Annotated in this window: 41 protein-coding genes; 15 read left to right on the forward strand and 26 right to left on the reverse strand. The window is 73.0% G+C overall.

From position 1 onward, the window contains the following. Positions 1-106: 106 nt before the first annotated feature. Positions 107-3,481 (reverse strand): pyruvate carboxylase, encoded by a 3,375-nt coding sequence (locus ACZ7G3_RS18720; RefSeq protein WP_470926850.1) that lies wholly within the window; start codon positions 3,479-3,481, stop codon positions 107-109. A gap of 316 nt (positions 3,482-3,797) precedes the next feature. On the opposite strand from ACZ7G3_RS18720, the gene ACZ7G3_RS18725 reads away from it, so the two are divergent. After that, positions 3,798-4,688, forward strand: coding sequence for a CAP domain-containing protein (locus ACZ7G3_RS18725; RefSeq protein ID WP_470926852.1), 891 nt, complete (start codon positions 3,798-3,800; stop codon positions 4,686-4,688). Positions 4,689-4,726: 38 nt separating this feature from the next. On the opposite strand, the gene ACZ7G3_RS18730 is transcribed toward ACZ7G3_RS18725, so the two are convergent. From ACZ7G3_RS18730 to ACZ7G3_RS18740, 3 genes are read right to left on the reverse strand one after another with little or no spacing between them, the layout of a single operon-like run. Next, a complete protein-coding gene (locus ACZ7G3_RS18730; RefSeq protein ID WP_470926854.1) occupies positions 4,727-6,058 on the reverse strand; it encodes a sensor histidine kinase in 1,332 nt (443 codons plus the stop codon). Next, positions 6,055-6,744, reverse strand: a complete 690-nt coding sequence (locus ACZ7G3_RS18735; RefSeq protein ID WP_470926856.1) for a response regulator transcription factor — start codon at positions 6,742-6,744, stop codon at positions 6,055-6,057. Before ACZ7G3_RS18735 ends, ACZ7G3_RS18730 begins: the two co-directional genes overlap by 4 nt. Before the next feature lie 53 nt (positions 6,745-6,797). Further along, positions 6,798-7,145, reverse strand: a complete 348-nt coding sequence (locus ACZ7G3_RS18740; RefSeq protein ID WP_470926858.1) for a hypothetical protein — start codon at positions 7,143-7,145, stop codon at positions 6,798-6,800. A 1-nt stretch (position 7,146) separates the two neighbouring features. On the opposite strand from ACZ7G3_RS18740, the gene ACZ7G3_RS18745 reads away from it, so the two are divergent. After that, positions 7,147-7,359 carry a hypothetical protein gene (locus tag ACZ7G3_RS18745; protein ID WP_426597586.1) on the forward strand — a complete coding sequence of 71 codons (213 nt, stop codon included), beginning with the start codon at positions 7,147-7,149 and terminating at the stop codon, positions 7,357-7,359. Positions 7,360-7,437: 78 nt separating this feature from the next. Here the strand turns inward: ACZ7G3_RS18745 and ACZ7G3_RS18750 are convergent, their stop codons facing one another. Then, complete coding sequence (locus ACZ7G3_RS18750) at positions 7,438-9,108, reverse strand: cellulase family glycosylhydrolase (RefSeq protein WP_470926860.1); 1,671 nt, start codon at positions 9,106-9,108, stop codon at positions 7,438-7,440. Between the two features lie 540 nt (positions 9,109-9,648). Next, positions 9,649-11,241, reverse strand: coding sequence for an alpha/beta hydrolase (locus ACZ7G3_RS18755; protein WP_470926862.1), 1,593 nt, complete (start codon positions 11,239-11,241; stop codon positions 9,649-9,651). Positions 11,242-11,362: 121 nt separating this feature from the next. On the opposite strand from ACZ7G3_RS18755, the gene ACZ7G3_RS18760 reads away from it, so the two are divergent. Beyond that, the gene (locus tag ACZ7G3_RS18760; protein WP_470926864.1) at positions 11,363-12,373 is read left to right on the forward strand and encodes a MerR family transcriptional regulator; all 1,011 of its coding nucleotides are present in this window, start codon (positions 11,363-11,365) and stop codon (positions 12,371-12,373) included. Positions 12,374-12,435: 62 nt separating this feature from the next. Here ACZ7G3_RS18760 and ACZ7G3_RS18765 read toward each other — a convergent pair whose 3' ends face one another. Together ACZ7G3_RS18765 and ACZ7G3_RS18770 are read right to left on the reverse strand one after the other, a co-directional pair. Next, complete coding sequence (locus tag ACZ7G3_RS18765; RefSeq protein ID WP_470927129.1) at positions 12,436-12,702, reverse strand: hypothetical protein; 267 nt, start codon at positions 12,700-12,702, stop codon at positions 12,436-12,438. A 210-nt stretch (positions 12,703-12,912) separates the two neighbouring features. Further along, complete coding sequence (locus ACZ7G3_RS18770) at positions 12,913-14,232, reverse strand: MFS transporter (RefSeq protein WP_470926866.1); 1,320 nt, start codon at positions 14,230-14,232, stop codon at positions 12,913-12,915. A 71-nt stretch (positions 14,233-14,303) separates the two neighbouring features. Between ACZ7G3_RS18770 and ACZ7G3_RS18775 the strand changes: the two genes are divergently transcribed. Further along, positions 14,304-15,317, forward strand: a complete 1,014-nt coding sequence (locus tag ACZ7G3_RS18775) for a GlxA family transcriptional regulator (RefSeq protein WP_470926868.1) — start codon at positions 14,304-14,306, stop codon at positions 15,315-15,317. Between the two features lie 84 nt (positions 15,318-15,401). On the opposite strand, the gene katG is transcribed toward ACZ7G3_RS18775, so the two are convergent. Both katG and ACZ7G3_RS18785 read right to left on the reverse strand, forming a co-directional pair. Next, positions 15,402-17,624, reverse strand: a complete 2,223-nt coding sequence (gene katG, locus ACZ7G3_RS18780) for a catalase/peroxidase HPI (RefSeq protein WP_470926870.1) — start codon at positions 17,622-17,624, stop codon at positions 15,402-15,404. 24 nt (positions 17,625-17,648) lie between these two features. Further along, positions 17,649-18,095 (reverse strand): Fur family transcriptional regulator, encoded by a 447-nt coding sequence (locus ACZ7G3_RS18785; RefSeq protein WP_426597594.1) that lies wholly within the window; start codon positions 18,093-18,095, stop codon positions 17,649-17,651. Positions 18,096-18,298: 203 nt separating this feature from the next. Here ACZ7G3_RS18785 and ACZ7G3_RS18790 point away from each other — a divergent pair, with 203 nt between their 5' ends. Together ACZ7G3_RS18790 and ACZ7G3_RS18795 are read left to right on the forward strand one after the other, a co-directional pair. Beyond that, positions 18,299-19,399: a DUF475 domain-containing protein gene (locus ACZ7G3_RS18790; RefSeq protein WP_470927130.1), complete on the forward strand. Its 1,101-nt coding sequence runs from the start codon at positions 18,299-18,301 to the stop codon at positions 19,397-19,399. 128 nt (positions 19,400-19,527) lie between these two features. Continuing rightward, a complete protein-coding gene (locus ACZ7G3_RS18795; protein ID WP_426597595.1) occupies positions 19,528-19,950 on the forward strand; it encodes a DUF350 domain-containing protein in 423 nt (140 codons plus the stop codon). Positions 19,951-19,962: 12 nt separating this feature from the next. On the opposite strand, the gene ACZ7G3_RS18800 is transcribed toward ACZ7G3_RS18795, so the two are convergent. The 6 genes from ACZ7G3_RS18800 to ACZ7G3_RS18825 form a co-directional block, all read right to left on the reverse strand. Continuing rightward, positions 19,963-21,396 carry a WGR domain-containing protein gene (locus tag ACZ7G3_RS18800; protein WP_426597596.1) on the reverse strand — a complete coding sequence of 478 codons (1,434 nt, stop codon included), beginning with the start codon at positions 21,394-21,396 and terminating at the stop codon, positions 19,963-19,965. Positions 21,397-21,523: 127 nt separating this feature from the next. Next, entirely contained in the window at positions 21,524-22,684 is a 1,161-nt protein-coding gene (locus ACZ7G3_RS18805; protein WP_426597597.1) for an oxygenase MpaB family protein, read from the reverse strand. 13 nt (positions 22,685-22,697) lie between these two features. Beyond that, positions 22,698-23,864: a polyprenyl synthetase family protein gene (locus tag ACZ7G3_RS18810; RefSeq protein ID WP_470926872.1), complete on the reverse strand. Its 1,167-nt coding sequence runs from the start codon at positions 23,862-23,864 to the stop codon at positions 22,698-22,700. Next, on the reverse strand, positions 23,857-24,141 hold the full coding sequence (locus ACZ7G3_RS18815) for a polyprenyl synthetase (protein ID WP_470926874.1): 285 nt from the start codon (positions 24,139-24,141) through the stop codon (positions 23,857-23,859). The genes ACZ7G3_RS18810 and ACZ7G3_RS18815 overlap by 8 nt, the downstream gene beginning before the upstream one ends. Before the next feature lie 138 nt (positions 24,142-24,279). After that, positions 24,280-24,471: a hypothetical protein gene (locus ACZ7G3_RS18820; RefSeq protein WP_426597600.1), complete on the reverse strand. Its 192-nt coding sequence runs from the start codon at positions 24,469-24,471 to the stop codon at positions 24,280-24,282. Between the two features lie 196 nt (positions 24,472-24,667). Next, positions 24,668-25,741 (reverse strand): polyprenyl synthetase family protein, encoded by a 1,074-nt coding sequence (locus tag ACZ7G3_RS18825; RefSeq protein ID WP_470926876.1) that lies wholly within the window; start codon positions 25,739-25,741, stop codon positions 24,668-24,670. A gap of 150 nt (positions 25,742-25,891) precedes the next feature. Here ACZ7G3_RS18825 and ACZ7G3_RS18830 point away from each other — a divergent pair, with 150 nt between their 5' ends. After that, a complete protein-coding gene (locus tag ACZ7G3_RS18830) occupies positions 25,892-27,841 on the forward strand; it encodes a TerD family protein (RefSeq protein WP_470926878.1) in 1,950 nt (649 codons plus the stop codon). Positions 27,842-27,854: 13 nt separating this feature from the next. Here ACZ7G3_RS18830 and ACZ7G3_RS18835 read toward each other — a convergent pair whose 3' ends face one another. The 7 genes from ACZ7G3_RS18835 to ACZ7G3_RS18865 all read right to left on the reverse strand — a co-directional run bounded on the left by ACZ7G3_RS18835 (position 27,855) and on the right by ACZ7G3_RS18865 (position 34,245). Further along, a complete protein-coding gene (locus tag ACZ7G3_RS18835; RefSeq protein ID WP_470926880.1) occupies positions 27,855-28,013 on the reverse strand; it encodes a hypothetical protein in 159 nt (52 codons plus the stop codon). Between the two features lie 78 nt (positions 28,014-28,091). Beyond that, a complete protein-coding gene (locus tag ACZ7G3_RS18840) occupies positions 28,092-28,967 on the reverse strand; it encodes a phosphogluconate dehydrogenase C-terminal domain-containing protein (RefSeq protein WP_426597604.1) in 876 nt (291 codons plus the stop codon). Then, positions 28,967-29,776, reverse strand: coding sequence for a sugar phosphate isomerase/epimerase family protein (locus ACZ7G3_RS18845; protein WP_470926882.1), 810 nt, complete (start codon positions 29,774-29,776; stop codon positions 28,967-28,969). The genes ACZ7G3_RS18840 and ACZ7G3_RS18845 overlap by 1 nt, the downstream gene beginning before the upstream one ends. Then, positions 29,776-30,555, reverse strand: coding sequence for a triose-phosphate isomerase (locus ACZ7G3_RS18850; RefSeq protein ID WP_470926884.1), 780 nt, complete (start codon positions 30,553-30,555; stop codon positions 29,776-29,778). The genes ACZ7G3_RS18845 and ACZ7G3_RS18850 overlap by 1 nt, the downstream gene beginning before the upstream one ends. Further along, on the reverse strand, positions 30,555-31,037 hold the full coding sequence (locus tag ACZ7G3_RS18855; RefSeq protein WP_470926885.1) for a ribose-5-phosphate isomerase: 483 nt from the start codon (positions 31,035-31,037) through the stop codon (positions 30,555-30,557). Before ACZ7G3_RS18855 ends, ACZ7G3_RS18850 begins: the two co-directional genes overlap by 1 nt. Before the next feature lie 11 nt (positions 31,038-31,048). Beyond that, positions 31,049-32,881 (reverse strand): dihydroxyacetone kinase family protein, encoded by a 1,833-nt coding sequence (locus ACZ7G3_RS18860; RefSeq protein WP_470926887.1) that lies wholly within the window; start codon positions 32,879-32,881, stop codon positions 31,049-31,051. Next, on the reverse strand, positions 32,878-34,245 hold the full coding sequence (locus tag ACZ7G3_RS18865; RefSeq protein ID WP_426597609.1) for an MFS transporter: 1,368 nt from the start codon (positions 34,243-34,245) through the stop codon (positions 32,878-32,880). The genes ACZ7G3_RS18860 and ACZ7G3_RS18865 overlap by 4 nt, the downstream gene beginning before the upstream one ends. Positions 34,246-34,480: 235 nt before the next feature. Here ACZ7G3_RS18865 and ACZ7G3_RS18870 point away from each other — a divergent pair, with 235 nt between their 5' ends. From ACZ7G3_RS18870 to ACZ7G3_RS18905, 8 genes are all read left to right on the forward strand, one after another. After that, positions 34,481-35,242, forward strand: coding sequence for a FadR/GntR family transcriptional regulator (locus ACZ7G3_RS18870; RefSeq protein WP_426597610.1), 762 nt, complete (start codon positions 34,481-34,483; stop codon positions 35,240-35,242). A 160-nt stretch (positions 35,243-35,402) separates the two neighbouring features. Continuing rightward, positions 35,403-37,274, forward strand: a complete 1,872-nt coding sequence (locus ACZ7G3_RS18875; protein WP_470926889.1) for a LamG-like jellyroll fold domain-containing protein — start codon at positions 35,403-35,405, stop codon at positions 37,272-37,274. 526 nt (positions 37,275-37,800) lie between these two features. Beyond that, positions 37,801-38,703 carry a PhzF family phenazine biosynthesis isomerase gene (locus tag ACZ7G3_RS18880; RefSeq protein WP_470926891.1) on the forward strand — a complete coding sequence of 301 codons (903 nt, stop codon included), beginning with the start codon at positions 37,801-37,803 and terminating at the stop codon, positions 38,701-38,703. A 91-nt stretch (positions 38,704-38,794) separates the two neighbouring features. Next, positions 38,795-39,223, forward strand: coding sequence for a hypothetical protein (locus ACZ7G3_RS18885; protein ID WP_470926893.1), 429 nt, complete (start codon positions 38,795-38,797; stop codon positions 39,221-39,223). Between the two features lie 53 nt (positions 39,224-39,276). After that, positions 39,277-39,774: a hypothetical protein gene (locus tag ACZ7G3_RS18890; protein WP_470926895.1), complete on the forward strand. Its 498-nt coding sequence runs from the start codon at positions 39,277-39,279 to the stop codon at positions 39,772-39,774. 78 nt (positions 39,775-39,852) lie between these two features. Then, the gene (locus ACZ7G3_RS18895) at positions 39,853-40,659 is read left to right on the forward strand and encodes a DsbA family protein (protein WP_470926897.1); all 807 of its coding nucleotides are present in this window, start codon (positions 39,853-39,855) and stop codon (positions 40,657-40,659) included. Then, the gene (locus ACZ7G3_RS18900) at positions 40,652-41,497 is read left to right on the forward strand and encodes a cytochrome c biogenesis CcdA family protein (protein WP_470926899.1); all 846 of its coding nucleotides are present in this window, start codon (positions 40,652-40,654) and stop codon (positions 41,495-41,497) included. Before ACZ7G3_RS18895 ends, ACZ7G3_RS18900 begins: the two co-directional genes overlap by 8 nt. Before the next feature lie 249 nt (positions 41,498-41,746). Then, positions 41,747-42,583 carry a lysozyme gene (locus tag ACZ7G3_RS18905; RefSeq protein WP_426597617.1) on the forward strand — a complete coding sequence of 279 codons (837 nt, stop codon included), beginning with the start codon at positions 41,747-41,749 and terminating at the stop codon, positions 42,581-42,583. A gap of 32 nt (positions 42,584-42,615) precedes the next feature. Here the strand turns inward: ACZ7G3_RS18905 and ACZ7G3_RS18910 are convergent, their stop codons facing one another. From ACZ7G3_RS18910 to ACZ7G3_RS18920, 3 genes are all read right to left on the reverse strand, one after another. After that, positions 42,616-43,338, reverse strand: coding sequence for an FAD binding domain-containing protein (locus tag ACZ7G3_RS18910; RefSeq protein WP_470926901.1), 723 nt, complete (start codon positions 43,336-43,338; stop codon positions 42,616-42,618). 184 nt (positions 43,339-43,522) lie between these two features. Then, positions 43,523-44,095, reverse strand: a complete 573-nt coding sequence (locus ACZ7G3_RS18915) for a hypothetical protein (RefSeq protein WP_426597619.1) — start codon at positions 44,093-44,095, stop codon at positions 43,523-43,525. After that, positions 44,092-44,391: a hypothetical protein gene (locus tag ACZ7G3_RS18920; RefSeq protein WP_426597620.1), complete on the reverse strand. Its 300-nt coding sequence runs from the start codon at positions 44,389-44,391 to the stop codon at positions 44,092-44,094. Before ACZ7G3_RS18920 ends, ACZ7G3_RS18915 begins: the two co-directional genes overlap by 4 nt. Between the last annotated feature and the right edge of the window lie 427 nt (positions 44,392-44,818).

Genomic DNA, 44,818 nt, shown 5'->3' on the forward strand with positions numbered 1-44,818 from the left:
TTGTTGTTTTCTCCCGCCCCCCCCCACCCCCCCCCCCCCCCCCACCCCCCCCCTCCCCCCCCCCCCCCCCCCCCCCCCCCCCCCCCCCCCCCCCCCCCCGCCGTGCTCAGCCGAGCTGGACCAGGAGGTCTCCGCCCTCGACCTGCTGGATGCGGTTGATGGCGAGCCTGGTCACCGTGCCCGACTTCGGGGCGGTGATCGTGGCCTCCATCTTCATCGCCTCGATGGTGGCCACCGTCGCACCGGCCTCGACCTCGTCGCCCTCGGCGACGGCGAGCGTCACCACGCCCGCGAACGGCGCCGCGACATGGCCGGGGTCCGACCGGTCGGCCTTCTCCGTGACCGGCACGTCGGAGGCCGCCGACCGGTCGCGGACCTGGATCGGCCGGAGCTGGCCGTTCAGGGAGGACATCACGGTGCGCATACCGCGCTCGTCCGCGTCGCCGACCGCCTGGAGTTCGATGAGCAGCCGGACGCCGGGGTCGAGGTCGACCGTGTACTCCTTGCCGGGGCGCAGCCCGTAGAAGAAGTCCTTGCTGTCCAGGACGCTGGTGTCGCCGTAGGAGGCGCGGTGGGTGTCGAACTCGCGCGCCGGTCCGGGGAACAGCAGCCGGTTGAGGGTCGTCCGGCGTTCCTTGGCCAGGCCGGTGCGGTCGTCGGCGGTCAGTTCGGGCAGGGGCCTGGCCTCGGCGCGGCCCCGCAGGGCCTTGCTGCGGAACGGCTCGGGCCAGCCGCCGGGCGGGGTGCCCAGCTCGCCGCGGAGGAAGCCGATGACGGAGTCGGGGATGTCGAACCGGTCGGGGTTCTCCTCGAAGTCCGCCGGGGAGACGCCGGCGCCCACCAGGTGCAGGGCCAGGTCGCCGACCACCTTGGAGGAGGGCGTGACCTTCACCAATCGGCCGAGCATGCGGTCGGCGGCGGCGTACATGGCCTCGATGTCCTCGAAGCGGTCGCCGAGGCCGAGCGCGATGGCCTGGGTGCGCAGGTTGGAGAGCTGCCCGCCGGGGATCTCGTGGTGGTAGACACGGCCGGTCGGTGAGGCGAGTCCCGCCTCGAAGGGGGCGTACACCTTGCGGACGCTCTCCCAGTACGGTTCCAGGTCGCCGACGGCCTGGAGGTCGAGGCCGGTGGGCCGCTCCGTGTGGTCGGTGGCGGCGACGATCGCCGACAGGGACGGCTGCGAGGTGGTGCCCGCCATGGACGCCACCGCCCCGTCGACGGCGTCCGCGCCGGCCTGGATCGCGGCGAGGTAGGTGGCGAGCTGGCCGCCGGTGGTGTCGTGGGTGTGCAGGTGCACCGGCAGGTCGAACTCCCGGCGCAGCGCCGACACCAGGGTCGCCGCGGCCGGTGCCCGCAACAGCCCGGCCATGTCCTTGACGGCCAGGACGTGTGCGCCGGCGTCCACGATCCGCTCGGCGAGCCGCAGGTAGTAGTCGAGCGTGTAGAGCCGCTCGGAGGGGTCGGACAGGTCGGCGGTGTAGCAGAGGGCCACCTCCGCGACGGACGTGCCGGTCTCCCGTACGGCGTCGATGGCGGGCCGCATCTGGTCGACGTCGTTGAGGGCGTCGAAGATGCGGAAGACGTCGATGCCGGTGGCCGCCGCCTCCTGCACGAAGGCGTCGGTCACCTCGGTCGGGTACGGGGTGTAACCCACGGTGTTGCGGCCGCGCAGCAGCATCTGGAGGCAGATGTTGGGCACGGCCTCGCGCAGGGCGGCCAGCCGCTCCCACGGGTCCTCGGCAAGGAAGCGCAGCGCGACGTCGTAGGTGGCGCCGCCCCAGCACTCCAGGGAGAGCAGCTGGGGCAGGGAGTGCGCGACCTGCGGGGCGACGGCGAGCATGTCCTTGGTGCGGACCCGGGTGGCGAGCAGCGACTGGTGTGCGTCGCGGAACGTGGTGTCGGTGACGCCGATGGTGGGCGAGGCCCGCAGCCGGCGGGCGAAGCCCTCCGGGCCCAGCTCGGCGAGGAGCTGCCGGGAGCCGGCCGGAGGTTCACCCGCGGGCAACGGCGGCAGCTTGGTCAGCGGGTCGACGATGTCGGGGCGCTCGCCGTGCGGCTTGTTCACCGTGACGTCGGCGAGGTAGGTCAGCAGCTTGGTGCCGCGGTCGGCGGAATGGCGGGCGGTGAGCAGGTGCGGGCGCTGCTCGATGAAGGAGGTGGTGACCCGGCCGGTCTGGAAGTCGGGGTCGTCCAGCACCGCCTGCAGGAAGGGGATGTTGGTGGCGACGCCGCGGATGCGGAACTCGGCCACGGCGCGTCGGGCGCGGCCCACCGCGGTGGGGAAGTCCCGGCCCCGGCAGGAGAGCTTGACCAGCATCGAGTCGAAGTGGGCGCTGATCTCCGTCCCGGCGTGGGTGGTGCCGCCGTCGAGACGGATGCCGGAGCCGCCGGGCGAGCGGTAGGCGCTGATCCGCCCGGTGTCCGGGCGGAAGCCGTTGGCGGGGTCCTCGGTGGTGATGCGGCACTGGAGGGCCGCGCCGCGCAGGGTGATGTTCTCCTGGGCGAGACCGAGGTCGGCCAGTGTCTCGCCGGCGGCGATGCGCAGCTGGGACTGGACGAGGTCGACGTCGGTGACCTCTTCGGTCACCGTGTGCTCGACCTGGATGCGCGGGTTCATCTCGATGAAGACGTGGTTGCCGTCGCGGTCGACGAGGAACTCCACGGTGCCGGCGTTGCGGTAGCCGATCCGCCGGGCGAAGTTCACGGCGTCGGCGCAGATCCGCGCCCGCAGCGCCGGGTCGAGGTTCGGTGCGGGGGCCAGCTCGATGACCTTCTGGTGGCGGCGCTGCACCGAGCAGTCCCGCTCGAAGAGGTGGATGACGTCGCCCTGGCCGTCGGCGAGGATCTGGACCTCGATGTGGCGGGGTTCGACGACGGCCTTCTCCAGGAACACCGTCGGGTCGCCGAACGCGGAGGCCGCCTCCCGGGACGCCGCCTCGATGGCCTCGCGCAGCTGGGCGGGTTCCTCGACGCGGCGCATGCCGCGCCCGCCGCCGCCCGCAACCGCCTTCACGAACACGGGGAAGCCCACGTCGTCGGCGGCGCAGACGAGTTCGTCCACGTCGGTGGAAGGCGCGGAGGAACCGAGGACCGGCACACCTGCCTCGCGGGCGGCGGCGACGGCACGGGCCTTGTTGCCGGTCAGTTCGAGGATCTGGGCGCTCGGTCCGACGAACGTGATGCCGGCCTCTTCGCAGGCGCGGGAGAGTTCCGGGTTCTCGGACAGGAATCCGTAGCCCGGGTAGACGGCGTCGGCTCCCGCCCGGCGTGCGGCGCGGACAATCTCCTCCACGGAGAGGTACGCGCGCACCGGATGTCCCGGCTCCCCGATCTCGTAGGCCTCGTCGGCCTTCAGCCGGTGCAGCGAGTTGCGGTCCTCGTGCGGGAAGACGGCGACGGTGCGCGCGCCGAGCTCGTAGCCCGCGCGGAACGCCCGGATCGCGATCTCACCGCGGTTGGCGACCAGCACCTTGCGGAACATTGTTGATCCCTTCAGCCTGCCGGGTGACGAGACCATGGTGTCGGCGCCACCTCCGGTACGCCATGTGAGCCGGGCCACTCATGGCTCTGTTCTCGTGCGTCCCGACGCGGCTCGGTGCGGCTCGGTGCGGCTCGGCACCTCAGCGGACTTTGGCTGTTCTTTTAAGGCTTTCTGAAGAAGACCTTCGAACTGCCGTTTCCACGCCTGCCCCGTCCTAGGCTCTCGAACACCCCCCACAGTCCCGGTGGGCGCGGTCGCGTCCACCGGGTCCGGAGGGGGTTCCGTCAGCCGACAGACAAGCCGAGGTGTCCTGCGCATGGGTTCCCGCCGAGCCGCTCGCCCGTCCCGTTCCCACGCCCGGCCCCGCGGCGGGCTCCGGACACGCGGTGCCGCGCTGGTGCTCGGCGCCGTCACCGTGACGGCGGGCGTCGGGATCACCCTGGCCGTCGCCCAGGGCGAGGACGGCAAGGCCTCGGACCGGGTCGCCACGAACGCCGCCGGTGAGGCGCCGGGCGCCGAGGACCCGGCGGGTGGTGCGACGCCGTCGGCCTCCGCGTCGCCGAGCCCGAGCGCCACGGCGAGCAGCTCGCCGAGCCGGAGCGCCGAACCGAAGGACGAGAAGGAGCCGAAGACGTCGGCGAGTCCGGCCACCAGCCCGGCGAAGGCGGCCGCCGCCGCGTCCAGGGCGCCCGCGCGCACGACGGCGAAGAGCGGCGGCGGCGACCGGACGTCGGACGGTGGCGGCAGCGGCACGGGGTCGGGCACCGGATCGGGTTCGGCATCGGAGTCGGGATCGGGATCGGGATCGGGCTCCGGTGGGGCCGGCGGGTCCGAGGCGCGGGTTCTCGCGCTCGTGAACGAGGAGCGGGCCGCGGCCGGCTGTTCGCCGGTCACGGCGAACAGCCGGCTGACCCGGGCCGCCGACGACTACAGCGACGTCATGGCGAGCAGCGGCGTGATGTCCCACACGGGCCCCGACGGCTCCACCATGGCGAGCCGCGTCGAGGCCGCCGGCTACCAGTGGTCCACGCTGGGCGAGAACATAGCGCGGGGGCAGGCGGACGCCGCCTCGGTGATGGACTCCTGGATGAACAGCCCCGGCCACCGCGCGAACATACTCAACTGCTCCTTCAAGGAGCTGGGCGTCGGCGTCCACTTCGGCGACGGCGGCCCCTGGTGGACCCAGAACTTCGGTACGAGCCGCTGACGTCCGTCACCCAACCCCGCCTCCGGTCCGCCCGTCCGTCACCGGCCCTCGCCTCCGGGTCCGCCCCCGCTCGTGCCGGCGAGCAGGAACGAGACCCGCACCCGTGCGCCTCCCAGCGGCGCGCGGGTGATCGTCAGTTCGCCGTCGGCCGCGCGGGCCGCCCGGGCCACGATGTCCAGGCCGAGGCCGGTCGAGCCGCCGACGCTGACGCCCCGGGTCAGCGCGGCCTCGGGGTCCGCCACTCCGGGGCCGGCGTCGTCGACCGTGAGGAACACGTGCCCGTCCGCCCGCTCCACGCGGACGGCGAAAGCGGTGCCCTGCGGGGTGTGCCGGAAGACGTTGCCGATCAGTGCGTCGACGACGGCCGCGAGGTCGTCCTCGGGAAAGGCGACGGGCGCCGGGCGCGGGGTCAGGGAGCGCTCGTACGGCCGGCCCTGCTGGGTGGCGAGGACCGACCAGAAGTCCAGGCGCATGGCGACCACCTCGGCGACGTCGCACGGTCTCGCCGGGCCCGCCGCCCCGCCGGGCTGTGCCGAGGCCAGGGGTGTGCGTGCCGCGGCGATGATCGAGTCGAGCTCGCTCTCCAGTTGTCCGGCCGCCTCCGTCACCCGCCGCGCGCTCGGGGTCGCGCCCATCCGGTCGGCCTCCAGGTAGAGGGCGGTCAGCGGGGTGCGCAGCCGGTGGGAGAGGTCGGCGACCAGCTCGCGTTCGACGGCGAGCAGGTCGACGACCCGGTCGGCCATGGTGTTGAACGCCACTCCGGCCTCCTGGAGCTCGGGCGGACCGTCCGGTTCCACCCGTACGTCGAGGTCGCCGGAGCCGAGGGCCAGCGCGGCACGCTTGAGACCGCGGGAGGAGCGGACGACACGGGCGCCGAGCCGGTCGGCGACCAGCACCGAGCCGCCGACCAGGCCGAGCGCGAGCAGCGCCATCACACCCCATGACGCGGCCACGCCCCGGGTGAGGTCCGCGGCGGGCACGTAGGCCTCCACGACCGCGACCCGGTCGCCCCGCAGGACGACGGGCTGGAGGTAGACCCAGCCGTCCGCGGTGTCGACGGCGAGCGTCTCCCGGCCCCGCACGGCACGGTCCAGCGCGGTCTCGGGCGCGTGCGGCGTTCCGACGAAGCCTCCGTCGGGCAGCCGTACGACGAGCTGGTCGGACGAGCCGAGCTCGGCGACGGCCTGCTGTACGTCGGCGCGCCGGGTGGTCAGGGCGAGCACCGGAGACAGGGCCGAGGCGCGCTGCTCGGCGGCGGTGGTGACCCGGTCCCGGGCCTGTTCGCGGACGAGGAGGGCGAGCGGGATGAGGAACGACAGCGCCACCATCGAGGTGACGGCCAGGGCGATCCCGGCGAGAGCACGTCTCATGGCGAGCTGACCAGCTTGATGCCGATACCGCGGACGGTGTGGAGATAACGGGGCTTTCGTGCCTTCTCGCCCATTTTGCGGCGGAGTGCGGACAGGTGGACGTCCACCGTCTGGTCCTCCACGTACGGCTGCTGCCACACCTCGGTGAGTATGCGCTGCCTGGATATGACCTGGTCGGCGTGGGCGGCCAGGTAGGCGAGCAGGTCGAACTCGCGACGGGTGAGGAGCAGTTCCCGGCCGGCGAGGTGCGCGGTGCGCGCGGTGGGGTCGATGCGCAGGTCGGCGACCTGGAGGACGGGCCGCCTCGCGGCACGGACGTCGGCGGGCACGGACCGGCGCAGCACGGCGGCGAGCCGGGCCGCGAGCTGGCCGCCGGAGAACGGCTTGACCATGTAGTCGTCGGCGCCGGCGTTGAGCAGGCGGATGATCTCGGTGTCGTCGTCGCGGGCGGTGGCGACGAGTACCGGGACGCGGGAGATGCCCCGGATCATCCGCAGCACGTCGAGCCCGTCGAGGTCGGGCAGCCCGAGGTCGAGCACCACGATGTCCGGCGGGCTCTGGGTGATGTCGCGCAACGCCTCGAACCCCTGGTGAGCGGTCTTCACCGCGTAGCCGTGTCCGGTCAGGACCTCGATCAGCGCGGCCCGGATCACAGGGTCGTCCTCGACGACAAGTACGGAGGCCATGAGCAGGCACGTTAGCCGGTCCGTCACTATGGTGTCGTGTCCCGCCTCCTTCGCTACCTGATCATCTGGCTGTCGTGCACGGCAGCCAGTGTCGCGGCTGTCATCATCACGATCCACTTCGTGGTGGGCTCGACCCGGCCGACCGCGCCGGTCGCGCAGTCGGCGCCGAAGGAGCTCCCGGTACCCACGGCGTCCCCCCGGCCCACCGTGTCCAAGACCGTGAAGCCGTCCCCCAGCCCTTCGGCGACCAGCCGAAAACCCAGCCCGGCGCCCGCCCGTACCAGCGCGAAGCCGCCCGAACCGAGCCCGACACCGACGCCGGCCGCCCGCACCACGCCCCCGCAGCCTCCGGCCGGCGGCGTCGACCCGGGGTGCCGGGACGGCGGGGCGGGCGTGTACACGGTGCCTTCCGAAGGCGGCAAGGCGACCGTGCGGTTCGGCGGCAGCGAGGTGTGTCTGATCTCGGCCGTGCCCGACCGGGGCTTCACGGTGAGTACGAGCCAGAGCGAGCCGCAGACGCTGACGGTGACGTTCTCGGCGAGCCGTCACCGTTCGGAGATCACCGCGACGACGCAGCCGCAGAGCCGGGCCGACGTCCGCGAGGTGTCGTGGTGACGCCCCTCGTGCGAACGCGCCGGTACCGGCCGGCGGAGGCAGGTGGCCGCCGCCGGCCGGTGAGGCAGCCGTACGTGGTCACGTCGTGACGCAGGCGGTCCCGTTGAGGCTGAACGCGGCCGGGGCGGTGTTGGTGCCGCCCTTCTGGGCGGTGAAGCCGAGGGTGACCGTGCCGCCGGCGGGGATGCTGGCCGTGTAGGGGGCCGGGGCGACGCTCACCGCGCCGGCGTCCTGGGTCGGGGTCCCGCCCCACATGTTCGTGATGGTCTGGCCGTCCGCGAAGGCGAAGGCGAGCGTCCAGGGGCTGACGGGCGCGGTCCCGGTGTTGCGGACGGCGATCTCGCCCTGGAAGCCGCCCGGCCACTCGCCCACCACGCGGTATCCGACCGAGCAGCCGGCACCGGGGGTGCCGCCGCCCTCGTCGGTGGTGACGTCCACGGTGGCGGAGCGGGCCGAGCGGTTGCCGGCCGCGTCGCGGGCGTAGACGGCGAAGGTGTAGGTGGTGCCGGCGGTGAGGCCCGTCACGGTGGCGGTGCTGGTGGTGGAGGCGGCGACCTCGGTCTCGCCGCCGTCGCCGATCCGGACGACGTCGTAGCCGGCGACGCCCACGTCGTCCGTCGCGGCGGCCCAGCCGAGGGTGACGGACGTGTCCGTGACCGCGGACGCGGTCGGCGTTCCCGGGGTGGTGGGCGCCTGGGTGTCGTCCGGGTCGGGGCTGCCGTAGACCGTGGCCTCCTCGGACGTCTGCGCGATGCCGTCGGCGCCGTGGAAGATGCGCTCGCCCCAGGAGCTGAGCCGGCTGGGGTCGAAGTCGAGGGCGAGGTCGAGGACCGGGTCGGTGTTGCCGCTCCAGGACCAGGCCAGGTAGCCGAGGTCGAGCTGCTCGGCGGTGGCCATCATGGTGTCCTCGTCCGGGTCGCCCCACTGGTCGGCGGGGCCGCCGAACTCACCGATGAGGATGGGAAGTCGGGCGTCGACGAAGGCGTTCAGGTAATCGGTGATCTCCTGGGCGGTGTCGTAGACGCTGTACATGTGGATCGAGAAGATCAGGTTGCCGGTGGGGTCGGCGTCGTAGACGGACCGGGCGTTGGCCCGCATGACCCCCTGCCAGTCCTGGCCCCAGTTGGGCGCGTCCACCATGATCGTGTGCTGGAAGCCGGCGTCGCGCAGCTTCTCGACCGCCGCGACGGTCGGCTCGGTCCAGCCGGCGGGGTCGGTGTTGCCCCAGGGCTCGTTGCCGATGTTGACGATGACGTAGTCCTCTTCGCCGGCCAGCACGTCCTTGAGGCCGATCCAGTAGTCGGCGGCGTGGTCGAGCGTGCCGGCGGCGGCGTCCTCGCCGTAACCCGTGGTGTCGTGCACCTCCAGCACGCAGATCAGCCGGTTCGCCTTGCACTGGCCGACGACGGCGGCCACGTCGGCGGGGCTGTTCTCGCTCCAGCGGTGGCCGTCGGACAGGACGACCCGGACGGTGTTGGCGCCCAGCGCCTTGACGTCGGCCAGCGACTGGGTCTCGCCGGGGTACCAGGTGTGGGCGTGGTTGACCCCGCGCATGACGAAGTCGTTGCCGTTGCCTTCCAGCAGCCGGCCGTCGCTGATGTGCAGGCCGGTGGCCTGGGTGCCCGGCGACTGGGCCAGCGCGACGGCGGGACAGAGGGCACCGGCGACGACCAGCCCGAGCAGGGCGGCCAGGCCGGTCAGCAGGCGGGGCAGCGGGCCTTTCGGTGTATCGCGTCTTGCTGTTCGCACGGCGACTCCAGGGCTGAGTAGTGCGGACACGGTGGACGATGAGGGCGCACGGACGCAGGGGAACGCATGGGAGCGCTCCCATAGAATCCATTGCGCCGCGTACACGTCAAGACGTGGGACAGAAAACGCTTGCCCTCCGGCCCGGGCCGGTCCCCGGCGCAGGGCCGGCCCGGCCCGCGCCGCGGCCGCTCGGGCCGGTGGCGGACCGGAAACTCGGCAGGGCCGTGATGGCCGGGTCGGGGTGCGCACCTGGCGGCGACGGCATCACCCTGCGGGAAGCGACGTCCTGACCACCGGCGCCGCTCAGGACATGGCCCGGTCCCCCGGCCACGGCACACGTCGCGGCAGCGGGCGGTCGCCGTGATCACGCAGCCGCGCCGGTCGGCCCTCGCCCGTCCGCTCCGGCGGTTCCCGGTACGGCGCCGGGAGGCGGCCGGCGAAGTGGTGGAGGAGCACCGCACCGATGGCCGTGCCCAGGACGGAGGGAAGGCGTCGGTGATCCTCGTGGAACCGGGCCGGCCGGTGTCCGCCGGGGACCGGTCACCGCACCGCCCGGCCGGGTGCCTCGGGCGGGCCGTCCCCGCTTCGTCGAGGCAGGTCGCGCCGGCCGACGTGGTCCAGTACCGCACGCATCGCGCGGTGGACCGCCTCGCGCGACTCGTCGGTCGGGTCGACGGTCTCGAAGGAGTGGTGACCGTGCGGCACGTCGACCACCTCGACGTCCGCCCCGCAGTCCTCGGCCGCGGCCAGGAACTCCTCGACCGTGGCGGCGATCTCGGGCATCTCCAGTCCCACGCGCGTGAGTACGACGGGCAGGGCGCCGGCGCCGGCCACCGCGCGCGCCGGGTGGAAGCGGGTGCCGGACAGCCCCCAGTTCGGCAGGGGTGCCAGGACCGGGTAGGTGGCCGCCAGGCAGCGCAGCCACCGCGGAGGCGCCGCCAGCCAGTCCGCCGTGATCAGGCCGCCGCCCGAGAAGAACCACAGCGCGATCCGGTCGGCGTCCACCCGCGGGTCGGCCCGGACCAGTTCCACGGCGGCGGCCACGTCGGCGGCGGCGCGCTCGTAGTCGCCCAGGTCGTGCAGGCGGTGGTCGAGGACCACGCCCACCGCACCGCTGCCGGCCGCGTACCGGGCGTACCCCGTCAGGGCCGGCCAGTCCCTCGGGGTCGGCCGGGCGTCGGCGGGGACCGGGCCGCCGTGCACGAACACCACCGCCGGGCGCGGCTCCTGGGCGTCGGGCAGGTACAGGTCGACGTTCCCGTGCCGTTCGCGGGGGACCTCGGGGACGTCCAGCAGAAACGGCCGCAGATGCGCGGGCTGTTCCGCCTCGTCCGCGGGCTTCAGCCGGTGTCCCTCGCCGGCCGCGGCCTGCAGCAGGACGTCCGCGAGTTCGGCGGGACAGGAGAGCATCGGCCAGTGCCCGGTGGGGAGTTCGAAGAAGCTCACCCCGGGTTCGGTCAGGGCCTGCAGCGCGGGATCGCCGCCGAAGCCCACCAGCATCTGGACCATCTCGATGCTCGCGCCGTTGCCGGTGCACAGCACGCCGGTGGTGGGCACCGAGGTCACCGCCCCGGTCAGCCGCAGGGGCTGGAGCAGGGTGCCCAGGGGTTGTGGCGCGGCGAGGGCGGTGAGCCGGTCCAGTGCCGCGTCGGGAACGCCCGCGGTGCTGCCCCAGATCCGCCACTCGTCGTGCGCCGGGGGTGCCAGTACCGCGTCGGCCCCCGCCCCCCGGCCCGTCCCGGGCCGCCCGGCCAGCCGCTCGCGCAGGGACTGGTCGGGGACGGCGGCCAGGGCCGGGACGCCGTCCCGCGGCATGCCCGAGTCCAGGTGGACGATCCTGTCGATGCGCTCCGCCCGCCGGTCGGCGGCGCCGAGCGCCGGGTGGATGCCGTAGTCGTGGCCGACCAGCACGATCTTCCGGTCCCTCGCCGTGCCGACCGAGTCGATCACCGCGAGCACGTCCGCGATATGGGTCTCCAGGTCGGTGCCGGACACCGTCCCGCCGCGCGGGCCGTCGAGCCCGGTGAGGGCGACCGTGTGCGCCTGGGCGCCCGCGGCGGTCAGGCGCGCGGCTGTGTCCTGCCAGACGTGTGTGCCGGTGAACATGCCGGACACCAGGATGAACGCGGTCATCGCTTCTCCTCCGTACGCAGTCCGGTACGACGCCCGTTGCGGCGTCGTACGCCCGCGGACCGGCCCGATCACCGGCCCGCGCTCGCCGGTACGGTAGGAACTCCCCCTGAGGGAGGTTCAAGTGCTCACGTCGTACGACGGTCTGTGCGGCATCGGGGAACTCGCCGAACGGGCGGGTGTCACCGTCAAGACCGTCCGCTTCTATTCCGACCGCGGACTGCTGCCGGAGGCCTCGCGCAGCACCGGCGGCCACCGGCGCTACGGCCCCGAGGCGCTCGACCGGCTGCGTCTGATCCGGTCCCTGCGGGCCCTCGGCCTGTCGGTCCCCGAGGTGCGCCGGGTTCTCGACGACGAGGACGACGAGAACAACGGGCACCACAGGGACAACGAGGACCTGGCGGGCGGTGAGGGCCGGGCGGGCGGCGCGCTGGAGGCCGCGGTCGCCGGGCGGCTGCGTGAACTCGGCTCGGAGCTGAAGGCGTTGCGCTGGCGGGAGGCGGCGCTGCGGCTGGTGCAGGAGTGTCCGCCCGGGGAACGAGCCGGTCGGCTCCGGCTGATCGGCGCCGTGTCCGCCCCGCCCAGCACGGCGCCACTGGTCCGGTTCTGGCGCGGCTGGCTGCCGCCGCGGATGCCGGCCCGGGCGGTGGGCGCGTTCCTGGAGGTCGCGGTGCCGCAGCCGCCCGACGATCCGGCCCCGGCCCAGGTCCTCGCCTTCGCCCGGTTGAACGCCCTCACGCTCGCCCCGTGCCCGGGCACCGCACAGCCCCAGCCCGAGGCGCACCGGACCGCCGGGGCCCGGGGATCCGCCGTGCTGTACGCGGGGCTGGCGGAGGCGTACGAGCTGGCGGGCGCGCATCTGCGCCGGGGCCGACAGCCGGAGCCGGGCGAGGCGTTGGACGGCTTCGTCGCCGCGTACACGAGCGCGTACGGCGTCCGGGACACCCCGGACTTCCGCCGGCGGCTGGCCGGGCAGCTCGCGGCCGAGCCGCGGATCGACCGCTACTGGGAACTGGTGGGCGAGGTGGTCACCCCGCCGGGGCGACGGCCCGAACCGACCCCCGGCTCCGCACACGACTGGCTGCTCGCGGCCCTGGTCGCGCAGACGGGGGCGTCCCCGGCACAGGCGACGTGACGTGGTGGCGACCCTGGCGCCGATCGGGCCGGAGGGGCGTCCCCGACGCAGGCGACATGACGTCAGGGCACGTCGCCCCGCCAGTCGAAGCAGCGGGGGTCGCCGGGCCTGGGGCCGTACGCGGAGCGGCCGCCCGGGCCGTAGCGGCCTATCTCCGTCGCCAGTGACACACCCCGGCCGCGCTCCGCCCCGGTGAGGTCGGTGATGTCCAGCAGCAGACCGTCCAGCGGGCCGCCCACCAGTTGCGCGTAGACGCGTCCGGTCCGTGGCCCGGGGTTGTCGTGGTCGGCGCCGTAGACCCTGCCCCGCATGAACTCCACCTCATCCATGACACGCAGCCTCGCATCCGCCACTGACAACGGCGTCCGGGCCGTCGGCCGGTCGAGGCGTTCCAGCGGGCAGCGGGCGCCCTGCGCGGCGGGGACCAGCCCGCCGCGGGTGCGGGCGCCCGGGTGCCCGGCGAGGCTCACCGCACGCCGTGGGTCCCGCCGTTGTCCGGCCGGCGCCCGTCCGTCGATGCGGGTAGGCGTCACGCCGTCTCAGCACCGTGTCCTACGGACGGCCACCGCTTGTCGCCCCGGCCGGAGTGCCGTGGCCGGGCGCGGCCCGGTACGGCGGACGGTGAGGGCGAGGAGGGCCGCGGCGGCGCATGCCGCGCCGAGGACGACCCACACCGGGTCGTAGCCGGCGAAGGTGTCGCGGGCGACGCCGCCCAGGAAGGCGGCCAGGGCCGCGCCGGCCTGGTGGGCCGCGTTGGTCCAGCCGAAGACGATGGCGCTGTCGTCGCCGTAGAACCGGCGGCACAGGGCGATGACCGGAGGCACCGTGGCGAGGTCCAGGAGGCCGAAGAGGACGACGAAGGCCATCATGGGCGGCGTGACGGTCGCGCTCATGATCAGGGGCAGCGTGACCAGCAGGAGGCCACGCAGGGTGAAGACGACGGCGAGCAGCCTGCGGGCGTCGAGTCGGTCGGTGAGCCATCCCGCGGCGACGGTGCCGGCGACGTTGAAGACGCCGATGAGGGCGAGCAGTGCCGAGGCGGTGGTGACCGGCATGCCGTGGTCGTGTGCGGCGGGGGCGAAGTGGGTCCACATGATGCCGTTGGTGGAGGCTCCGCAGACCGCGAACGCGGCCGCGAGCAGCCAGAAGGGGGCGGTGCGCGCGGCGTCGCGCAGGACGGTGAGGGCGCGGCGTGCGGCACCGGGAACGGGCGGGGGCCTGGGGACGAACACGGAGCTTCCGTAGGGGCGTTGGCCGGTGTCGGCGGGGTGGTCGCTCAGCGCGAGCCGGGCGAGGAGCGCGGTGGCCAGTGCGGCGAGCGCGAGGGTGACCAGCGCGGGGCGCCAGTCGTGGTGGTCGATGGTCCAGGACAGGGCGGGCAGGAAGACCATCTGCCCGAGGACACCCGCCGAGGCGAGGAAGCCGGTGACCAGGCCGCGTCGCTCGGTGAACCAGCGGTTCGCCACGGTGGTGGCGAGGGTCATGGACAGGGATCCGGTGCCCAGGCCCACGAGGAGCCCCCAGAAGAGGGTGAACTGCCAGGCGGCGTCCATGCCGGTGGTGAGCACCGCTTCCCCGGCGACGAGTCCCAGGGCGGTGAGGACGGTCCGCCGGATGCCGAAGCGGTCCATCAGTGCGGCGGCGAAGGGAGCGGTGAGGCCGTACAGGACCATGTTCACCGACGCGGCCAGCCCGATGGAGCCGCGGGACCAGTGGAAGTCGCGCTGCAGCGGGCCCTGGAGGACGCCGGGCATGGTGGAGAAGGCACCGGCGACGACGATCGTGGTCGCGGTGACGGCTGCCACCCACCAGGCGCGGTGTCCGAGGCGGGCGCGGGGGTTTCCGGTCGTATGGCGCATGGACACCACTCTTCGCCGGGCGCGGGACCCGAACCACTGACCAGATGGACCGCAAGTGAAAGAATCTGGCCATGAGGGTCACGACTGGTGAGGCGAACGCGGTGGACGAGGCGGTACGGGCGGCGCACCATGTGGTGGTGTTCGTGCGCCCCGGGCTGCTGCCGATGGAACTCGGCATCGTGCACCGCCTGTTCGGAACGGCCGCCGACGACAGCGGGCGCCCCCGGTACTCGGTGCTGACGTGCGCGTCCACGCCGGGCGAGGTCGCCACCGACACGGACTTCAGCGTCAACGTCCCCCACGGGCCGGAGGTCCTGGAGAGCGCCGACACCGTGGTCGTGCCGGCGGCCGCGGAGGACTACGGCCCGCAGGAACGCGGGCGGCTCGCCGCCCCGGTGCGCGCGGCCCTGGCCCGGGTTCCCGGGACCGCCCGGCTGGCGTCCATCTGCACCGGCTCCTTCGTGCTGGCCGCGGCCGGCCTGCTGGAGGGGCGGCGGGCCACGACGCACTGGAAGTCCTGCGCCGAACTGGCCTCGCTCTACCCGGAGGTCGACGTCGACCCGGACGTGCTCTACACCGACGACCGGGGCGTGCTCACCTCTGCGGGTGTGGCCGCCGGGATCGACCTCTGCCTGCACATGATCCGCGCCGACCACGGCGCGGACGTGGCGAACACCGTGGCGCGCGGCACCGTGGTGCCGCCCCATCGCGAGGGCGGCCAGGCGCAGTACATCGACCGGCCCATCGGCCAGGCGGACGACTCCTCGACCGCCGTCGCCCGTACGTACGCGCTCCAGCGGCTGGGCGAGCCCCTCACCCTGGAGGACCTGGCGGGGCAGGCGGCGATGAGCGTGCGGACCCTCAACCGGAGGTTTCGGCAGGAGACCGGAGTGACGCCCATGCAGTGGCTCGGCCGGCAGCGGCTCGACTACGCCAGGCGGCTGCTGGAGCGCAGCGACGAACCGGGCGACCGTGTCGCCGCCCGCTCCGGCTTCGGCACCGGGACCGCGATGCGTCAGCACTTCCGTGAGGTCCTCGGCGTGTCACCGCGCGCCTATCGCAACACCTTCCGCGGGACGGCGTAGTACCGCAAGCGTGCGGGCCGGCCGGAAGCATGCGGCCTGGAACGTCCGGGCCCGCCTGTGCCGGCCGGGCCCGGACGCCGACGATCAGACCAGGTCGAAGCGGTCGAGGTTCATGACCTTGACCCAGGCGGCGACGAAGTCGTGCACGAACTTCTCCTTGGCGTCGTCGCTCGCGTAGACCTCGGCGAGCGCCCGCAGTTCGGAGTGGGAGCCGAAGACCAGGTCGGCACGGGAGCCGGCCCACCTGACCTCGCCGGTGGCGGCGTCGCGGCCCTCGAAGATGGTCTGGTCCTCGGTCGTCGACTTCCAGGTGATGCCCAGGTCCAGCAGGTTCACGAAGAAGTCGTTGGTCAGCGAGCCGGGGGTCCTGGTGAACGCACCGAGCTGGGACTGCTGGTAGTTGGCCCCCAGGACGCGCAGACCACCGACCAGGACCGTCATCTCGGGGGCGCTCAGGGTGAGCAGGTTCGCCCGGTCGAGCAGCAGGAACTCGGCCGGCAGGCGGTTGCCCTTGCCGAGGTAGTTGCGGAACCCGTCGGCGGTCGGCTCGAGCGCCTCGAACGACTCGGCGTCGGTGTGTTCCTCCGTCGCGTCCACGCGGCCCGCGGCGAACGGGACCTCCACCTGGAAGCCGGCTTCCTTGGCGGCCTTCTCGACGGCGGCGGAGCCACCGAGGACGATCAGGTCGGCCAGAGACACCTTCTTCGCGCCGGCGCCGGAGTTGAACTCCTGCTGGACGCCCTCCAGGACGCGCAGGACCTGGGCCAGCTCGTCGGGCTCGTTGACCTCCCAGCCGCGCTGCGGCTCCAGGCGGACGCGGGCGCCGTTGGCGCCGCCGCGCTTGTCGCTGCCGCGGAAGGTGGACGCGGAGGCCCACGCGGTGGACACCAGCTGCGAGACGGACAGACCCGACTCGAGGAGCCTGGTCTTGAGCGTCGTGATGTCCTCGGCGTCGATGCGCTCGCCCTCGGCCTCGGGCAGCGGGTCCTGCCAGAGCAGGGTCTCCTCGGGGACCTCCGGGCCGAGGTACAGGGACTTCGGGCCCATGTCCCGGTGGGTCAGCTTGTACCAGGCGCGGGCGAAGGCGTCCGCGAAGTCCTCCGGGTTCTCGTAGAACCGGCGGGAGATCGGCTCGTAGATCGGGTCGTAGCGCAGCGACAGGTCCGTGGTGAGCATCTTCGGGCGGTGCTTCTTCGACGGGTCGTGCGCGTCGGGGACGATCTCGGGCGCGTCCTTCGCCACCCACTGGTGGGCGCCGGCCGGGCTCTGCTCGAGCTCGTACTCGAACTCGAAGAGGTTCTTGAAGAACCCGTTGCTCCACCGGGTCGGGGTCGTGGTCCAGGTGACCTCCAGGCCGGAGGTGATGGCGTCCCCGCCCTTGCCGGTGCCGTAGGTGCTCCTCCAGCCCAGGCCCATCTCCTCCATGGAGGCGGCCTCGGGGTCGTCGCCGACGTGGTCGGCCGGGCCGGCGCCGTGGGTCTTGCCGAAGGTGTGTCCGCCGGCGATCAGGGCGACGGTCTCCTCGTCGTTCATCGCCATGCGGCGGAACGTCTCGCGGATGTCGCGGGCGGCGGCGATCGGGTCCGGGTTGCCGCCCGGGCCCTCCGGGTTGACGTAGATCAGGCCCATCTGGACCGCGCCGAGCGGGTTCTCCAGCTCGCGGTCGCCGGTGTAGCGCCGGTCGTCGAGCCAGGTGGTCTCGGGGCCCCAGTAGACGTCCTCCTCGGCCTCCCAGACGTCGGCGCGGCCGCCGGCGAAGCCGAAGGTCTCGAAGCCCATCTCCTCCAGGGCGACGTTGCCGGTGAGGACCAGGAGGTCGGCCCAGGAGAGGCTCTGGCCGTACTTCTTCTTGACCGGCCACAGCAGGCGGCGGGCCTTGTCGAGGTTGCCGTTGTCCGGCCAGCTGTTGAGGGGGGCGAAGCGCTGCTGGCCGGCGCCGGCGCCGCCGCGGCCGTCGCTGATGCGGTAGGTGCCCGCGCTGTGCCAGGCCATGCGGATCATCAGCGGGCCGTAGTGCCCGAAGTCGGCGGGCCACCAGTCCTGCGAGGTGGTCAGCACCTCGGCGATGTCCCGTTTCACTGCCGGCAGGTCGAGGGACCTGAACGCCTCGGCGTAGTCGAACTCCTCACCCAGCGGATCGGCCACGGCGGGGTTCTTGGCGAGGATCTTCAGATTGAGCCGCTCCGGCCACCACTGACGGTTTCCGCCACCCTGCGTGGGGTGCGGGGCGCGTCCGTGGGCGACCGGGCAGCCGCCCGTCTCCTCGGTTTTCGCGTCGGTCACGATGGCGTCGTGGTTCTCGGACATGGGAATCCTTCCGAACGGGGCGGATCAAGGTGCTGGGGAACTGCCGGTGGTGGAGCAGTCGGGGCACAGGCCCCGGTAGATGACCTCGGCCTCGTCTATCGAGAAGCCGTGGTCGTCGGACGCGGTCAGGCAGGGCGCCTCGCCCACGGCGCAGTCGACGTCGGCGAGGGCACCGCAGGACCGGCACAGGACGTGGTGGTGGTTGTCGCCCACCCGCCCTTCGAACCGCGCCGGGCCGCCGGGCGGCTGGATGCGGCGCACGAGCCCCGCGGCGGTGAGCGCGTGCAGCGCCTCGTACACGGCCTGGAGGGATATGTGGCCCACGCGCCGGCGCACCCCGGTGGCGATCGCCTCGGCGTCGAGGTGATCGCCCCGTCGGACGGTCTCGAGCAACGCGACGCGGGCGGCGGTCACTCGCAGGCCGGCCCCGCGCAGTTCCGAGGCGACGGCCGGATCCCGGGATGCGGTCATGGCGGCGAACCTACTCCCGTAAACGTGAACCCCTCAAGGAAACGAACCGATCCATTTCGGTGACCGTCGGGTGCCGGGGCCGCCGCCGTGCCCGGCCTGCCACGGTGACGGCGAATGATCGTGGTAGACAACGTGGGTGGTGGGCACTGGCAAGGAATGCCACATTCCGGCGCAGCTCTACAACAGGAGTGAGTGATCAGCCCGTGCTGTTGAAGACGTTCCGTTGGGCCTTCGCCGTCACCGCCCTGGGGCTGGCCGCGGGAGTCCTGTACGAGGGGTGGACCGCCTTCGGTCTCGTAGCCATTCTCGCCGTGCTGGAGGTCTCCCTGTCCTTCGACAACGCGGTGATCAACGCCGGGATCCTGAAGAAGATGAGTGCCTTCTGGCAGAAGATCTTCCTCACCGTCGGCATCCTGATCGCCGTCTTCGGCATGCGGCTCGTGTTCCCGGTCGTGATCGTGGCGATCAGCGCCCGGCTGAGCCCGTGGGCGGCGGTCGACCTGGCGCTCACCGACAAGCAGCGCTACCAGGAGCTGGTGACGGACGCGCATCCGTCGATCGCCGCCTTCGGTGGCATGTTCCTCCTGATGATCTTCCTCGACTTCGTCTTCGAGGACCGGGACGTCAAGTGGCTGGGATGGGTGGAGCGGCCGCTGGCCAAGCTCGGCAGGATCGACATGCTGTCGGCCTGCATCGCCCTGATCGTGCTGCTGGTCTCCGCGATCACCGTCGGCGCCCACGCCCACCAGCACGGCGGCACCCATGTCGACAAGGCGGAGACGGTCCTGCTGTCCGGTGTCGCCGGCCTGATCACCTACCTGGTCGTCGGCGGTCTCTCCGGCTTCTTCGAGGAGAAACTCGAACGGGAGGAGGAGCGCGAGCACGCGGCCGTGGAAGAGGCCGAACGCGCGGGCAAGTCCCGCTCGGCCGTCGCTCTCACCGGCAGGGCCGCGTTCTTCATGTTCCTCTACCTGGAGGTCCTGGACGCCTCGTTCTCCTTCGACGGCGTCATCGGCGCCTTCGCCATCACCAACGACATCGTGCTGATGGCCCTCGGCCTCGGCATCGGCGCCATGTACGTGCGGTCCCTGACCGTCTACCTGGTCCGCCAGGGCACCCTCGACGACTACGTCTACCTGGAGCACGGCGCGCACTACGCCATCGGCGCCCTGGCCGCCATCCTCCTGGTGACCATCCAGTACGAGATCAACGAGATCGTCACCGGCCTCATCGGCGTGGTCCTGATCGGTTCCTCCTTCTGGTCCTCGGTGCGCCGCAACCGTGCGCTCGCGGCGGCCTCCTGACGGCACGTCCGGCCGAATCGCCGGATTGTCGGACCGCGGGAGTCGGAGGGCCGAACGGGTGCGCTACATTTTGCAGCGCCTTGACCACGATCACTCACGATCTCTCACGCTACGGAGCCGGCAACCCCATGAGCGACATCGTCAACGGACTCGGCCGTGCCACCGCCTACGGCGGCCTGGGCCTGGTCCTCCTGGTCCTCGGCATCGTCCTGGTCGACGTGCTGACGCCCGGAAAGCTCGGCCGGCAGATCTGGGAACAGCGCAACCGCAACGCGGCCATGGTGCTCAGCTCCGCGCTGCTCGGTATCGGCGGCATCGTCTTCACCTCCATCTGGACGACGTACGAGGACTTCGGCAAGGGGCTGGTGTCGACCGCGGCGTTCGGGCTGCTGGGCCTCGTGATGATGGCCGTGGCCTTCCTGGTGGTCGACCTGATCACCCCGGGCCGGCTGGGCGCGACGCTGGTCGAGCCGGAGCCCCACCCGGCGGTGTGGGTGACGGCGTCCTGCAACCTGGCCGTCTCCGCCGTCATCGCGGCTTCCATCGCCTGACCCGCTTCCCCGTCACAGCAGACGCCTGATGTCGCCGCGCACCCGGTAGAAACCGCCCGACGCGACGTGCAGCGCGTCGACCACGTAACGCGCGCCCGGTTCCCGTATCGCCCTCGGGAACTGGACGTTCCACGACCGGTCGTACCCTTCCGACACCACGTGGATCCGGGTGCGGCCGTTCTCGTTGACGCACTCCACGACCACCGAACCCGCGGGCGCCGCGGCGACGGTCGCCACCGAACCGGCCGTGGTGGCGGGCGCGTACGTCGGCAGGGCGGCGGCGAGCTTGACGTCACGGGCGACGGGCACCGAGCCCTGCTGGGCGGCCGTGACCGCCGCCTCGCTCGCGTCCACGCACACCAGTGAGCCGTCCGTGGTGACCAGGAAGAGCCGCTCGTCGCGGTACTGCATCGACAGGGCGGAGCCGCCGCCCGTACCCAGCTTCCACAGCCGCGTGCCGTCCCGGTCGAAGCAGTACACCGAGGAGGCGGAGTCCCCGGCGAAGACGAACCGGCCGCCGGGCGAGGTGGCGCACGAGTACACCGCGCTGTCGCAGTGGTACGTCGCCTCGATGGCGCCGGTGGCCTTCGACAGCCGCTGGACCGTGTGGCGCGCCGTCCCCGCGTACACCGCGTCGTCCTCCTGCCAGCCGAAGAGCACGGCGCCCTGCGTGGGCGTGTGCCACAACTCGGCTCCGCCGTCCGGGGAATGGGCGGTCACGCCGCGCGTGTGTCCGTGGTAGACGGCCCGGTCGTCGGCGCGCACCATCCAGGCGTGCTCCCCGCGCCCGCCGCGCGCCCACTGGTGCTCGTCCTCGTGGTCGATCACGGTGAGCCGCCCGGCGCGGTCCGCGACGTTCAGCACGCCCTCGTGGATGTCGAGCCAGAAGATGTCCACGTCGGCCGCGATGTCGTAGGCCGCGAAGGGGAGCTTGGACGACAGGTCGTACACCCGGCCGTCGTCGCAGCCGGCGTAGATCCAGAAGTCGTCGGCCACCAGGCACTTGACGCCGTCCGGCAGCTGGTAGCGGGCGAGGACCTCGCCGCCGTGCGCGAGGGTGTACACGTCCCCCGCCTGGTTCCCCACCCAGCAGCGCTCTTCGTCGATGTGGATGCCGAACGCGGAGGAGCCCGTGCGGAACCGCCACAGCACGGGGGCGACCGCGCGGGCCGTGGACGGCGCCGAGGTCACCTGCCGGCGGGTGACCGCGCGGGGCGCGCGCTGTCCCTGCACGGCCGGGGCGTACCCCTTGCGCACCTTCTCGCCTATCTTCTTCGCGGCCGCCGCCTGAGCCTTCTGGGCGGTGGGGAAGGTCGACGTCTGGGTCTGCCCGTCGGCGCCGATCCGGCCGTAACGCACGGACACGACCTGTCCCTGAACGGTGACTTCGTAGAACTTGTGCGCGCCCCCACCGTCCTGCGACAGCTCCAGATACGTCTTCGACATGGCAGACCTCTCCCCGGGTCGGGCCCCTGCGGCGTTTCCGCGGGTTCCACTGACTGAACCGTAGAAGGACCCACTGACAATCGGGCGTGCCGACCGGTCGTGACGGCCGGTCGGCACCTGCGGCGACTCAGGAGACGGTCGCGGGCGGCGGGGTCCAGCGACGGGTGCGGGAAGCGGCGCCGGAGACGCCGTACTCCTTCTTCAGCTGTTCGGGGATGGCGTAGTGCATGACGCGTCCCCGGGTCAGGGAGGACAGTTCGAGCGCTGTGGTGAGGTGTCCGAGCCGGTCGAGCGCCCAGGCGCCCAGCGGCGAGCGGTCCTCGATCGACTCCAGGATGCCGAGGAGGTGCGGGGCGGTCTTCACGACGGTGTCCCAGCTGGTGCGGGGCACGTCCAGCCAGTCGGCGCACGTGTCGCCGACGAGGTAGCGGATCAGGGCGGACACGACCGGGTCGAAGACGGTGCCCGGGACGACTTCCTCGTACAGGTCGATCAGCTGCCTCGTCAGATGGGCGCCCTCGTCGGACGGGCCCATGTGCCGCAGCATGTACAGGTCGAGGAACTGCCGCCCCGTGTCGAGCGTGCGGGGCACGGCCGCCTGGTCGACGCCGAGCATGGCGCCGACCACGCGCCAGGCGTAGAAGTAGGCGTCCGCCCCTTCGGCGGACATGTGGATGCCGAGACGGTGCAGGCTGTCGAGGACGAGCAGGGAGAAGAACATCTGCCCGCCGATCAAGTCCTCCTGGCAGATCGGCACGCCGAGGGTGTCGGTGTCCCAGCGGTTCTCCCGCTTCAGGTGGTGGCGGACGGCCGCGTGCAGCAGGCGCACCTTCTGGGCGGCCGGGATGAAGCGTCCGCCGGCCTCGAACGCGTCCGGCCGCATGAGGTAGACGGTGAACTGGCCGGTTTCCGCCATCCGTTTGGAGGGATAACTCAGCCCGTGGGTGGCCGACAGCAGCTTGGCCACGTGCGGGACGACGTAGCAGGCGGGCATGGACGCGAACGACAGCGCGGTGGAGATGTGCACGTTGTTGTCGATGAAGAACAGGCGGGCCTTCTCCATCTCGGCCCAGTCCACCCAGTCCGGAGGGGCGCCGGTGACCCGCAGGTACTCCCGGGCCACCCCGGGAAGGCCGTCCGGGAGTTCCTGCCCGGTGGTGGAGACGTAGCGCATCAGGGAGTTGAACGTGCCGACCTCTCCGCGCTCGAAAAGGGTGGCGACGACGGCGTCGGCCAGCTCGTCTCCGCCGTCGCGCAGGGCGTCCATCGACGTCTCGGTGTAGGTCATCGCGGTCTCCTCGTCAGTGGATGCGGTCGGTGGCCTGCTGTGCGAGTTCGCGCAGCACCCGGCGCGCCTGTGGGGGCGTGTCGGCGGTGTCCAGGGCGCGGGAGGCCCGTTCCACGCGGGCGAGGATCATCCCCTCGACCCGTTGCGGCGCCTTCAGCTCGAGCATGAGGTCGCGCACCTCGCGCAGATGGGTCACGTCCAGGTCGCCGCGGCCCAGCACGCCGCGCAGCCGCTCCCGCTGGGACTCGTCGGCGGCCTGCCAGGTCTCGGCCAGCAGTGCGGTGGGCCGGTGGGCGCGCAGGTCGTCCAGGGCCGCCTTACCGGTGCGTTCCGGGTCGCCGAACAGGCCGAGCAGGTCGTCGCGGAGCTGGAACGCCTCGCCGAGCGGCAGGCCGTAGGCGGAGTAGGTGTCCCGCAGGGCGGGAGTGGCGCCGGCCAGCAGGCCGCCGATGAGCAGGGGGTGCTCGACGGTGTACTTGGCGGTCTTGTACCGGACCACCTTCAGCGAGGTTCCGGTGTCCGGTGGTCCGCCGGTGTGCAGGATCTCCAGGCACTCGCCGGCGATGAGTTCGCGGGCGAGCGCGGCCCACAGGCCCCGGGCGCGGGCGAGGTAGGCGGCGGGGAGGCCGCTGGTGGTGAACATCTGCCCTGCGAGGGCCATCAGGTGATCACCCACCAGCATGGCCAGGGAGCGGGCCGCCGCGCGGACTCGGCGGCGGCCCTCCCGGGCCGGCTCCGGCGCCGGGTCCAGGTCCGGGTCCTGGTCCGACCACGGGTCCGACCACGGGTCCCGGCCCGATTCCGGGCGCGTCTCCCGGATCGCTTCCGAAGCCGCCGTCAGTACGGCTTCCAAGGCTACGTGAACGGTGGGCAGGCCGTGGCGCAGGGCGCTGTCGTCGATGAGGTCGTCGTGGACGATCGCCGCGGCGTGCACCAGCTCCATGGCGGCCGCCGCCCGTACCAGGGCGTCGCTGTCGGGCTGTCCGGCCGCCCGCCATCCCCAGTAGCAGAAGGCCGCCCGCAGCCGCTTCCCGTGACCGGCCGCACGCCGCAGTTGCCCGGCCACGGGCGCGAGGGCGTCGTCGACGGCCACGAGGTGGCCGGCCTCCTCGTCCAGGAAGTCCCGCAGGACAGCGTCGACGCGGGTTCTGAAGGCGGCCGGGTCCCACCGGTCAGACATCGCCGTGGCCGGCTGCCCGCCGTGCCCGCGCGTGCTGGGCGAGTACCTCCAGGTGGGCGGGTGGCACGTTCGTACACCGGTCCAGGGCCAGCCTGCCCCGGGCCTGGAGATCCTGTTCCGCTTCCCGCACCAGACCGGCGGTGTCCGAGCGACGCAGGAGACCGCGCAGTCCGCCCACCGCGGAGCCGATCGTGCTCACCGCCAGGTCGGCGAGTCCGGCGACCAGCAGTACGGCCTGGCCGTCCAGGCCGCTGCCCCGTTGCGTCGAGTTCGGCATGCTTCTCCCCCAGGGATCGGGTCGTCACCGATGCGCCTGGTCAGCGGCGCATCCAGTCAGAGCATGACCGGGCATCCGGGGCGGAAGATCCCGAATACCCCATTGAGCGACGTGGGGAACAGGTGTCAGGCGGTCCGGTCAGTCGCCCGAGTCGTCCCGCCCGCCCGAACGACCGCCGGAGCTCTTCGAACCGCGCACCAGGTCGCTCGCCGCCAGGGTCACGGCGGACACCGCGCGTACCCAGGGCGGACCGCCCCGCGCCGCCCACACGACGCAGACACACGCTCCGACGACGAGCACGAGCACACCGGACAGGACCAGCACGGCCATGTTCCCCCACTCTCCCTTTCCTGCTTCCGTTCCCGAGACCCGGCTCCATCCTGTCAGTCGATCGACGGCAGGTCCGAGCCGGGCGGGCGGGTGCCCCGGCCGACGCGACACGACCCCTCGCCGGTCGGCGTCCGTGCCGGGCCGGTTCCCGATACGCGGATACCGGCCGGTCCGCGCCGGCCGGCGTGTGAGCTGGTCAACCGGCCCGCTCGACGCTCCACCGCGGCAGACGCTCGAAGAAGACGACCGCCTCCTCGCGCCACCGCGGACGCCACCCCTCGGCCACCGTGCGGGCCTCGTCGGCGTACCCCCGCATCTCCGCGCGCATCCGGTCGGCCACACCGCGGCGCTCGCCGATCTCGCGGAGCGCGGCGACGGTCTCCGGCGTGCAGGACGCGCTCCCCAGTGCCTCTTCCACGACGGCACGCTCGGCGCCGCTCACGGCGGACAGCAGGCGGGCGACGGTGTAGCTGTGCCTGCCCTCGCGGATGTCGGTGCCCGTCGGCTTGCCCATCGTGGCCGCGTCGCCGAACAGGTCCAGGTAGTCGTCGCGCATCTGCCCGCAGATGCCGACCAGTCGCGCGTAGCGGCGCAACTCCTTCTCGTAGGGGGTCGGTTGTTCGCCCGCGGCCAGGAGACCGAGGTACAGGGGGGCGAGGACCGAGTAGCGGGCCGACTTGTGGTCGGCGACGTCGTGCAGGACTTCGTCGTCCGGCGCCTCGGCGGCGAAGTCGCGCTCCAGGTCGGCGATCTGGCCCACGAACGTGTCGGTCGCGGCCCGTGTCTGCACCTCGACCATGGCCTGACGCACCTCGACCGGCAGCTCGGCTTCCAGGAGCACGCGAAGCGAGAGGGCGAGCGCGAGGTCGCCCGCGAGCACGGTGAGCCCCAGGGCCGCCCGCGGATGCCGGGGGAATCTCTCCCGGTAGGCGTAGTAGGTGGTGGGCCCGCCCCGGCGGGTGGCACTGTCGTCGATGAGGTCGTCGTGCACCAGGCCGTGGGTCTGCAGCAGTTCGATGCTCAGCGCGGCGGCGTCCAGCCCTTCGACCGGCGCGTCACTCACCAGGCGCGCGGCCTCGTGGAGCAGCACGACCCGCATCCGCTTGCCGCCGCGCAGGGACAGGTCACGCAGCAGCGCCAGGCAGTCCGGGGTGAAGCGGCTGAACTCCGGCGCGTCCAACGTCGCCTCCAGCGTGTCGAAGTACTCCGCGAAGAGCCTGTTGAACCGTCGCTCGTACCGGGCGACACGGTCCAGCGGCTGCTCGGTCATGACGAAGTCCTCCTGAGGGCGGGCGGGTGACACGCCAGCAGTGTGCCAGGGGGCGCCCGGCCGCCGTGGGGCGCGGTCGCGGCCGCCGTAAACCGGGATCAATCGGCGTTCGAGTTGAAGGAACCGTGGACACACATCCATCCTTCCTTCATGTCTCTCACGTCTGCCGCCGCCGATCCGTCCGACCTGCGCGACTACGCCTTCGAATGGGCGTTGGTCGACGTGGAGACCTCCGGTCTCGTACCGCGCCGTGACCGGGTGCTGTCCGTGGCCGTGGTGACGCTGGGCCCGGACGGCGAGCAGACCGGGGAGTTCTCGACCCTGCTGGATCCCGGCTGCGACCCGGGGCCCGTTCATGTGCACGGTCTGACGGCCGAGCGGCTGCGGGGTGCGCCGGCCTTCGAGGAGGTGGCCGAACGGATCGGCGCGCTGCTGGAGGGGCGGGTACTGGTCGCCCACAACGCCCAGTTCGACTACGACTTCCTCGCCCACGAGTTCGCGCGGGCCGGGCTGCGGCTGCCCGTCGCCAGGCGGTTGTGCACGCTGGCCCTGAACCGCCGCGTGGACCCGCCGACCGACGACCTGAGACTCGGCACGCTCGCCGCGCACTACGGCGTCCCCCAGGTGAAGGCGCACGACGCGCTGGACGACACGCGGGTGCTGGCCGGCGTGCTGCGCGCCACGCTGCGGGAGGCGGCGCAACTGGACCTGTCGTTGCCGCTGGTGGCCTGCCCGCCCCGGCAGGACGCGCAGTTCGCGCCGAAGCCGCCCAAGACGCCGTGCGCCTTCCGCAACCCGGGACGGCTCACCACGGGCGGCCCGCTGGTGCAGGGCATGAAGATCGCCGTCACCGGGGAGACCGTGACCGCACGGACGGATCTGCTGCTGCGGGGCTCCGCCGCGGGGCTGAACATGATGACCTCCGTCAGCCGGCACACCAGTGCTCTGGTCGCCAACGACCTGTCGGCCGGATCCGCCAAGGCCCGGCGGGCGCTCACCGAAGGGGTGCCGGTCATCGACGAGGCGGCCTTCCTGCGGCTGCTCGGCGATGTCCGGCCCGGTGTCCCGCACGAGGGAGCGCCGCCGGAGACCGAGGCCGTCCCCTCGTCCGGCTCTCCCGCGCTGCCGGCCGTCCCGGCGCCGCGCACGCCCGAAGCGGCCGAGGCGGTCGAGGCGGTCGAGGCGGTCACCCCGGAGACCCCCGAGCCCGCCGCCCTCCCCGCCCCGGCCGTGCGGACGGAACCGGCCCCGCCGGCCGCCGGCCCGAAGCCCGGCAGGCGCCCCGGCAAACCGCGCGGCCCGCTGACCGGACGGCGGGTCCTGGTGCTCGGCGGCACCCACCCCGACGCGGTGGCCGCCCGTACGCGCGTCGTCGAACTCGGCGGGGCCGCGGCCATCAACCTGTCCGCCGGCGTGACCGACGTGGTCGTCCTCGACGGCGGCCACACCGACCGCAGACTGCCCCGCATCGCCGCGCTGCTGCTGCCCACGCACGACGCCGCGTGGCTGGTCGCACCGGTCGTGACGGCGGCGCCGCGGGCGGACGACCGGCGTACGGCCGCGCATGTGCTGCCGCGCGGCGGCGTCGTCGATCTGCCGCTCCAGAGCGGGCGGGGAGAGGCGCACCGCTGGACGGTCACCGCGTCGTGGGCGCAGCAGACGGCGTGCGAGATCGACGTGGTCGCGTTCGTGCTGGACGAGGACGAGCAGGTCTCCTTCGACGAGGACTTCGTCTTCTACGGCGCCCCGGAGAACCCGGGCGGGACGGTGCGGCTGCTGAGCGACGGTCCGACCGAGCAGACCGTCAGCGTGGACCTCGCCACCCTGCCGCCCTCGGCCCGCAAGGTCGTCATCGCCGCCGCCATCGACGGCTCCCCCGCGTTCGGCGACGTCGGCGCCCTGCACATCGTCTCCGGTCCGGGCAGCAGCGCGGCGGCCCTCGCGCAGGCCACGCTGGACGCGGCCACCACCGAGCGCACCATGCTGCTCGCGGAGATCTACCGGCGCGGGCAGAGCTGGCGGCTGCGGGCCGTCGGCCAGGGCTACGACCACGGTCTCGGCGCCCTCGCACGGGGCTACGGCGTCGACGTCGCCGACTGACCACCGCCCCTTCTCAGCCGCCCTGCCTCGGCCGGGGCATCACCCGCAACCGCAGGCCCTTGAAGCCGAGGCAGCGGATGCCCGGCCCGGTGAAGGCCTTCGTGTCGGTGTCGCCCGGGTCGCGGTACGGCTCCGGGTGGCCGCGGGACGCGTCCGGACTGCCGGGTGTCACCGCCGCGTTCGGCACGCGGGCGTGGGCGGGACGACGCCGGAGGCCGTGGAGGCCTCCGGCGTCACGGCCTCCGGCACGTCAGCGCTTGATCTCCTTGATCTTCAGCATGCGCGTGATGACCTTGTCCAGCTCCGCGTCGTCGAAGACCTTCTTCCAGTCGTCGCGCACGATGGACTCGCGGCCGTAGTCCATGGCGATCAGGCAGGCGTCCGAGAACGGGTTGGAGCCCTTCAGGGTGTTGGCCAGGGCGACCTGGGTGTGGCCCAGCAGCATCGCGCGGGCGGCCTTCTCCGGGACGCCGACGGTGTGGACCGTCTCGTGCAGGGCCTCGGTCAGCAGGGCGCCGACCATGCAGGCGATGGTCTCGACGAGGGTGGGCTCCAGCACGGCGAGCTGCTTGACGGTGACCCAGTGGACGTCGACCACGGGGGCGTACATCACGCGGATGACCGCGTCGGCGAGCTCCTGCTTGGCTTCGTCCCCGCCCTCGTAGGCGGCGACGACCTCCTGCGGGGCGGCGATGCCGCCGAAGGTGTCCTGCCACTCCTCCTTGGTGGTGCGCTCGAGGAAGACGGAGGGGTGGCAGGGGTGGGCGCAGGCGTAGTGGATGTCCTCGCGGGTGAGGAGCAGGCCGGCGTACGCGGCGGCCGGGTCGAGGGTGAGGACGACCGTGCCGGGCTTCATCAGCGGCACGAGCTCCTCGGAGACCTTGCCGAGGACGACGTCGGGCACGGCGAGGATGACGACGTCGGCCTCGGCGGCGGCGTCCTTCGACTCGGTCAGTTCGCGGCCCAGGCCGCGGATCAGCTCCTGGCCCTTGGGGGACGCCTCGCTGAAGAGGACCCGGAAGTCGCTCTTCACCAGGTTGTTGGAGACGCGCTGGCCCATCTTGCCGGCGGCCCCGATGACGGCGACGGTCTTCGCGTCGGCCCGGTGCTGGATCTCGGTGGCCATTACTCGCTCCTCAGGAGGGTGTTGATGCTGTGCTGCGTCCACTGGTGTTCGAGCCGGGCGGTGGCGTCGTAGCCCTCGTCCTGCCACGGGAGCCAGTGCTCCACGATCTGGTTGATGCCGCGGTCTCCCGGCCGGGCCGCGCGGACGGCGGCGATCATGCCCTCGTGGTCGAGGAGGCCCTCGCCGAGCGGGCAGCCCGCGTAGGTGAAGCCGACCCAGCCGTCGCGGCGGGTGAACGCGAAGTCCTTGACGTGGATGTTGACCACGTGCGGCGCGGTGGTGGCGACGACGTCCACGGGCCGCTCGAGGCGGGCGACGCTGTTGCCGGGGTCGAGGACGATGCCGAGGTGCGGGCTGTCGACGGCGCGTACGACGGCCACGAGGTCGTCGGTGGCGACCTGCTCGTAGGTCTCCAGGCCGAGGGTGACGCCCGCGGCGGCGTAGCGGGGCACCGCTTCCTCCAGCAGGGCGACCGCCTCGGTGGTGCCGGGCCGGTGGTCGGCCGTGTTGAGCATGGAGCGGACCAGGGTGACGCCCAGTTCGCCCGCCATGTCGAGGTACTTCAGCAGGTGTTCGGGGCGGATGCCGCGGGTGCCGAGTTCCAGGGTGAGGCCGAGGTCGTCGGCGGTGGCGCGGACGTCGGCGAGCCGCGCGGCGTCGTAGGACTCGACGGGGGCGTAGTCGCAGATCTGGAAGACCTCGCCGCCGAGCTCCGCCGTGTCGCGGAGCATCGCGGTCAGGCTCATCGGCCGGTGAGCGCGATCGGAGATACGCCAGAAGTAGGCGTAGGTGCTGATGCCGTACGCCATCACGCCACCGCCGCCGGGGCCGGTGAGCGGATCTCGTCGAGGATGGCCTCGACGTTGGCCGGGTCGTGGGCGAAGCGGCCGAGGAAGAGGCCCTCGGCGGTGCCGGCCAGGCGGGTCAGCAGGCCGGGGCCCGCGCTGCCGCCGTAGATGACGGTGGAGCCGGCGTGTCGCGGGCGGGTGGCGAGCCAGCCGCGCAGGGCGGTGCACACGGTCGCGATGTGGTCGGCGGAGGCGGGCTCGGGGGCGCCGATGGCCCACTGGGGTTCGTAGGCGAGGACGACCGCGCCGTCCAGGCCGTGCAGCAGGCGTTCCGCCTCGGCGACCGTGCGGGCCGCGGCGTCGGCCGGGTCGGCCTCGTCGCGTTCGCCGACGCACAGGACGGGGGTGAGGCCGTTGCGCAGGGCGGCGGCGGTCTTGGCGGCGACGACGGTGTCGCCCTCGCCGTACAGGCGGCGGCGCTCGGCGTGGCCGACCTCGGCGTAGCGGCAGCCGATCTCCTTCAGGAGGGGGCCACCGACCTCGCCGGTGTAGGGGCCGCTGTCCTCGGCGGCGATGTCCTGGGCGCCGATGGCGACGCCGTACGGGGCGAGGATGCCGGTGGCGGGGACGAGCGTGGGGAAGGCCGGGAGGACGAAGAGGCGGGCGGCGCCGGACGTGACGGCGGGGTGCCGTTCGGCCAGGGTGGCGATCCGGCGGGACCAGTTGAGCGTCTGGTGGTGGCCGAAGTACATCTTCAGGCTCACCCCCAGCAGGACGGGTGACGGTGCGGAGGCGGACATCAGGCGGCTGCCCCGTCGCCCGCGGCGGTCTCGTAGTCACACATCAGCTGGACCTTGGCCGCCGACGCCGAGCTCTCGTCGAAGCGGTAGGTGAGCCACTCGGCGGCCAGGCGGCGGGCGAGTTCCAGGCCTACGACGCGCTGGCCGAAGGTGAGGACCTGCGCGTTGTTGGAGAGGATCGCCCGCTCGACGGAGAACGAGTCGTGGGCGGTGACGGCCCGGATGCCCTTGACCTTGTTGGCGGCGATGGCGACGCCGAGTCCGGTGCCGCACACCAGCAGGGCCCGGTCGGCCTCCCCGCGGGCGACCATCTCGGCGGCGGCGATGGCGACCGTCGGGTAGGCGGTGTGGCCGTCGGCGTCGACGCCGACGTCGGTGACCTCGGCGACCAGGGCGCTGCCGCGCAGGTCCTGCTTGAGGACTTCCTTGTACTGGTGGCCGGCGTCGTCGGACCCGACGACGATGCGGAGCTTGTCGGTCATGTCGGCTTTCCTCAGAGGTGGTCGTGGGGGTGGTCTTCGCGGGGATGTTCTTCGTGGGGGTGGTCTTCGCGGGGGTGGTCTTCGCGGGGGTGGTCTTCGCGGGGGTGGTCTTCGCGGGGGTGCTCGAGGAGTGCGCCGTGGACGGCGCGGGTGATCAGGGCGAGGGAGTGCGCGCCCGCGTCGGGGGTGCCGAGGGACTTCTCGGCGTGCGGGCGGGCCCGGCCCTTGCGGGGCAGCAGGCCGGCGGTCGCGGCGGCCGCCTCCGTGGCGACGGTGGCGGCGCGGTCCCAGGCATCCGTGAGGCCCAGGCCGTGGGCCACGCCGTCGGCGAGTGTGTCGGCGAACGGGACGAGGACGTCGACCATCGTCTTGTCGCCGACCTCGGCCCCGCCCAGCCGGCGTACGGCGGCGGAGGCCTCCGTGACCCCGGCGGCGACCCTGGCGGCGTCCGGGGTGTCCTGGTCGCCGAGGGCGGTGGCGAGGGAGCGCAGGACGGTGCCCCACAGGGCGCCGGAGGTGCCGCCCGCCTTGTCGGCCCAGGCGTCGGCGGCCTGTGTCAGGACGGTGCCTGCCCCCGCGCCGCGAGCGTGGACGTCGGCGGCGGCCCGGCGGGCGGCGGTGGAGCCGCGCCGCATGCCGATGCCGTGGTCGCCGTCGCCGGCGACGGCGTCGATGCGGCCGAGTTCGTCGGCGTGCGTGTCGACGGTGGCGGCCACCGCGTCCAGCGCGGCCAGGACGGTGCCGGCGGCCTGCCGGGAGGTCCCGGAGGCGGGGGGTACGGCGGTGTCCGGGGTGTCCTCCGCCAGAGGGTCCCGGCCGCCCTGTTCGGGCGCGTCGAGAGTGCCCTTGCGGAAGGCCGGGGTGTCGGCCGGCGCCCGCCACAGCTCCTCCAGGCGGTCGTCCAGCCAGGTCAGGGTGAGGGAGACGCCGGCCATGTCGAAGCTGGTGACCAGTTCACCGACCTCGGGGTCGACGATCTCCACGCCGGCCTCGCCGAGGAGGGACGCGACCTTGCGGTAGACGACGAACAGTTCCTCGTACTTGACCGAGCCGAGTCCGTTGAGGATGACGGCGGCGCGCTGTCCGGCGGGGCCCTCGACGTCCTCGGGGAGCTCCTTCAGCAGGGTGTCGACCAGGAGCCGTGCCGCCTCGTCGGCGGTGGGCAGGGGCTCCTCACCGATGCCGGGTTCACCGTGGATGCCGAGGCCGACGGCCATGCGGGCCTCGGGGACGGTGAACAGGGGCTGGTCGGCGCCGGGCAGGGTGCAGCCGGAGAAGGCGATGCCGAAGGAGCGGGTGCGGGCGCCTGCCCGTTCGGCGACGCGCAGCACCTCGTCCAGGGGCAGTCCCTGCTCGGCCGCGGCGGCCGCCGCCTTGAAGACGGGGAGGTCACCGGCGATGCCGCGCCGCTTGGCGGACTCGTCGGGGGCGGCACTGGAGATGTCGTCGGCGACGGCGAACGTCCGGGCGTCGATGCCGTCGGCGGCGAGCCGCTCGGCGGCCTGCCCGAAGTGCAGGACGTCACCGGCGTAGTTGCCGTACATCAGCAGCACCCCGGCGCCGCCGTGGGCGGCCCTGGCCACGGAGCGTATCTGCTGGGCGGAGGGCGAGGCGAAGACGTTGCCGACCGCGGCCCCGTGCGCCAGGCCCCGGCCGACGAGGCCCGAGAAGGCGGGGTAGTGGCCCGAGCCGCCGCCGATCACCACGGCCACCTGACCGGGCGGCGTGGCCGTGGCCCGGACGACTCCGCCGGTGACGGAGCGGACCCAGCGGCGGTGGGCGGCGGTGAAGCCCTCCAGCGCCTCGTCGGCGAAGGCGGCGGGGTCGTTGAACAGGCGGGTCATCGGAGGGCCTCCACGGCCTGGTGCTCGGGGGCGGCGGCCGGTTCGTCGGTGCGGTTGCGGGCGGCGAGCCAGATCATCAGGGCGGCGGACAGCAGCATGAAGAAGCCGACGAGGTAGAGCGGTACGTGGTAGCCGCCCGTCCAGTCCTTGAGCCAGCCGGTGATGTAGCTGGAGGCGAATCCGGCGACGTTCCCGGCCGTGTTGATCAGGGCGATGCCCGCCGCGGCGGCGGCTCCGGTCAGGAACCGGGAGGGCACGGACCAGAACACGGGCAGCGCGGCGAAGATGGCGCAGGCGGTCACGGTGATCACGGCGACCGTGGCGGTCGGCGAGCCCATGTAGAGGGCGAGGGGGATGGAGACGCCGCCGACGACGGCCGGGCCGGCCACGTGCCAGGTGCGGGTGCCGTGGCGGGTGGCGTGCCGGCTCCAGAAGTAGAGGACGACGGCCGCGGGCAGGTACGGGATGGCCGTGATCCAGGCCTTGTCCATCACGCTGAACGTGGTGTCGTACTGCTCCTGGAAGCCGTTGATGATCGTCGGCAGGAAGAAGGCGAGGGCGTACAGGCCGTAGACGAAGCCGAAGTAGACCGCGGCGAGGGTCCAGACCCGGCCGCTGGTGAAGGCCTTCTTCAGGTCTCCCTTCGCGTGCTTGCTCTCGTGCCCGGTCTTCTGGGCGTTCTCCGCGGCGAGCTCGCCGGTCAGCCAGTCGCGCTCGGCCGGGGTGAGCCACTTGGCGTCGGCGGGCTTGTCGATCAGGTAGAACCAGGCGACGACGCCGAGGATGATCGCGGGCAGCGACACGAACAGGAACATCACGCGCCAGCCCTCGAGACCGAACAGGCCGTGGCGGCCGATCAGCCAGCCGGCCAGCGGGGCGCCGAACACGGTGGTCAGCGGCTGGGCGAGGTAGAACAGGCCGAGGATCTTGGTGCGGTGGCGAGAGGGCACCCACTGGCTGAGGAACAGGATCGCGCCGGGGAAGAAGCCGGCCTCCGCGACGCCGAGCAGGAAGCGCAGGGTGTAGAGCTGGCCGCTGCTGCTGACCCACGTGAACAGCAGGGAGACGACGCCCCAGGTCACCATGATCCGGGCCAGCCAGCGGCGGGCCCCGAAGCGGTGCAGGGCCATGTTGCTGGGGACCTCGAGCACGATGTAGCCGAGGAAGAAGATCCCGGACGCGAAGCCGAACTGGGCGGCGGTCAGGGCGAGGTCCTGCCCCATGCCGTTCGGTTCGGCGAACGAGACGGCCGTCCGGTCCAGATAGTTCACGAAGAACATCAGCGCCACGAACGGCACGAGGCGGACTGAGACCTTCTTGATGGCAGTTCTCTCGACTGCCGCGGATGGCGCTTGGGCACCCATGGGCGACTCCTCGGCTCGCCCGGACAGCTCCGTCCGGGGTGGGTCGTGCCGGACGGTCCGCCACGGGGCGGCCGGCCGGTTCGCCTTCACGCTATGCCTCGGGGCCAAATTGGTCACCAATTTACCAGTGTGGTGACGATCATAGATTTCCCGGCGGCCCAACTCTTGACAAACCGCACCCAAGGGATGGGTGAACTGCCTGGTCAGTCGGGTGGATACGGCATCTGGTTGACTGGTGACCGTGACCAGTCAGCCTGATCAGCAGAGCTCCGCCGCCGCGCCCGATCTCGCGCAGCTCCTGCGCCCCGTGGTACGCGAGTCCTCCGTGAGTGAGGTCGCCAAGCGGCTTCTCGACCACCTCTCGGCCGGTGACATCCGGCCCGGCACGCGGCTGCCCGCCGAGCGGCAGCTGGCCGAGGCCCTCGGCGTCGCACGCTCCAGCGTGCGCGGCGCACTGTCCGCCCTGGACGTCCTCGGGATCATCGAGATCCGCCCGGGCTCCGGCTCCTACGTGCGCGAGGGCACCTCCGAGTTCCTGCCCCGGGCGATCAACTGGGGGCTGATGCTGGGTCAGCGGCGCACCCGGGACCTCGTCGAGGTGCGCACGTACATGGAAGGTGTCTCGGCCCGGCTGGCGGCACAGCGCGCCACCGACAAGGACGTGGCACTGCTGGAGGAGCATCTCCAGCACATGCGCGACGCGGGCGGCGACGTCAGGGCGTTCATCGACGCCGACATCGCCTTCCACCTGGAGACGGCCCGCATCGCGGGCAACACCGTCCTCAGCGACATCCTGCACAGCATCCGGGCGCTGCTCCAGGTGTGGATGGAGCGCGTGAGCGACATCGAGGGCACCGTCAGCGGCACGCTGTGCGAGCACGACGCGGTGCTCCAGGCGATCCGCGCGCGCGACCCGGAGGCCGCGGACCGCGCGATGGCCGAGCACATGCGGATGGCCAGCGCACGGCTGCGCGCCTCCGTGGACGGCGACGCCTGACCCGTCCGCGCCCCACCAGCCCCACCAGACCCTCCAGCCCCTCCAGCCCCTCCAGTGGCCCGCCGCCCACCATGCGGCGTTCAGCTCACCGTCAGCACACGGTCAACGCCCGTGAGCACCGTGAGCCTCGCACGGTGGACTTCCCGCTCCTGGAGGGCAGATGAGCACGACGGAACAGCACGAGAACCCGGGCAGACGCACGGTACTGAGAGCGGCCGTGGCCGGCTCGGTGGCCGCGGCGGCGACCGGAACCGTGGCAGCGGTACCCGCGCAGGCCGCGGAGGCGTCCGGCGGACGGCACTTCGACACCGACAGCCCGCGCTTCACGCTGGCCGTCCTGCCGGACACGCAGTACCTGTTCGACGCGGACAGCACCGACCCCGCTCCCCTGCGGGAGACCTTCCGCTACCTGGTGGCCGACCGGTCCGAGGCCAACATCGCCTTCATGACCCACCTCGGAGACGTCACCGAGCACGGCACCGAGGACGAGATCCGCCGCGCCGCCCAGACCTTCCGCACGCTGCACGGCAAGGTGCCCTACAGCGTGCTGGCGGGCAACCACGACATCGCGTCGTCGACGGACGACCAGCGCGGCGACTCCGCCTACCTGCGGGAGTTCGGGCCCCGGCGCTACGCCTCGATGCCGACCTTCAAGGGTGCCTCGCCCGACGGCTACAACAGCTACCACGTCGTGCGTGCCGCGGGCCGCGACTGGCTGGTCCTCGCCCTGGACTGGAGGATCAGCGACAAGGGCATGGAATGGGCGCAGGGGGTGCTCGACGCGCACCCGGCGCTGCCCGCCGTGCTCACCACGCACGACCTCGCCTTCGCGGACGACGAGGGATCGGCCCGGCTCTCCGGCAACGGGCAGCGGCTGTGGGACGGCCTGATCCGCGGCAACGACCAGATCTTCCTGGCGCTCGGCGGGCACTACTGGCCGCCCGGCCGTACGGTCCTGCGCAACGACGCCGACAACGATGTCCACATCCACATCACCAACTACCAGGACCGCTACTACGGCGGTGCCGGCATGATCCGGACCTACGGGTTCGACGTCGTGCGCGGGGTGATCGACGTGGAGACGTTCGCGCCGTGGTTCCTGGCCCGCGACCCCGGGCGGCGGACGCCGCTGGAGGCCGAGACGGTCGAACTGACCGGCCCCGCCGACCGGTTCAGCCTGAGCATCGACTTCGACGAGCGCTTCCGGGGTTTCTCCCCCGTCGTGGGACCGAAGCCCCGCCCCGCCGCCGCGGTGATGCCGCGCGGCACGGTCGCCTACTGGAGGTTCGACGCCTCCGGCATGACGACCGCCCCGGACGACGGCCCGGTCGCGGACGGCTCCGTCGTGCGCGACCTCTCCGGCCACGGCAACGACCTCGTCGTCGGCCGTCTGCACTCCAGCGGGCCCGAGGCGCTCACCTGGTCGCCGGACCACCATCCCGGGCAGCCCGCGCACGCCAGCCTCCGCTTCGACGGCGGCAAGGGACCGGACCGCGGCGCCGTCCTCCGTACCGGCCCGCGAGCACCCCTGAACAGCGAGAAGTTCCTGCGCGGGTACACCATCGAGACCTTCGTCCGGCTGCCCGAGCCGTTCGAGGGCGATCACAGCTGGATGGGCATCCTCAGCTGGGAGGGGCGCAACGGGGACGCGGGCAAGACCACCGGCTGGTCTCCGCTGGAGCCCACGTGCAGCCTCAACCTGTCCCCGGAGCGGTTCCTGCAGTTCGTCGTGTACCCCCACCGCCAGGACGCGGATCCCACGTCGTGGAGCCACGCCGTGCCGGTGGGGCGCTGGATGCACGTCGCCGTGGTCAACGACGGCCGCCGAACCGTCGTGTACGTGGACGGCTCGAAGATCGCCCGCAATCCCACCGCCCCCTCCACCGGAATCGCCACCCTCGGCAAACCCTTCGTTCTCGGGGGCACCCAGTTCGACGGGCGTTTCGGACAGGGCTTCTACGGCTGGATCGGCGACACCCGCATCGTCGACCGGCCGCTGCGGACACGGGACTTCCTCACTCCGTTCGACTGACGTCCGCCCGGGGGCCGGTCGGGCGACGTGGCCGTCGGGGCGCACCGCGATCGTGCGTGCGGCACTCCACTTCGGGCCGGCGCCCACCGGACGGACGGTGTGGCGCCGGGTGCCGTGCGGCAACGGGCGGTCGGCCGGCACGGCGTCGGCGCCCTCGTGGCCGTCGGGTTCGGGCAGCAGGTGCCTGGCGTCCCGCAGCGGCGAGAAGAGACCGGTGCCGTCCTCGAAGGCCGGGTCCGGGAGCCGGCTGCCGGTCAACGGGTGCGCGGAGCGACGCCCGGTCCGAGGGCGGCGTCAACCGCGTCCTCGGCGGTGTCCCGGGCGCCGGCCGAGACGGTGCCCGCTCGGTCTGCCGGGGGCGGCATGTTCGTCCATGGCCTGGTGCGGCACCGCCGGTGCCGGCCGAGGAGCCTCATGTCCACCGCGCAGCGGATCCCCGGCATCCTCTCCCCGGTGCCGCAGCGGCGGTTGCGCGACCTCGCCCGAGGCCGGTGACGTCCACCGCCGGGGGTGAAAGGGTGGGGCCATGACCACCTGCGTGAGGGGACCGAGCGACGTGGAAGACCGTTCCGAGCAGCCTGCCGAGACAGGCATCCTGCGCTACTCCGCCTTCACCCACGTTCCCGAGGGCGGGAATCCGGCCGGGGTGGTCCTCGACGCCTCCCGGCTCGACAGCACGGCGATGCGGACGATCGCCGCCGAAGTGGGCTACTCCGAGACGGCCTTCGTCACCGGCGGCGACGAGGCGACGCGACGGTTCCGGGTCCGCTACTTCAGTCCCCTCGCCGAGGTGGCGTTCTGCGGGCACGCGACGGTCGCGCTGGCCGTCGCTCTCGCCCAGCGGCTGGGGCCCGGCGGAATCGTCCTCGACACACCCGCCGGCGAGATCCCCGTGTCCACCGCGGCCGATGACGCCGGAGCGGTGCGGGCCACCCTCACCAGCGTGCCGACGCGTTCCCGTCCGGCTCTCGCGGCGGAACTCGACGCCACGCTCGGGGCGCTCGGCTGGACCGCAGCCGACCTGGATCCCGCCCTGCCCGCCCACGTGGCGTTCGGCGGCAACGACCACCTCGTGCTCGCCGCCGCGTCCCGGGCCCGACTGGCCGGCCTCGACTACGACTTCGAGGAGCTCGCCGAGGTCATGCGGCGCCACGGCTGGACGACGGTGGACCTGGTCTGGCGCGAGTCCGCGGAGCGCTACCACGCCCGCAACCCGTTCCCCGTCGGCGGCGTCGTGGAGGATCCGGCGACGGGAGCGGCGGCGGCCGCGTTCGGCGGGTACCTCCGTGAACTGGGCCTGGTCACCCGCCCCGGCACGATCGCGATCCGCCAGGGAGAGGACATGGGCCGCCCCAGCGACCTGCTGATCGACGTGAGCCCACAGGATCCCCGCATCCGGGTCACGGGACAGGCGGTGCCCATCCCTTAGGTGCGTCGACCGGCTCGACGGGGGGGGGTATGTAGGGTGGCTTCCGCATACGTCCGTCCCCAGGCAGTCCCAGCGGTAGGAGCCGTCCCCGATGTCCCAGCGCGGCAGGCACGCCCGAGCGGTGTCGCTGCTGCGCTGCGCACTGGCGTTGGTCACCGTGGCCGTCGCCGTGCTGTGCGTGTCGGGGGCGAGCCGCTCGCCGGCCACCGGCGACGGGACGGCCGTGACCGGCTACTCGTCGTCGGTCGTCGTGCCCTCCGCCGACGTCCCCTCCGCGGCCGGACCGGCAGCGGACGAACCGGCGTCCACCGCGCCTCGTCCGTGCGAGAAGAAGGGCCTGTCCGAGCCCTCTTCGACGCGCGGGGACCTCCGCGTTCCCGAGCCGTCGCCCGCCGGGTCCGTGGACACGGGCACGCAGCGCGGGACGCCGCTGTCGTCGACGCCCCCGCATCCGGCCGCGTGGACCTCGCCGCCGCCGAGCTGTGCCAGTAGTACCTCGACCACCGTTCTGAGGATCTAGACCGGACCTTCGTGCCGCGTCCGTCGCATCCTTTCGAACGGAGTCCATTCCCCATGCCTTCCTCCTCCCGGTCGCCGCGCCGGGCGGGAGCGGCCCTCGCGTCCTGGCGGCCCGCCCAGTGGGCCGCCGCCGGAGCCGGTGCCGCTCTGACCGCCGCCGTCGTGGGTGTCCCCACCGCGGTCGTGCCCTCCCCCTTCTTCGGCCGGACCGTCCCCGTCCAGTGGTGGAACTATCCGGTCCTCGCCGTCACCGCCGCGCTGGCGGGCGTGGTCCTGGCCACCTTCGTCCGCCTTCCGGGGACGGCGGACTCGCCGCGGACCGACGGTCCCGGCAGCAGGCTGGGTCCACTCGGCGGCCTCCTGTCCTTCCTGGCCGTGGGCTGTCCCGTCTGCAACAAGGTGGTCCTGCTGCTGCTCGGCAGTTCCGGCGCGCTGACCTACTGGGCTCCGCTCCAGCCGGTCGTCGCCGTCGCCTCGCTGGTGCTGCTGGCCGAGGCGGCACTGCGCAGGCTGTCGACGGCCGAGGCCTGTCCGCTGCCCGTCCGCACCTGAGCGCCGTCCGCCGCGCTTCCCACGGAGCCCCCTCCCGCGCTCCGTCCCACCCTCTTCCTCCTGCTGTGGAGTCGACCCATGAACGCTGCATCACGCCTGCCCGAGAAGTCACGCGCGGGCGCCGCCCCCGGCGGCGGCGCCGTATCGCGCCGCCGGCTGCGGCCGGTCCTCGCCGGCATCGTCCTGGTGGTCGCCGTCGTCGTCGCCGTCGTCGCCCTGGCCGGCGGCGGGGACTCCGCCGGCCGTCCCGCCGGCACGCCGGCCTCCGCCGCTCCGTCCGCGGCGGCTCCCGCCGATCCCTCCTTGCTCGCGCTCGCCCGACGCGAGTCCGGTGACCCCTACGCCCTGGGGAAGCCGGACGCGCCGGTCGTACTGATCGAGTACTCGGACTTCCAGTGCCCCTTCTGCGGCCGGTTCGCCCGCGAGACCAAGCCGGAACTGCTGCGCGACTACGTCGAGAGGGGCGTACTGCGGATCGAGTGGCGCCACTTCCCGCTCTTCGGCGCGGAGTCGGAGCAGGCGGCCCGCGCCTCCTGGGCGGCGGGACGACAGGGCCGGTTCTGGCAGTTCCACGACACCGCCTACGCCCATCCGCGCGAGCGCAACAAGGGCGACTTCGCCGAGAAGGCACTGCTCACCATGGCCGAGGAGGCGGGCATCGAGGACCTCGACCGCTTCCGCGCGGACATGAACTCCGCCGCGGCCGACGCGGCCGTGACCCGGGACGTCGAGGAGGGCTACGCGCTCGGCGTCAGCAGCACCCCCGCCTTCCTCGTCAACGGCCGGCCGATCCTGGGCGCCCAGCCCACGGACGTGTTCGCCGAGGCGGTCGAAGCCGCCGAAGCCGCCGAAGGAACGCGCGCACGGGGTGGCACCGATGAGTGACCCGGGCTTCGCGGTCGCCTTCCTCGGCGGGCTGCTGGCGCTGCTCAGCCCTTGCTCGGCTCTTCTGCTGCCCGCCTTCTTCGCCTACTCGTTCACCAGCCGCACCCGGCTGCTGGGTCGCACCGCGCTGTTCTACGCCGGGCTGTGCCTGACCATGGTGCCGTTGGGCGTGGCGGGATCGCTGGCCGGGCGCCTGTTCTACGGTCACCGCGACCTGCTGGTCACGGCGGGCGGCTGGCTCGTCATCACCCTCGGGGCGGCGCAGTTGCTGGGCCTGGGATTCGGTTCGCGCCGTATGCAGCAGGCCGCGGGCGGGCGCCGGTCGGGTTCGGCACTGTCCGTGACGGCACTGGGTGTGGTGTACGGGCTGGCCGGCTTCTGCGCCGGCCCCATCCTCGGCAGCGTCCTCACGGTCGCCGCGATTGGCGGTGACCCCTGGCGGGGCGGGGCGCTGCTCGCGGTGTACGCGTTGGGCATGGCCGTGCCGATGTTCCTGCTCGCGGCGCTGTGGGACCGGTTCGACCTGGGCCGACGGCAGTGGCTGCGCGGCCGGCCGGTACGGCTGGGCCAGCTGCGGACGCACTCCACGTCACTGCTGGGCGGGGCGATGTTCATCGCCCTGGGCGTGGTGTTCCTGCTCTTCGACGGCACGTCGGCGCTGCCGTCGCTGATGGGCGTGGACACGGAGTTCGCCTGGGAGCAGCGCGCGTCCCGCCTCGGGGACGCCGTCTCCGACCGCACGCTGCTGGGCGTGCTCGCCCTCGCCCTGGCCGCGGGGGCCCTGGCCGTCCTGGTGCGCGGGGTCCGCGATGCGCGCCGCGAGGGACGCGAACGCTGACGTCCTCGGCGCGACGCAGAGGGGCGCCTGCGGGCGTCCCTCTGCCCGGCCCGTCGGTCAGGCCGTTCCCGGCAGCCGTGTGCGCCGTGTGCCGTAGGGAGCCACCCGCCGGGCCCGGGTCCGGCGCGGCTCCGGTGAACTCGTTCACCTGGTGGGTGACACGGCTTCGCGCCTCGGGGGCCCGTTCCCCAACACCGTCCGGCCGATTGTGAGATGCGGTCGGGCGGGACAGCGGATCGGATGGGTGCCATGCGCAGACCCATAGCCGTGGCGTCCAGCCACTCACGCCGCCTGCTCACGTCAGGCATCCTCCTCGCCGCCCACTCACTCCTCCTCACCGTGTCCGCGGTCCCCGCGTCGGCCGACGACGCGGGGACACCCGTCCGCGGCTCCGCCTACATGGGCGGAGGCGTTCTCGCCCACGAGGGAGTCCAGGGGCGCCCCGCCGGCACCCGGGCCACCCAGACGGAAGGCGTCGACGTCTCCAGCCATCAGGGCAGCGTCGCGTGGGCGACCCTCTGGAACAGCGGGGTGAAGTGGGCCTACGTGAAGGCCACCGAGGGGACGTCCTACCGGAACCCCTACCACGCGCAGCAGTACGGCGGTTCGTACGACGTCGGAATGATCCGCGGCGCGTACCACTTCGCGATCCCGGACGGTTCCGGCGGCGCGGCCCAGGCCGACTACTTCGTCGACCACGGCGGCGGCTGGTCGAAGGACGGCAGGACGCTCCCGGGCGTGCTCGACATCGAGTACAACCCGTACGGGGAGACCTGCTACGGCAGAACCCCGAGTGGGATGGTCGGCTGGATCCGCGACTTCCTGGACCGGTACAAGGCGCGCACCGGCCGCCACGCCGTGATCTACACGTCCACCAGCTGGTGGAAGCAGTGCACCGGGGACTACAGCGGTTTCGGCTCCACGAACCCGTTGTGGATCGCCCGGTACGCCTCGACCGTGGGCCCCCTCCCGGCCGGCTGGGACCAGCACACGATGTGGCAGTACACCTCGTCCGGGCCGGTCGTCGGGGACCACGACAAGTTCAACGGGGCACTGGACCGCGTCAAGGAACTGGCCAACGGCTGACGCCGGCCGCGGGCCGGCAGGCGCCGGCTCCGTCAACGACCGGTGAGAGGACCGAGGATGTCGGCGACCTGCTCACGCACCACGTCCCGGGCAACGGGAGGCAGGGCGCCGACGTCCGTCCGCTCCAGCGTGTCGAGCGCCCCGTCGACGCCCGCGTCGCACGGCGCGGTCTCGCTGAGCACCTCGTAACCGTCGCGCACGGCGACCCGCAGTCGGCGCCGGCCCTCACCGTCGGCGTGCACGGCGGTGGCGACGACCAGTGGCGGCGGTCCGCCGGCCTCGGCGGGCTGCTTGCGGTAGCCGCTGGCCACCGGGGTGCGCCAGCTCAGTGCGAGCAGCAGGTGACGCTTCGCCATGACCTCGGCGAGATCGGTCTCGTAGGCCCGGTCCGGCCCCAGCACCGTGGCGCGGGCGTCCAGGACCAGGGCGGCGGGCAGCAGGCAGCGCAGGCTGCTGCCGACGAGGTTGCCGCCGACCGTGGCCGTCCGGCGTACGGCTCCGGTGCCCACCGTGCCGGCCGCCCTTCGCAGTACCTCCGGTACGCGGTCGTCGACGCGGTGCAGCATCACGGCCGCACCCAGCTCTTCGGGTCCGACCGCGGTCGCCTCGGGCAGGTCGCGCAGCGACATGGCCAGCTCCGGGAAGCCGTCCCGCTGCCAGGTGGCCCACACGAGGGTGGCACCGCCGATGGGCACCGCTCCCTCGGCCATGCACTCCTGCGCTTCGGACACGGACGTGGGCAGACGCAACAGCATGGCGATCGACCTGCTTTCCCCGGAGGGCGGCGGTCGGACGACGCCGCGCCTCCCGCCGCGTGATCACGGCCACTGCGCATTGTCCGTACCGCCGCGGGGGCGCGTACAGGGCTCACACCGCCCGCTGCATGCGCCCTTCGCGCGCCGGAGCACCACGTGAACGCCGGGCCACGCCCGGCGGACACTATCCGCGCTTCAGGGGGCGCTTGTAGTACCGCCAGGGGAAGGACCCGGAGCCGACCTGCGTCCACCCCTGTCCCTCCAGCCGGCGGTGCCGGGCGCCGATCGCGAAGGGGACCCTTCGGTGTTCCCAGGGATGGTCGGACTTCTCGACGACATGGAAGAACGGGCCGAAGTCGACCACGTGCCAGCCGTCCGCGCCCGCCTCGGCGAGCGCCTGCATCTCGTCGAACGCGGTCAGTGGTGTCAGTACCCGCCGTTCCGCCGCACCGGACGCGTCCGGACCGGGCCGCCCCTTGCCGGCGAACCGCTGCTGCGCGGCCTGCCGGCTCACCCCGAGCACGGTGCCCACGGTGTCCCAGCTCTGCCCCGCGGCTCGCGCGCCCTGGACCGCCTCGCGGAGCAGCCTGCTCGTCTCCTCGGCACCGACGCGGCTGGCGGCCACCAGCCGGAGATAGCCGACCGGGTCGTGCTCCAGCGACTCGACGAGCCCGTCCGGGGCATCGAGTACGGCGGCTGCGACGCCCTCCCGGATCCGCAGGATCTCCTCCTCGGTGAGCAGTTCGGTCCCGCTCACCGGCGCTCACCGTCCGGCTCGTCGGTGCGCAGCGGCTCCAGGACGGCGAGTGTCTCCAGGTCCCGCTCCAGCCGCGTGGCGTCGGCGGAGGCGGCGGTGCTGTTCGCCAGGGACGCCGCGAGGAGTACTCCCATGACGAGGACGATCAGAAGGTCCGCGGCCACCAGGACGAGGAAGGCCGGCGTCTCCAGGTCGTCTGCGAGGGACATCGCCAGGGCGATCAGGGCGGTCACCACGGCGAGCAGGCCGGTGGCGAGCGGCAGCGCCGCTACGGAAGGGCGTGGGGAAGTGTGCATGGCGTCAAGGAAACATTGACACCCTGCACGCTGTCAAGGAAACCTTGACAGCGCCCCGGACGGGGCAGGGAACCGCCGATCGCGCCCGGTTCCGGGGTGCGCCCGGCCGACCCGCTGCCCGCGCGTGAGGTGCTCACAGGGTGCGGTTGAAGGGGTGCCCGTGGATCAGCGGAACAGAAATTGGGAGGCCGGCCGAGGGATCGGAGTCGTCGTAGCCGATCGAGGCTCCGCGCGCGGTTCGTCGCGGCGCCGGGGGGGGGGGGGGGGGGGGGGGGGGCGGGGGGGGGGGGGGGGGGGGGGGGGAGGGGGGGGGGGGGGGGGGGGGTGGGGGGTGGGTTGTCCCCCCCCCCCCCCCCCCCCCCCCCCCCCCCGCCGCCGCGGGCCCGGTCGCCTTCGTCGCGCTCACCGCGCCGCAGCTCGCCCGCCG

It is taken from the genome of Streptomyces sp. NPDC037271 (genome assembly GCF_055603605.1).

Bases quoted from the DNA above. Each gene is read 5' to 3' on its own strand.
- ACZ7G3_RS18720 (WP_470926850.1), bottom strand. From the start codon at position 3,481: ATGTTCCGCAAGGTGCTGGTCGCCAACCGCGGTGAGATCGCGATCCGG.
- ACZ7G3_RS18725 (WP_470926852.1), top strand. From the start codon at position 3,798: ATGGGTTCCCGCCGAGCCGCTCGCCCGTCCCGTTCCCACGCCCGGCCC.
- ACZ7G3_RS18730 (WP_470926854.1), bottom strand. From the start codon at position 6,058: ATGAGACGTGCTCTCGCCGGGATCGCCCTGGCCGTCACCTCGATGGTG.
- ACZ7G3_RS18735 (WP_470926856.1), bottom strand. From the start codon at position 6,744: ATGGCCTCCGTACTTGTCGTCGAGGACGACCCTGTGATCCGGGCCGCG.
- ACZ7G3_RS18755 (WP_470926862.1), bottom strand. From the start codon at position 11,241: ATGACCGCGTTCATCCTGGTGTCCGGCATGTTCACCGGCACACACGTC.
- ACZ7G3_RS18765 (WP_470927129.1), bottom strand. From the start codon at position 12,702: ATGGATGAGGTGGAGTTCATGCGGGGCAGGGTCTACGGCGCCGACCAC.
- ACZ7G3_RS18770 (WP_470926866.1), bottom strand. From the start codon at position 14,232: ATGCGCCATACGACCGGAAACCCCCGCGCCCGCCTCGGACACCGCGCC.
- ACZ7G3_RS18775 (WP_470926868.1), top strand. From the start codon at position 14,304: ATGAGGGTCACGACTGGTGAGGCGAACGCGGTGGACGAGGCGGTACGG.
- katG (WP_470926870.1), bottom strand. From the start codon at position 17,624: ATGTCCGAGAACCACGACGCCATCGTGACCGACGCGAAAACCGAGGAG.
- ACZ7G3_RS18785 (WP_426597594.1), bottom strand. From the start codon at position 18,095: ATGACCGCATCCCGGGATCCGGCCGTCGCCTCGGAACTGCGCGGGGCC.
- ACZ7G3_RS18795 (WP_426597595.1), top strand. From the start codon at position 19,528: ATGAGCGACATCGTCAACGGACTCGGCCGTGCCACCGCCTACGGCGGC.
- ACZ7G3_RS18800 (WP_426597596.1), bottom strand. From the start codon at position 21,396: ATGTCGAAGACGTATCTGGAGCTGTCGCAGGACGGTGGGGGCGCGCAC.
- ACZ7G3_RS18805 (WP_426597597.1), bottom strand. From the start codon at position 22,684: ATGACCTACACCGAGACGTCGATGGACGCCCTGCGCGACGGCGGAGAC.
- ACZ7G3_RS18810 (WP_470926872.1), bottom strand. From the start codon at position 23,864: ATGTCTGACCGGTGGGACCCGGCCGCCTTCAGAACCCGCGTCGACGCT.
- ACZ7G3_RS18815 (WP_470926874.1), bottom strand. From the start codon at position 24,141: ATGCCGAACTCGACGCAACGGGGCAGCGGCCTGGACGGCCAGGCCGTA.
- ACZ7G3_RS18820 (WP_426597600.1), bottom strand. From the start codon at position 24,471: ATGGCCGTGCTGGTCCTGTCCGGTGTGCTCGTGCTCGTCGTCGGAGCG.
- ACZ7G3_RS18825 (WP_470926876.1), bottom strand. From the start codon at position 25,741: ATGACCGAGCAGCCGCTGGACCGTGTCGCCCGGTACGAGCGACGGTTC.
- ACZ7G3_RS18830 (WP_470926878.1), top strand. From the start codon at position 25,892: ATGTCTCTCACGTCTGCCGCCGCCGATCCGTCCGACCTGCGCGACTAC.
- ACZ7G3_RS18840 (WP_426597604.1), bottom strand. From the start codon at position 28,967: ATGGCCACCGAGATCCAGCACCGGGCCGACGCGAAGACCGTCGCCGTC.
- ACZ7G3_RS18845 (WP_470926882.1), bottom strand. From the start codon at position 29,776: ATGGCGTACGGCATCAGCACCTACGCCTACTTCTGGCGTATCTCCGAT.
- ACZ7G3_RS18850 (WP_470926884.1), bottom strand. From the start codon at position 30,555: ATGTCCGCCTCCGCACCGTCACCCGTCCTGCTGGGGGTGAGCCTGAAG.
- ACZ7G3_RS18855 (WP_470926885.1), bottom strand. From the start codon at position 31,037: ATGACCGACAAGCTCCGCATCGTCGTCGGGTCCGACGACGCCGGCCAC.
- ACZ7G3_RS18860 (WP_470926887.1), bottom strand. From the start codon at position 32,881: ATGACCCGCCTGTTCAACGACCCCGCCGCCTTCGCCGACGAGGCGCTG.
- ACZ7G3_RS18865 (WP_426597609.1), bottom strand. From the start codon at position 34,245: ATGGGTGCCCAAGCGCCATCCGCGGCAGTCGAGAGAACTGCCATCAAG.
- ACZ7G3_RS18875 (WP_470926889.1), top strand. From the start codon at position 35,403: ATGAGCACGACGGAACAGCACGAGAACCCGGGCAGACGCACGGTACTG.
- ACZ7G3_RS18880 (WP_470926891.1), top strand. From the start codon at position 37,801: ATGACCACCTGCGTGAGGGGACCGAGCGACGTGGAAGACCGTTCCGAG.
- ACZ7G3_RS18885 (WP_470926893.1), top strand. From the start codon at position 38,795: ATGTCCCAGCGCGGCAGGCACGCCCGAGCGGTGTCGCTGCTGCGCTGC.
- ACZ7G3_RS18890 (WP_470926895.1), top strand. From the start codon at position 39,277: ATGCCTTCCTCCTCCCGGTCGCCGCGCCGGGCGGGAGCGGCCCTCGCG.
- ACZ7G3_RS18895 (WP_470926897.1), top strand. From the start codon at position 39,853: ATGAACGCTGCATCACGCCTGCCCGAGAAGTCACGCGCGGGCGCCGCC.
- ACZ7G3_RS18900 (WP_470926899.1), top strand. From the start codon at position 40,652: ATGAGTGACCCGGGCTTCGCGGTCGCCTTCCTCGGCGGGCTGCTGGCG.
- ACZ7G3_RS18905 (WP_426597617.1), top strand. From the start codon at position 41,747: ATGCGCAGACCCATAGCCGTGGCGTCCAGCCACTCACGCCGCCTGCTC.
- ACZ7G3_RS18910 (WP_470926901.1), bottom strand. From the start codon at position 43,338: ATGCTGTTGCGTCTGCCCACGTCCGTGTCCGAAGCGCAGGAGTGCATG.
- ACZ7G3_RS18920 (WP_426597620.1), bottom strand. From the start codon at position 44,391: ATGCACACTTCCCCACGCCCTTCCGTAGCGGCGCTGCCGCTCGCCACC.